This is a genomic window from Homoserinimonas sedimenticola (assembly GCF_026094475.1).
Taxonomy (GTDB): domain Bacteria; phylum Actinomycetota; class Actinomycetes; order Actinomycetales; family Microbacteriaceae; genus Homoserinimonas; species Homoserinimonas sedimenticola.
The window spans coordinates 57,672-113,196 of the sequence record NZ_JAPELL010000001.1; the positions used below are offsets into that span (position 1 = coordinate 57,672).

General features: G+C 68.4%; 55 protein-coding genes, 1 pseudogene and 1 riboswitch (2 of these 57 only partly in view). Of the genes and pseudogenes, 26 read left to right on the top strand and 30 right to left on the bottom strand.

What is annotated here, in order from left to right:
• A protein-coding gene (locus OH146_RS00230; protein WP_265156201.1) for a winged helix DNA-binding domain-containing protein crosses the window boundary here: on the bottom strand, positions 1-373 show its 5' portion. Its footprint begins 668 nt before the window's first position; 373 of the gene's 1,041 nt are visible here — the first part of the coding sequence; the start codon lies at positions 371-373; its stop codon lies off the left edge, out of view.
• 72 nt (positions 374-445) lie between these two features.
• Here OH146_RS00230 and OH146_RS00235 point away from each other — a divergent pair, with 72 nt between their 5' ends.
• From OH146_RS00235 to OH146_RS00245, 3 genes are all read left to right on the top strand, one after another.
• Positions 446-1,249, top strand: a complete 804-nt coding sequence (locus OH146_RS00235; protein ID WP_265156203.1) for an SDR family NAD(P)-dependent oxidoreductase — start codon at positions 446-448, stop codon at positions 1,247-1,249.
• 67 nt (positions 1,250-1,316) lie between these two features.
• Positions 1,317-1,709, top strand: coding sequence for a ChaB family protein (locus tag OH146_RS00240; RefSeq protein WP_265156205.1), 393 nt, complete (start codon positions 1,317-1,319; stop codon positions 1,707-1,709).
• On the top strand, positions 1,709-2,341 hold the full coding sequence (locus OH146_RS00245; RefSeq protein WP_265156207.1) for an HD domain-containing protein: 633 nt from the start codon (positions 1,709-1,711) through the stop codon (positions 2,339-2,341). The genes OH146_RS00240 and OH146_RS00245 overlap by 1 nt, the downstream gene beginning before the upstream one ends.
• An 8-nt stretch (positions 2,342-2,349) precedes the next feature.
• Here OH146_RS00245 and OH146_RS00250 read toward each other — a convergent pair whose 3' ends face one another.
• Complete coding sequence (locus tag OH146_RS00250; RefSeq protein ID WP_265156209.1) at positions 2,350-4,383, bottom strand: DUF262 domain-containing protein; 2,034 nt, start codon at positions 4,381-4,383, stop codon at positions 2,350-2,352.
• Positions 4,384-4,504: 121 nt separating this feature from the next.
• On the opposite strand from OH146_RS00250, the gene OH146_RS00255 reads away from it, so the two are divergent.
• Positions 4,505-5,278 (top strand): hypothetical protein, encoded by a 774-nt coding sequence (locus OH146_RS00255; RefSeq protein ID WP_265156211.1) that lies wholly within the window; start codon positions 4,505-4,507, stop codon positions 5,276-5,278.
• 92 nt (positions 5,279-5,370) lie between these two features.
• Positions 5,371-6,141: a DsbA family protein gene (locus tag OH146_RS00260; RefSeq protein WP_265156212.1), complete on the top strand. Its 771-nt coding sequence runs from the start codon at positions 5,371-5,373 to the stop codon at positions 6,139-6,141.
• 3 nt (positions 6,142-6,144) lie between these two features.
• Here OH146_RS00260 and OH146_RS00265 read toward each other — a convergent pair whose 3' ends face one another.
• On the bottom strand, positions 6,145-7,158 hold the full coding sequence (locus OH146_RS00265) for a sodium:calcium antiporter (protein WP_265156214.1): 1,014 nt from the start codon (positions 7,156-7,158) through the stop codon (positions 6,145-6,147).
• A gap of 144 nt (positions 7,159-7,302) precedes the next feature.
• On the opposite strand from OH146_RS00265, the gene OH146_RS00270 reads away from it, so the two are divergent.
• Entirely contained in the window at positions 7,303-8,313 is a 1,011-nt protein-coding gene (locus OH146_RS00270; RefSeq protein ID WP_265156216.1) for an NAD(P)/FAD-dependent oxidoreductase, read from the top strand.
• 78 nt (positions 8,314-8,391) lie between these two features.
• Here OH146_RS00270 and OH146_RS00275 read toward each other — a convergent pair whose 3' ends face one another.
• Positions 8,392-10,101 carry a DEAD/DEAH box helicase gene (locus OH146_RS00275; protein WP_265156218.1) on the bottom strand — a complete coding sequence of 570 codons (1,710 nt, stop codon included), beginning with the start codon at positions 10,099-10,101 and terminating at the stop codon, positions 8,392-8,394.
• Between the two features lie 97 nt (positions 10,102-10,198).
• Between OH146_RS00275 and OH146_RS00280 the strand changes: the two genes are divergently transcribed.
• A complete protein-coding gene (locus OH146_RS00280) occupies positions 10,199-11,077 on the top strand; it encodes a potassium channel family protein (protein ID WP_265156221.1) in 879 nt (292 codons plus the stop codon).
• A 72-nt stretch (positions 11,078-11,149) separates the two neighbouring features.
• The gene (locus OH146_RS00285; RefSeq protein WP_265156223.1) at positions 11,150-11,338 is read left to right on the top strand and encodes a hypothetical protein; all 189 of its coding nucleotides are present in this window, start codon (positions 11,150-11,152) and stop codon (positions 11,336-11,338) included.
• A 45-nt stretch (positions 11,339-11,383) separates the two neighbouring features.
• On the opposite strand, the gene OH146_RS00290 is transcribed toward OH146_RS00285, so the two are convergent.
• Together OH146_RS00290 and OH146_RS00295 are read right to left on the bottom strand one after the other, a co-directional pair.
• Positions 11,384-11,950: a hypothetical protein gene (locus OH146_RS00290; RefSeq protein ID WP_265156225.1), complete on the bottom strand. Its 567-nt coding sequence runs from the start codon at positions 11,948-11,950 to the stop codon at positions 11,384-11,386.
• Between the two features lie 13 nt (positions 11,951-11,963).
• Positions 11,964-13,111: pseudogene (locus OH146_RS00295) on the bottom strand (zinc-dependent alcohol dehydrogenase).
• Between the two features lie 145 nt (positions 13,112-13,256).
• Between OH146_RS00295 and OH146_RS00300 the strand changes: the two are divergent.
• Positions 13,257-13,928, top strand: coding sequence for an NUDIX hydrolase (locus OH146_RS00300; RefSeq protein ID WP_265156227.1), 672 nt, complete (start codon positions 13,257-13,259; stop codon positions 13,926-13,928).
• A 4-nt stretch (positions 13,929-13,932) separates the two neighbouring features.
• On the opposite strand, the gene OH146_RS00305 is transcribed toward OH146_RS00300, so the two are convergent.
• Positions 13,933-14,199, bottom strand: coding sequence for a hypothetical protein (locus tag OH146_RS00305; protein WP_265156229.1), 267 nt, complete (start codon positions 14,197-14,199; stop codon positions 13,933-13,935).
• Between the two features lie 170 nt (positions 14,200-14,369).
• On the opposite strand from OH146_RS00305, the gene OH146_RS00310 reads away from it, so the two are divergent.
• Both OH146_RS00310 and OH146_RS00315 read left to right on the top strand, forming a co-directional pair.
• Complete coding sequence (locus OH146_RS00310) at positions 14,370-14,513, top strand: GPGG-motif small membrane protein (protein ID WP_265156231.1); 144 nt, start codon at positions 14,370-14,372, stop codon at positions 14,511-14,513.
• A gap of 182 nt (positions 14,514-14,695) precedes the next feature.
• Positions 14,696-15,487, top strand: coding sequence for an EAL domain-containing protein (locus OH146_RS00315; RefSeq protein ID WP_265156233.1), 792 nt, complete (start codon positions 14,696-14,698; stop codon positions 15,485-15,487).
• Between the two features lie 22 nt (positions 15,488-15,509).
• Here OH146_RS00315 and OH146_RS00320 read toward each other — a convergent pair whose 3' ends face one another.
• The 12 genes from OH146_RS00320 to OH146_RS00375 all read right to left on the bottom strand — a co-directional run bounded on the left by OH146_RS00320 (position 15,510) and on the right by OH146_RS00375 (position 24,962).
• Positions 15,510-15,722 carry a hypothetical protein gene (locus OH146_RS00320; RefSeq protein ID WP_265156235.1) on the bottom strand — a complete coding sequence of 71 codons (213 nt, stop codon included), beginning with the start codon at positions 15,720-15,722 and terminating at the stop codon, positions 15,510-15,512.
• Positions 15,715-17,160, bottom strand: coding sequence for a glycosyltransferase family 2 protein (locus tag OH146_RS00325; protein WP_265156237.1), 1,446 nt, complete (start codon positions 17,158-17,160; stop codon positions 15,715-15,717). The genes OH146_RS00320 and OH146_RS00325 overlap by 8 nt, the downstream gene beginning before the upstream one ends.
• A gap of 102 nt (positions 17,161-17,262) precedes the next feature.
• A complete protein-coding gene (gene thpD / locus OH146_RS00330; RefSeq protein ID WP_265156238.1) occupies positions 17,263-18,165 on the bottom strand; it encodes an ectoine hydroxylase in 903 nt (300 codons plus the stop codon).
• Between the two features lie 44 nt (positions 18,166-18,209).
• Positions 18,210-18,602, bottom strand: coding sequence for an ectoine synthase (locus OH146_RS00335; RefSeq protein ID WP_265156240.1), 393 nt, complete (start codon positions 18,600-18,602; stop codon positions 18,210-18,212).
• Positions 18,599-19,912, bottom strand: a complete 1,314-nt coding sequence (ectB, locus tag OH146_RS00340) for a diaminobutyrate--2-oxoglutarate transaminase (RefSeq protein WP_265160556.1) — start codon at positions 19,910-19,912, stop codon at positions 18,599-18,601. Before ectB ends, OH146_RS00335 begins: the two co-directional genes overlap by 4 nt.
• Before the next feature lie 83 nt (positions 19,913-19,995).
• Positions 19,996-20,457: a diaminobutyrate acetyltransferase gene (gene ectA, locus OH146_RS00345; protein WP_265156242.1), complete on the bottom strand. Its 462-nt coding sequence runs from the start codon at positions 20,455-20,457 to the stop codon at positions 19,996-19,998.
• 107 nt (positions 20,458-20,564) lie between these two features.
• Positions 20,565-21,473, bottom strand: a complete 909-nt coding sequence (gene ehuA / locus OH146_RS00350; protein WP_265156244.1) for an ectoine/hydroxyectoine ABC transporter ATP-binding protein EhuA — start codon at positions 21,471-21,473, stop codon at positions 20,565-20,567.
• A 1-nt stretch (position 21,474) separates the two neighbouring features.
• Positions 21,475-22,128 carry an ectoine/hydroxyectoine ABC transporter permease subunit EhuD gene (ehuD, locus tag OH146_RS00355; protein ID WP_265156246.1) on the bottom strand — a complete coding sequence of 218 codons (654 nt, stop codon included), beginning with the start codon at positions 22,126-22,128 and terminating at the stop codon, positions 21,475-21,477.
• The gene (gene ehuC, locus OH146_RS00360) at positions 22,125-22,859 is read right to left on the bottom strand and encodes an ectoine/hydroxyectoine ABC transporter permease subunit EhuC (RefSeq protein ID WP_265156248.1); all 735 of its coding nucleotides are present in this window, start codon (positions 22,857-22,859) and stop codon (positions 22,125-22,127) included. Before ehuC ends, ehuD begins: the two co-directional genes overlap by 4 nt.
• 11 nt (positions 22,860-22,870) lie before the next feature.
• A complete protein-coding gene (gene ehuB, locus OH146_RS00365) occupies positions 22,871-23,770 on the bottom strand; it encodes an ectoine/hydroxyectoine ABC transporter substrate-binding protein EhuB (protein WP_265156250.1) in 900 nt (299 codons plus the stop codon).
• A gap of 498 nt (positions 23,771-24,268) precedes the next feature.
• Entirely contained in the window at positions 24,269-24,541 is a 273-nt protein-coding gene (locus OH146_RS00370) for a hypothetical protein (protein WP_265156252.1), read from the bottom strand.
• Positions 24,542-24,569: 28 nt separating this feature from the next.
• On the bottom strand, positions 24,570-24,962 hold the full coding sequence (locus OH146_RS00375) for a hypothetical protein (RefSeq protein ID WP_265156254.1): 393 nt from the start codon (positions 24,960-24,962) through the stop codon (positions 24,570-24,572).
• Between the two features lie 88 nt (positions 24,963-25,050).
• On the opposite strand from OH146_RS00375, the gene OH146_RS00380 reads away from it, so the two are divergent.
• The 8 genes from OH146_RS00380 (at position 25,051) to OH146_RS00415 (ending at position 31,709) form a co-directional block, all read left to right on the top strand.
• Complete coding sequence (locus OH146_RS00380) at positions 25,051-26,403, top strand: cysteine desulfurase (protein WP_265156256.1); 1,353 nt, start codon at positions 25,051-25,053, stop codon at positions 26,401-26,403.
• On the top strand, positions 26,400-26,849 hold the full coding sequence (sufU, locus tag OH146_RS00385; protein WP_265156258.1) for a Fe-S cluster assembly sulfur transfer protein SufU: 450 nt from the start codon (positions 26,400-26,402) through the stop codon (positions 26,847-26,849). The genes OH146_RS00380 and sufU overlap by 4 nt, the downstream gene beginning before the upstream one ends.
• Before the next feature lie 112 nt (positions 26,850-26,961).
• Positions 26,962-27,978, top strand: a complete 1,017-nt coding sequence (locus OH146_RS00390) for an NADP-dependent oxidoreductase (protein ID WP_265156260.1) — start codon at positions 26,962-26,964, stop codon at positions 27,976-27,978.
• 35 nt (positions 27,979-28,013) lie between these two features.
• Positions 28,014-28,126, top strand: a riboswitch (TPP riboswitch).
• Positions 28,117-28,248, top strand: a complete 132-nt coding sequence (locus OH146_RS00395) for a hypothetical protein (protein ID WP_265156262.1) — start codon at positions 28,117-28,119, stop codon at positions 28,246-28,248. It overlaps the preceding riboswitch by 10 nt.
• 5 nt (positions 28,249-28,253) lie before the next feature.
• Complete coding sequence (locus OH146_RS00400) at positions 28,254-28,883, top strand: ECF transporter S component (protein ID WP_265156264.1); 630 nt, start codon at positions 28,254-28,256, stop codon at positions 28,881-28,883.
• 2 nt (positions 28,884-28,885) lie between these two features.
• On the top strand, positions 28,886-30,361 hold the full coding sequence (locus OH146_RS00405; RefSeq protein ID WP_265156266.1) for an ABC transporter ATP-binding protein: 1,476 nt from the start codon (positions 28,886-28,888) through the stop codon (positions 30,359-30,361).
• Entirely contained in the window at positions 30,358-31,143 is a 786-nt protein-coding gene (locus OH146_RS00410) for an energy-coupling factor transporter transmembrane component T family protein (protein ID WP_265156268.1), read from the top strand. The genes OH146_RS00405 and OH146_RS00410 overlap by 4 nt, the downstream gene beginning before the upstream one ends.
• Positions 31,140-31,709, top strand: coding sequence for a nucleoside/nucleotide kinase family protein (locus OH146_RS00415; RefSeq protein ID WP_265156270.1), 570 nt, complete (start codon positions 31,140-31,142; stop codon positions 31,707-31,709). The genes OH146_RS00410 and OH146_RS00415 overlap by 4 nt, the downstream gene beginning before the upstream one ends.
• Here OH146_RS00415 and OH146_RS00420 read toward each other — a convergent pair.
• A complete protein-coding gene (locus OH146_RS00420) occupies positions 31,697-32,173 on the bottom strand; it encodes a hypothetical protein (protein ID WP_265156271.1) in 477 nt (158 codons plus the stop codon). The genes OH146_RS00415 and OH146_RS00420 overlap by 13 nt on opposite strands.
• A 71-nt stretch (positions 32,174-32,244) precedes the next feature.
• Entirely contained in the window at positions 32,245-32,952 is a 708-nt protein-coding gene (locus OH146_RS00425; protein ID WP_265160559.1) for a YceI family protein, read from the bottom strand.
• A 103-nt stretch (positions 32,953-33,055) separates the two neighbouring features.
• Between OH146_RS00425 and OH146_RS00430 the strand changes: the two genes are divergently transcribed.
• On the top strand, positions 33,056-33,361 hold the full coding sequence (locus tag OH146_RS00430) for a thiamine-binding protein (protein WP_265156273.1): 306 nt from the start codon (positions 33,056-33,058) through the stop codon (positions 33,359-33,361).
• On the opposite strand, the gene OH146_RS00435 is transcribed toward OH146_RS00430, so the two are convergent.
• The 8 genes from OH146_RS00435 to imuA' all read right to left on the bottom strand — a co-directional run bounded on the left by OH146_RS00435 (position 33,362) and on the right by imuA' (position 45,427).
• Positions 33,362-34,126: an EI24 domain-containing protein gene (locus OH146_RS00435; protein ID WP_265156275.1), complete on the bottom strand. Its 765-nt coding sequence runs from the start codon at positions 34,124-34,126 to the stop codon at positions 33,362-33,364. It lies immediately after the preceding gene.
• A gap of 19 nt (positions 34,127-34,145) precedes the next feature.
• Positions 34,146-35,624 (bottom strand): MDR family MFS transporter, encoded by a 1,479-nt coding sequence (locus OH146_RS00440; protein ID WP_265156276.1) that lies wholly within the window; start codon positions 35,622-35,624, stop codon positions 34,146-34,148.
• A gap of 61 nt (positions 35,625-35,685) precedes the next feature.
• Positions 35,686-36,624, bottom strand: coding sequence for a TIGR01777 family oxidoreductase (locus OH146_RS00445; RefSeq protein WP_265156278.1), 939 nt, complete (start codon positions 36,622-36,624; stop codon positions 35,686-35,688).
• Between the two features lie 40 nt (positions 36,625-36,664).
• Positions 36,665-37,795: an FUSC family protein gene (locus OH146_RS00450; RefSeq protein ID WP_265156280.1), complete on the bottom strand. Its 1,131-nt coding sequence runs from the start codon at positions 37,793-37,795 to the stop codon at positions 36,665-36,667.
• Between the two features lie 33 nt (positions 37,796-37,828).
• On the bottom strand, positions 37,829-39,625 hold the full coding sequence (locus OH146_RS00455) for a thiamine pyrophosphate-requiring protein (RefSeq protein WP_265156283.1): 1,797 nt from the start codon (positions 39,623-39,625) through the stop codon (positions 37,829-37,831).
• Positions 39,626-39,715: 90 nt separating this feature from the next.
• Positions 39,716-43,081 carry an error-prone DNA polymerase gene (locus OH146_RS00460; protein ID WP_265156285.1) on the bottom strand — a complete coding sequence of 1,122 codons (3,366 nt, stop codon included), beginning with the start codon at positions 43,079-43,081 and terminating at the stop codon, positions 39,716-39,718.
• 38 nt (positions 43,082-43,119) lie between these two features.
• Positions 43,120-44,712: a DNA polymerase Y family protein gene (locus tag OH146_RS00465; RefSeq protein WP_265156287.1), complete on the bottom strand. Its 1,593-nt coding sequence runs from the start codon at positions 44,710-44,712 to the stop codon at positions 43,120-43,122.
• Positions 44,702-45,427, bottom strand: a complete 726-nt coding sequence (gene imuA', locus OH146_RS00470; protein ID WP_265156289.1) for a DnaE2-dependent mutagenesis accessory factor ImuA' — start codon at positions 45,425-45,427, stop codon at positions 44,702-44,704. The genes OH146_RS00465 and imuA' overlap by 11 nt, the downstream gene beginning before the upstream one ends.
• A 105-nt stretch (positions 45,428-45,532) precedes the next feature.
• On the opposite strand from imuA', the gene OH146_RS00475 reads away from it, so the two are divergent.
• From OH146_RS00475 to OH146_RS00495, 5 genes are all read left to right on the top strand, one after another.
• Positions 45,533-46,360, top strand: coding sequence for a CPBP family glutamic-type intramembrane protease (locus tag OH146_RS00475; protein WP_265156291.1), 828 nt, complete (start codon positions 45,533-45,535; stop codon positions 46,358-46,360).
• Positions 46,361-46,460: 100 nt separating this feature from the next.
• Positions 46,461-48,647, top strand: a complete 2,187-nt coding sequence (gene glgX / locus OH146_RS00480; protein ID WP_265156293.1) for a glycogen debranching protein GlgX — start codon at positions 46,461-46,463, stop codon at positions 48,645-48,647.
• A complete protein-coding gene (gene treY / locus OH146_RS00485; RefSeq protein WP_265156294.1) occupies positions 48,644-50,920 on the top strand; it encodes a malto-oligosyltrehalose synthase in 2,277 nt (758 codons plus the stop codon). Before glgX ends, treY begins: the two co-directional genes overlap by 4 nt.
• Positions 50,917-52,650 (top strand): malto-oligosyltrehalose trehalohydrolase, encoded by a 1,734-nt coding sequence (treZ, locus tag OH146_RS00490; protein WP_265156296.1) that lies wholly within the window; start codon positions 50,917-50,919, stop codon positions 52,648-52,650. Before treY ends, treZ begins: the two co-directional genes overlap by 4 nt.
• Positions 52,651-52,748: 98 nt before the next feature.
• A complete protein-coding gene (locus OH146_RS00495) occupies positions 52,749-54,203 on the top strand; it encodes a glyceraldehyde-3-phosphate dehydrogenase (protein WP_372508482.1) in 1,455 nt (484 codons plus the stop codon).
• Here the strand turns inward: OH146_RS00495 and OH146_RS00500 are convergent.
• Positions 54,200-54,574, bottom strand: coding sequence for an RNA-binding S4 domain-containing protein (locus OH146_RS00500; RefSeq protein WP_265156301.1), 375 nt, complete (start codon positions 54,572-54,574; stop codon positions 54,200-54,202). The genes OH146_RS00495 and OH146_RS00500 overlap by 4 nt on opposite strands.
• A gap of 63 nt (positions 54,575-54,637) precedes the next feature.
• On the opposite strand from OH146_RS00500, the gene OH146_RS00505 reads away from it, so the two are divergent.
• Positions 54,638-55,525: the 5' portion of a flavin monoamine oxidase family protein gene (locus OH146_RS00505; RefSeq protein ID WP_265156303.1), read on the top strand. 555 nt of this gene lie beyond the right edge of the window; the window shows 888 of its 1,443 coding nt (coding positions 1-888); the start codon lies at positions 54,638-54,640; its stop codon lies beyond the right edge, outside the window.

The following is a 55,525-nucleotide window of genomic DNA, read 5'->3' on the forward strand; positions in this document are numbered from 1 at the left end:
GCACGGCCCGCGCACGCTCGACGACGGTCCCGTCGAGGCCGAGCTGCTCCCGGCGACGAGAGGCGGCACGGTGCAGGCGGTCCGCCGTGAAGTGCAGAAGCGCCGCCAGGTGGCTCGGGGTGGTCGCGAAGAGCGTGCCCCGCATGGGCCACGACCGCACGAGCTCGCCCCGGTCGAACGCCGCCCGCACATTCTGGACGCTCGTGCCTGGTCGCGAGCGGATGGCGATAGCCCGCAGCACGGCGGGCAGGTCCTGTCCCTGGAGTGCGACGGCACGCTGGACGACCTGGGCGGGGTCGAGCGCCGAGCCGTCGAGAAGGTGGGCGCGCAGTCGCATCCGTCGCGCGTCGGCGGGGGAGAGCTCCACGATCACAGGCTCACGCTAGCAAGCGAGAGCAAGCCGGTGCCGCGAGGCCGGGATACCCGCCCGCCGTAGACTCGGCGCATGAGCGAAGCATCCGGAGACGCGCCCGTGACGGATGCCGCGGGCAGGGGCGTGCTCGTCACGGGGGCGTCGCGCGGCATCGGGAGGGCCACGGCCCGAGCCTTCGCCGCCGCGGGTTATCGCGTTGCGGTGCACTACGGTCACGGCAGCGCGGACGCCCAGCACACACTCGATGCTCTCGCGGGAGTGGGGCACGTCATGGTGGGCGGCGATCTCGGCTCTCCCGAGGAGGCGAGGCGCGTCGTCGACGACGCCGTCGAGGGCCTCAGCACGGTCGACGTGCTCGTCAACAACGCGGCGGTGGCGCCGTCGCCGGAGAACCTCCACCGCATCGACGGCGTCGAGTGGGGGGACTGGCTCGGGGCCTGGGACGCCATGACTCGCGTCAACCTGCTCGGCCCGGCTGCCGTGACCTGGGCTTTCGCCCGGCACCTGATCGAGCGCAGGGTCACGGGAGCCGTCATCAACGTGGGCTCGCGCGGAGCCTTCCGGGGGGAGCCCGACTACCCGGCCTATGGCGCGACCAAGGCGGCGCTGCACGCCTTCGGGCAGTCGATCGCACAGTCCCTCGCGCCGCATGGGATCGCCGTGACATCCGTCGCCCCCGGTTTTGTCGCGACCGAGCGGCAGGAGGCAAAGCTCGAGGGGGAGCAGGGTGACGCGCTGCGCACGCAGAGCCCCTTCGGGCGCGTCGGTACGCCCGAGGAGATCGCCGATGCGATCGTCTACCTGGCATCGCCGGGGGCGACGTGGGCATCCGGTGGCATCATCGACCTCAACGGTGCGTCATACCTGCGCAGCTGAGCGGCTTTCGGGCAACACTGAGGTTCCGTTCCTAGCATCACGCGCAAACCGACCAAGGAGGTCTCAGATGCCCGGATCAAAGGAACTGCCCTCGACCCTCGAACGCTCGCCCAAGCACGCCCAGGAGATCTGGATCAAGGCACACGACTCCGCCGTCGATAGCTACGGCGAAGGGGAGCGCGCCCACCGCACCGCCTTCTCGGCGCTCAAGCACGAGTATGAGAAGGTCGGCGACCACTGGGAGAAGAAGGAGGGCAGCGGCCCCTCCGACAAGAAGGCCGCCGGGGGTCGCGGCTCCTCTGGCAAGACCAAGGGCGGCGTCGACGCGAATGCATCGAAGAAGCACCTTTATGATGTCGCCAAGAAGCTTGACGTGAGCGGTCGCTCCAACATGTCGAAGGACGAACTCGTCGACGCCATCCAAAAGGCGAACAACAAGGAAACCCGCAAGAGCCGCTGATGCCCGACCGCCCCGCCCGCAGTGAGAAGGAGTGGGGCGCCGCCCTGCGTGAGATCACGCGTCGCGACGGCACGCCCTCCGGCGCGCTCAGAGAGCAGGGCATCGTAGAGGCGATCCCGGAGCTAGCGGCGCTCGCCGAGACCCCGCAGGACCCCGGCTGGCATCCCGAGGGCGACGTGCTCGTACACTCCCTGTGGGCTGCCGATCTTGCGGCAGAACATTCGGATGCCCACCAGCTCGATCCCGACCACCGCGAGCTGCTCGTGCTCGCCGCCCTCCTCCACGACGTGGGCAAGCCCGATACGACGGCCCGCCGCAAGGATGGGCGCCTCACGTCGTATGGGCATGCCGAGCGAGGCGCGGAGATCGTGCAGTCGCTGGGCCCCCGACTGGGACTGCCGGCCGAGCTGGCGCGCCCGATCGCGGCGATCGCGGGGGAGCACATGGCGCACGTCTCGGCGCACGGGAACCCGACGCGGAAGGCGGTCCGCCGACTGGTGATCCGACTCGAGCGGGAGGGGGCAACGCTCGACGACTGGGCGGTCGTCGTTCGCTGTGATGGGGAGGCTCGCGGCACGGCGGCGCGACCGGATGCCTCGGAGCCGTGGCGACGGGCTGCCGAGCAGCTTTGAGCGCGGTGCTACATCGCCTGACCGATGTAGGAGTACTTGACGAAGACCTCTGAGGCGAGGTCGGCCTCCTCCAGCACGCCCTGCAGGGCGGTCAGCATGTACTTGGAGTCCCAGCCCATGTAGAGGAAGTGATCCTCGTCGAGCGAGTCCCAGTGGCCGTTCCAGGCCTGCACCTCGAAGACGGGGCCGCCGCGGCGGGAGCTATAGGCGACGACACTGCCACGGGCATCCGCCCACAGGCGCTTGAAGATGCGGTTGAAGAGGTGCTTGACGTCGTAAACCTCCCAGTGCTCGCCCGCGTACTCGACGTACTCGAACTCGCGCTGCCAGCCGCGCGGCCAGCCCCTACGCAACACGGCGTCGAGGATGGGTGTGAGGCCGTCGTCGTCGATCGCCGCGCTCATGGGCGCACGCCAGATGCGCAGGAACTCGGCGACCATCCTCTCGCCGCGCTCCCCGATAGCGGCCGTGTTCCACGACGTGACCTCGCCGAGCTCGCGCGTAATGTCGACCTTGCTGCGGCGGTAGAACGACTGCCGCTTGAGGTCGAAGGATGCGTCGACCGCCCTCTCCGCGAGGTGCTCCTCCAGCAGGGTGAGGTTGCCGAGCGTGGGGGCGAGGGCGCGGTGGCTGTTCTGCTCATCCTCGCTGTAGTCAGCCCAGGTGCGTACGCCGTCGCCGCTCCAGTCGTCGGCTGGCGCAAGCGGCACGAGGTGCTCCACGTCGAGCCCGGCCGTGCTCTCCACGCCGGCGATGCGGCCCAGCACGTAGGAGGGGTGGGGAAGCGGGCTGTACTTGAGCGCAACACGCACGCGGGCGTCGGACGGAGTGATTCGGGCGATCGCATGCTCGAAAGCATCCGGGCCCTCCGCCCACGCGCGGCAGAGCCGGGCGACGAGACGGTCGGTGCTCACGCCGACGACGGTGCGCCGCAGCAGCAGGGACTGCACGCGCTCGAGCGTCGCGATGAGGCTGTCGCGGGTCAGCGCGCCACGGGAGTGATCGCGGTAGGCGCGCATCACAAGGGGGAACATGCTGCGGCCGAAGGTTCCCACATAGGCGAGCTGGCGACCGATCTCGGCGTCGGGCTCCTGTGCAGGGTCGAGAAGCCGACGGTAGATCTCCGAGAACTCGCGCCACTCGGCGGCGTGCTCGCCAAGGTTCGAGTGGTCGAGCAGCGGGAACTCGTGCCGGAAGGCATCGTAGACGCCGCGCTCGCCGGCGATCTCGACCTCGAGCCCCGTGCGCATGATGAGATAGTGGCGCCAGAAGGTGCCGATCGTGTCGCCCGTGTTGCGTTCGATCGGCAGCCAGAACCCGTCCTCGATCTCGTACTGCTCCGCGTGCGAGAGGCCCATGAGCACGTAGTTGTGGATGAGCTCGTGGTCGCGCAGCGGCTCGCCCGTCGAGTTGAGGCTCTCGAAGATCTGCTGTGCGTTCGCGTGCGCCCGAAGAGTGATGGCGACGTGCTCGAGGCGGGTCAGGCCGCGCCAGATCCGCCCCACCTCGTCGGAGGCGATCTGGCTGCGGAAGAAGGCGTAGTTGTCATCGAAGCGGGAGTCGCGCGAGGCCGCATCCCCCGAGCGGCGACCGAGCACGACGTCCTCGAACACCCCGGCCCATGCGCGATGCGGGCGCAGCGTGGTGCCGTCCCCGCGCACGAGCACCCGCTCCAGCTCGGCGGCGAGCTCGGCATTGCCGCTTGGCTCGAGGTCCTGCAGCACCGTGTGGTGGAGCGCCGCGATCAGCAGCATGAGGGTCGTGATGCGCTGCTGCCCGTCGATCAGCACGAGCTCCGTGGCATCCGCAGAGCCCGTGTGCTCGGTGGCGGCGCTCTCGCTCGACAGAATCGAGCCGATGAAGTGCATGTGGCCCGACTCCGCGTCGGCGACCGCGCGGATGTCGGCGAGGAGCTGCTCGCATCCGCCGATGTCCCAGCGGTACTGCCGCTGGTAGACGGGCACGACGATGCTCGTGCCGGGGGAGGAGAGCCAGCGAATCGTGTTGACAGCGGTCGCGTCGACGTTCGTGGCGTTGTCCATATTGTGTGTTTTCTCCTCGTGCCGGGCCGCTCCCAGTGTAGGCGGACGCTCACTGTTAGGCTTCCCTAAGTTGGGCCTGTTAAAACGTGCTGGCCCCCTACCAAAAAGGAGTGATCCATTCATGGGTTACATCAAGTCCGCAGCGCTTGAGGAAACCGGCTACGTCGTCCTCGACCGCTACAACCAGGAGCTCGACCCCAAGGAGTGGCTCGAGATCGAGTACGTCGACTGGAAGTCCTCCGGCGAGACCCGCTTCGCGCCCCTCGCGAGCGCCAAGGGCGAGATCGAGGTCAACGGCTTCTGGAACCACGAGCCGCCCCGCACCGACAAAGACGGCGTCTGGATTCCGTCGCAGGTCGAGAAGGCGCCCAACCTCACCCGTCGCGCTCAGGAGCCCGGCGCGAACGTCGGTCGCTGCCGCGTCATCGAGCTGCAGCCCACCCCCTACGGTGAGACCCTCTACAACCTGCACCAGGACGACAACAACCGTCTCAACCCTGACGGCACCGGTTGGGTCGTGCGTGGATTCTTCAACCTCACGGACGACAAGGACAGCTTCTTCGTGCTGCGGGAGAACCGCACCGACCCGAGCGTCGAGTACCGAATCGCGCTGCCCGCGGGCGCACAGCTGATCGTCGACACGCAGCGCCTCTGGCACGCCGCCACCCACATCGGCGACGAGCCCCGCTACTGCCTCATCACCTCGTGGGAGTCGGGCCCCGAGCTCGACGCCTACATCGAGAAGTACAACGGCAAGAGCCGCGTGCCCAACGTGGAGCTCTCCCAGGAGGAGCTCGACGCCGGCCAGGCGGAGCAGGAGCGCCGCCTCGCCGCGCGCGCCGCCTACTACGCCGCCAAGGGCAAGGCCGAGGCCACCGCGATGAGCGAGGCGTGACGTCCCAGCACTAAGAACGGGAAAACACTGAGCATGGAGCCCCCGGCGAACGCCGGGGGCTCCTCCCACGTGAGCATCGTTAGGGTTGAAACATGGCGAAGAAAGACGACGACAGGATCCTCGCGATCCGGCAGAAGGCCAACGAGGCGCGGCAGCAGCAGAAGCGCGCGGAGGTGCGACGCAAAGCCTTCCTGCAGATCGGCGTCATTGTGGCGGTGCTCGTCGTCGTGGGCGGCATCGTCTTCGCCGTCGTGGCGATCAACAGGGCGTCGCAGGAGGTCGTGACGCCCGAGGCATCCGCCACCGTGACGGTGGGAGAGTCGACGGATGTGCCCCTCGAGGTCGGCGAGGGTGCCGTGCGGGTCGGCAGCGCGGACGCTCCCACCACGGTTGCCATCTACGAGGACTTCTCCTGCCCACACTGCCAGGACTACGAGGCCATCATCGGGGACACGCTCGTGGAACTCGTCGCGTCGGGGGACGCCGCGGTCGAGTACCACCCCATCAATATCGTGACCGACTACGGGGTGCGCGCGGGCAGCGTCGCGACGTGCGTCGCGGTGCACGAGCCGGAGAGCTGGCTCGGCGTGCACTCCGGCCTCTTCACGGTGCACGACAGCTCGACGGATGCGTGGAGCTATGAGCAGTTCGCCACCTTCCTCGACGGCCAGGGCATCGGGGGCGAGGAGCTGCTCGAGTGCGTCGAGTCGGGACGCTACGCGAACTGGATTGAGCAGAACACGCGCGAAGCCCTCGACTCCGGTGTGACAGGAACGCCCACCGTGTACATCAACGGAGAGAAGGCGGAGACGCTGCCCACAGCGGAGGAGCTGCAGGCCACCGTCGCGGAGCTCGCCGGTTAGCGCTCACGACGCGAAGATCGCAAGCGCGACCGTGCCCAGGTAGACGCCGGGGATCGCAACACTCTCGAACCCGACGCCCTTGCGCTGGCGCACGAGCAGGCCGGCCGCGAGCACCGAAGTGATGAGCACGGTGCCACCCAGGAGCACGAGGCTTTCCGCACCCGCCGAACTGTAGATGTTGCCCTCCGTGTAGAAGCCGTCCGCGACGATGATCAGGAGGGTGTCAAAGACGTTGCCGCCGATGATGTTGCCGACCCCGAGGGTGAGCGCGCCCATCCGCACCGCCGCGATCAGTGTCACGAGCTCGGGCAGAGAGGTGACGGCGGTCGTCACCGTGAACCCGGTGATGCCGCTCGGCCATCCCGTCGCCGCGACAATGCCGAGGCCCGCCTGCGCGATCACCCAGCCGGTGACGCCGACGACAACCGCAAGCATCCCAAGCCGCAGCCACAGCTGGGGAGTGGATGCTTTCGTGCCGGCAGCCTCCCCGCCCTCCCGGGTGTCGCTCGTCTTCTTGGCCGACCACATGGGTTCCTTGCGAGCCTGGTTCAGCAGGCTGAGGCCGTAGAGGTAGACGACAGGCATCACCAGCGTGATGGGGTGCACCCATCCCAGGGTGAGGCCGGGTGTCGCATAGGCGACGACGGGCATCGAGATGAGGGCGACGAGCACGAGCGACTGAAGGAGGTTCTCGAGCGAGGCGGAGGCGTGTTCGAGGTTCGCCTTGCGGTAGACGAGGTCGGCGATCGCGAGCCACACTGTCTGCACGGCGACGCCGCCGAGCGGGTTGGCAAGTGCGTACGCGGCATCCCCTTCGAGTGCGCCGGTCGCTGTCGCGATGATGCCCGGCAGCGAGGTGACGGCCCCGAGAAAGAGGGCACCGGCCGCAGCCTTGCCCATCCCCGTGCGGTCAGAGAGCTGATCGGCCGTGCGGGCGAGGCGCGATCCCGCAAACACCAGCACGACGACCGAGGCGGCGAGTGCGAGGATGCTCGGCCACAGCGCCCACGCGCTCACGGCAGCAGCCCATCCGGTCGAATTCGCAGCATCTCGGCCCAGTCAAGCACCGGGATGCGAGTTCCGCTCTGAGAGTGTGCTGATGATCGGCGTTCACGTCAGTCGAGGGTTGAAAACGGAGGCGGGCGAGGGAAACCTGACGCCATGGGTACTGGTGACAGCACTGAGCACACCGCCGCTAGCCGCGAAGGCTCCGGCGACACGAGCACCGACGTCTGGGATGCCGTGATCATAGGCGGCGGCCCCGCCGGGCTCAGCGCGGCCCTCATGCTGGGGCGCGCGCGGCGCCGCGTGCTCGTCGTCGACGCGGGGGAGCCGCGCAACCGTTTCACCTCCCACGTGCACGGAGTGCTCGGCAGTGAGGGGACCCCGCCGATCGAGTTTCTCGCCCGGGGGCGGGAGGAGGTCCGCAGCTACGGGGTCGAGATCCGCCGCGGTCAGGTCACCGCCGTGACGGAGGGGAGTGAGCGGATGCTCGTGGCGACAGCCTCGGGCGAGAGTTTCGCGGCGAGGCGAGTCATCGCGACATCCGGATCCCGTGATGGCCTGCCGGACATCCCTGGGGCGGGCGACCGCTGGGGCAAGGACGTGCTGCACTGCCCCTACTGCCACGGCTGGGAGGTGCGCGGCGGGCGGCTCGGCGTGCTCGCGACCTCCTCAGCGAGCATCCACCAGGCGCATCTGGTGCGCCAGTGGAGCGAGCACGTCACCTTCTTCAGCGCGGAGGCGGGCGAAGTGCCCGAGGATGTCGCGGCTCGGCTTGGGGCCCGCGGTGTCGTGATCGACCCGCGACCAGTCACCCGCCTCGCAACCGACGCGGAAGGGCTCAGTGGCGCCGAGGTGGAGGGCGGCGACGTCGTGCCGCTCGATGCTCTCTTCGTCACGCCCATCCTGAAATCGAACGAGGAGTTCCTCGAGCCGCTCGAGCTGGAACGCGAGGGCTCCGTCGGCGGCGACTTCGTGCGCGTCGACAAGACGGGCCGCACGAGCAACCCGCGCGTGTGGGCGGTCGGCAATGTGGCGCGCCCCATCGAGACCGTGCCCATGGTGGTGGCGGCCGGGGCATCGGCGGGTGCCGCCGTCAACCAGGACCTCATCGACGAGGAGTTCGACGCGGCGCTCGCCGCCGAGGCGACGATCCGGCTACCAAGCTGAACGTACCGACGCTGAGCATCCCCGCAGAAGCGCCTGCGCGATGCCGGAGTTACCTTTCGTCGCCTCTCCGCCGAAGGGCTAGTCGCGCGGCCGTCGTGGCTTGCGTCCGCGGTCGAGGCTGATCTCGATGAGCTTGCCGCTGATGCGAGTGCCCTTGAGTCGGCCGAGCGCTTCGCGTGGCAGATCCGCGGGCAGCTCCACGATCGAGAAGTCGGGCATGATCTTGATCGCGCCGAAGTCCTCACGGCTGAAGCCGCCCTCGTTGGCGAGCGCACCCACGATCTGTCGGGGCTCGACCTTGTGCCTGCGGCCCACCTCGATGCGGTAGGGCGCCATGGCTTTGCTGCCGGCTCGGGGGCGACGGGCTGGACGATCCCCCCGGTCCTCCCGCTCACGCTCCTTGCGGGGCGCGCGGGCGGGAGGCTCATCCTCGGGGGAGAGCAGGAGTGGTGTCTCCCCCTGGGCGACGACCGCGAGCGCCGCCGCCACATCGAGCTCTGGCACGTCGTGGTGAGTCACGTAGTGGGTGACGATGTCGCGGAACGCCGCAATGCGCCCCGTCTCGCTGAGTGCCGCCGTGATCGCGTCGTCGAAGCGCGTGAGCCTCGTGCTGTTGACGTCTTCGACGCTCGGCAGGGGCATCTCGGTGAGCGGCTGCCGCGTCGCCTTCTCGATCGCCGTCAGCAGGCGGCGTTCGCGAGGCGTGACGAAGCTGATGGCGGCGCCGCTGCGCCCCGCCCGTCCCGTGCGGCCGATGCGGTGCACGTAGGACTCCGTGTCGACGGGGATGTCGAAGTTGACCACGTGACTGATGCGGTCGACGTCGAGGCCGCGCGCCGCGACATCCGTCGCGACCAGAATGTCGAGCTTGCCCGACTTCAGCTGACCCACTGTGCGCTCGCGTTGCGCCTGCGCCACATCGCCGCTGATCGCGGCTGCCGAGTAACCGCGGGCACGCAGCTTCTCGGCGAGAGTCTCGGTCTCGTTCTTGGTGCGGACGAAGACGATCATGGCCTCGAAGTTCTCGACCTCGAGGATGCGCGTGAGCGCGTCGACCTTCTGCGGATACGAGACCACGAGGTAGCGCTGGGTCGTGTTGGCCGAGGTGGTCGTCTTGGCCTTGACCGTGATCTCCTCGGGGTCACGGAGGTACTGCTTCGAGATGCGGCGGATCTGGGCCGGCATGGTGGCGGAGAACAGCGCGACCTGCTTCTCCTCGGGAGTCTCGGCGAGGATCGTCTCGACGTCTTCCGCGAAGCCCATCTTGAGCATCTCGTCGGCCTCATCGAGCACGAGGTACTTGAGTTCGCTCAGGTCGAGGGTGCCTTTGGCGAGGTGGTCCATGATCCGGCCGGGCGTGCCGACGACGACGTGCACGCCGCGGCGGAGGGCGGAGAGCTGCACGCCGTAGGCCTGACCGCCGTAGACGGGGAGCACGTGCACGCCCCGCAGGTGTGATGCGTACTGCTCGAAGGCCTCGCACACCTGCAACGCCAGTTCGCGCGTGGGGGAGAGCACCAGCGCCTGAGGGCTCTTCTGCGCGGGGTCGAGCCGGGAGACGATCGGCAGGGCGAATGCCGCGGTCTTGCCGGTTCCCGTCTGGGCGAGTCCCACCACGTCGCGGCCCTCCAGCAGGGTGGGGATCGTAGCCGCCTGGATCGCGGAGGGCGTCTCGTAGCCCACATCCCGCACCGCCTTCAGCACAGCGTCGCTCAGGCCGAGATCGGCGAAGGTCATCACCTCGGCGTCGGTCGTCTCGGTCTGATCCTGGTCGGCGGAAGGCGTCATGGGGTCAACGCTACGCGATGCGGCACGAGTGTGAGGGTGGAGCCGCCGCGAACAGTCGCCCACCGCACGTTGAGGTGGCGCGCATAGCGTCCGTGGCATGCAGTGGTTCTCAGTTGTGGCAGGCGTTCTGCTGATCGGTGCCAGTCTCGTCGACGTTTTTCAACGACTCATTCACCCGGGCGGCCGCGGGTCGATCGGCGCGCGCGTCGTGCGGGTGCCGTGGGCCCTGAGCCGTGGGGTGCGGGGCAAGCCGAGCCTGCTTGCGGGACCCCTCGGCCTGGTGCTCGTCATCGGCGTATGGGTGCTCCTGCAGCTGGCGGGCTGGATGCTCGTGTACCTGCCCTTCGTCCCCGCCGGGTTCACCTACTCACCCGGCATCGACCCCACCCGCTACTGGGCACCTGCTGAGGCGCTCTACATCTCTCTCGTCACGCTCGGCACACTGGGCTTCGGCGATGTTGTGCCCACAGTCGAGTGGCTCCGCATCCTCGGTCCGCTACAGGCTCTCACGGGGTTCATCCTGCTCACGGGCGCGATCTCGTGGTTCATGCAGATCTATCCCGCGCTCGCTAGGGTGCGAACTCTCGCATTGCGACTCTCGCACTTCGCGGGCGCCGGCTTCGCGCGCGAACTGAGCGTCAACGACGGATCGGTCAACGCGCAGGTGGTGCATGATCTGGCAAGCCAGCTCGCCCAGGTCCGCGTCGATCTTGGCCAGAATGCCGAGATCTACTACTTCGTTGAGCGCGACCCCGACCTCTCCTTGCCGCTTGCTCTGCGGCGGGCGAAGCACCTCGCGCACGACGCGCAGGACGTCGACGACACAACTCTCGTGACGGCAGGGCGAGTTCTCGAGCGCACCGTGGAGGATGCCGCGTCTCTCGTGCGCGAACAGTACTTGCCGCGCGTCCCCGACGACACGTCGTCGATCATTGAGGCAGCTCTCGCCGACCAGGGGTCGACGCGGAACGTCTGAGTCTTCCCTGAGGCGTCTCGCCACGCCGGGAGAGTGTCATCCAATGTCGGTGGTGCTGCGTAGCGTTGAAGCATGGAGATCAGGAACTGCCCCGAATGTGCTGCTGAGACGGTGTCGGCCGGCCTCGCCCTGTGGGACGACGCCGAGACTCCCGTGCTGGTGTTCGAGTGTATTGAGCCCGACTGCGGCTGGGCCGGCGTCGAGGCGGAGTGGTCGACGACGTTTGTGCGCAGCGCTCGCGACCGCAGCATCGCCGCCTAGCACCGGGGCGCTCTCACCGGGAGCGAGGAGCCGGATAGGCACGCCTCAGCGTTTGCCGATGCTCCTGACTACCGCGACGGCGACAATCCCCGTGAACACCCAGAATCCCGCAATGAGGAGGGGGTCGATCCAGCCGTGCTTCACATCGGCGCGTCCCCGGCCGACGCGGGAGCGGATGCCACCGCGGCGGAGCTCGGACACCACGCCCGTCTCCGTCACCGGATTGTCGGGGCGCAGGGTCAGCACCGAGCGCAAATGGCTGCCCACCGCATCCACCCGGTCGCCCGCGATCAGGAGTAGCCAGTGGGCCGCCCGCCCTTCGCCGAACTTCTCGTAGGCGAAGCGGCGGATGGCGCCGGAGACGCCGTGCAGGGGAGCGGAGGTGCCGAACACGGGCGTGAGGAAGCGGTGCTCGATCGAGCGCTCGCGCGGAACGCGCTCCTCCTGGCGCTCGGGGAAGTCCCAGTGCGCGCCTGTCACCTCAGGAGCAAAGCGCTCACGGGGCACGGCCGGGCGGTCAGCGGGGTCGAGGTCGGCTCCCCAGCCGGGGATGCGGGCCCGCAGCTCCTCATTGGACTCCCGGCGCGTGGGGGCCTCAGCGGTATAGGGCATGATTGCTCTCCTCTCAGCTCGCCTCAGCGACGATGATGGGTTTGATGCAGTCGTCCAGTTTTGCCGAGAACATGTGGTAGCCCTCGGCGATGTGCTCGAGTGGGATGCGATGGGTGACGATGTCGTTCGGCTTGAGGTAGCCGTTCTGGATGTGCTCGAAGAGCCGCGGCCACTGGCGCTTGACGGGGCACTGGTTCATCCGGAGGGTGAGCCCCTTGTTCATCGCGTCACCGAACTTGACGGCCGAGAAGATCGGCCCGTAGGCACCCATGACCGAGATGGTGCCACCCTTGCGCACGGAGTCGATGGCCCAGTTCAGAGCGACGGGGGAACCGCCCTGCAGCTTGAGTTTGGCCGAGGTGATGTGCTGGGTGAGATTGCCGTCGGCCTCGGCGCCGACGGCGTCGATCGCGACATCCGCCCCAAGAAAGTCCGTCGTCTTCTTCATGTGGACGACGATGTCGTTGTGCTCGTTGAAGTTGACCGTCTCGGCGTGCGCGAAGGTGCGGGCCTTCTCCAGGCGGTAGTCGAGCTGGTCGACGACGATGACGCGGCCGGCCCCCATGAGCCACGCCGACTTGGCAGCGTAGAGGCCGATCGGTCCAGCCCCGAAGACGACAACGGTGTCGCCCTCGACGATGTCGCCCAGCTGGGCGCCGAAATAGCCGGTCGCGAGCGCATCCGTCAGGAGGAGGGCATCCTCGTCGTCCATCCAGTCGGGGATGATCGAGGGTCCGACGTCGGCGAACGGCACACGCACATACTCAGCCTGGCCGCCGTCGTAACCGCCGCAGGTGTGGGAGTAGCCGTAGATGCCGCCGACCGCCGTCGCGTTGGGGTTGACGTTGTGACAGTTCGAGTAAAGGCCGCGCGCGCAGTAGTAGCAGGAGCCGCAATAGACGTTGAAGGGCACCATGACCCGGTCGCCGGCCTTGAGGTTCTGCACGGATGGACCCACCTGGTCGACGACCCCGATGAACTCGTGGCCGAAGGTCGTGCCCACCCGCGTGTCCGGCATCATGCCGTGATACAGGTGCAGATCTGAGCCGCAGATGCGGCGTGCGTCACGCGCACTATGGCATCGTTCGGATGCTCGATCCTCGGGATGTCCTTCTCCTCGACCCGCACCTTGTACGGCCCTCGATACACCATCGCTCGCATCGCATCGCTCCTTCGGCACACACCTCACGTCGTCGTGCGGCGGACGCTACCTCAGTAGCTCGCGCTCGCACCGAGCGAATTTGCAGGAAGCCCGCGCGCACCGCCTGTCCTCGCGGCGCACGCGCCGCTGGGTAGGCTGGCGAGCATGCCCACCTCAGCTGAGGATGCCCGCGAGCAGCTTGTTGCCCTCTGCCAACGAGGGCTCGACTGGAACTTCGACCCTCCGCGCCTGGTTCCCGACCCGGCGGCAGCGCGCCGTGCCGGGGTTCTCGTGCTCTTCGGAGTCCTCGACGAGGCGCCGGCGGCCGCGGGCGGGCCGGTCTCCCGCAACCTCGACGTGCTCCTCCAGCGGCGGGCAGCGACGATGGGGCATCACGCGGGGCAGATTGCGTTTCCCGGCGGCGGGGTCGAAGAGGGTGATGCGGATGTCAGGGCGACCGCCCTGCGGGAGGCGGTCGAGGAGACCGGCCTCGACCCTGCTGGCGTTGAGGTCCTCGGCACGCTGCCGGAACTGCCGCTGCCCGTGAGCAACAACGTTGTCACACCTGTGCCGGCGTGGTGGACTCGAGCGTCGGATGTCGCGGCGATCGATCACCGCGAGACGGTCGACGTGTTCCGCATGCCGGTGTCCGACCTGCTCGATCCTGGAAACCGTGCGAGCGTCGTGCACCGGGTGGGTGCGAGGGAGATCCGTACGCCGGCCTTCGTCGTGGGGGACCGTCTTGTGTGGGGTTTCACGGCGATCGTGCTCGACCGCATCTTCAGCGAGTTGGACTGGACAGTGCGGTGGGATGCCAGCCGCACGGTCGTGCCCTAGCAGCTCAGTTGTCGCGCAGCACCCAGGAGAGAGCTTCGATCATGGCGCCGTAACCGACGGAGGCCATCTCGTCGGCCATGGTCTCGTTGCGCTTGACCTGAAGCTCGTTGACCTTGAGGCGAACGGCGTCGGCGTCGGGTGAGGTGTCGAGAACCCAGGTAAGGGCGTTCATGGCGCCGGCGTTGCCGAGCACCATCTGCTTTGTCACGAGGCTGCGGCGTTCGCCCCGGAGCTCGTCGAGCCATTCCCGAATCTCGTCCGTGTTCTTCATGGTGAGTCCATTCTCTCCCGCAGAGCGATCCTGAGTGCCGTGAAACTGGTTGTTTGCTGAACGCCGCTGTCGCTCAGCCGGGGGTGCGGGTAATTTCCGAGGAAATAGATACTCGCTTCATCGCCCACCCACTCCCGGGTGGGCGATCACGAGTGGAACGGAGCAACAGCATGGCTACCCTGCTTTGGATCCTCGCTGCCATCCTCGTCATTGCCGGTATCGTGGCAATCGTCCGCCGGCAGCTGCTGTGGGGCATCGTCCTGATCATCGTCGGACTGCTCGTCGGCCCCGGTGGTGTCAGCCTCTTCACCTGATCTGGCACACGCGTGGAGAAACGCGCGTGTGCGGTGCGCATGCCCTCGGCTTAGGCCGAGGGCATTCGTGCGTTGGGAGAACTCCACCCCGTTCGTGGGGTGCCGCGGGGCAGAATTCATCGTCTACTGTTGTTACGCGGTGCGCCTCGTCGCATCACGCAACCTTCGAGTGAAAGCGACACATGGATCCTCACGACCAGCACGTAGCGCGCTGCGAGTCCTGCCAGCGGCGGGACGCCCTCGATTTCGACTTCACGATGGCCTTCCAGCCGATCGTCGACGTCGAGAAGCGCGAGGTCTTCGCTTATGAGGCGCTCGTGCGGGGCACCGACGGCTCGGGTGCCTACAGCATCCTTTCGCGTGTGGACGATCACAATCGCTACAGCTTCGACCAGCGCTGTCGCGTCAAGGCGGTCGAGCTGGCGGCGCGTCTCGGAATCGAGTGCTTCGTCAGCATCAACTTCCTCCCCAACGCCGTGTACGAGCCGGCCACCTGCATTCGCGCGACGCTTGCCGCTGCGGAGCGCAACTCCTTCCCGCCCGATCGGATCATCTTCGAACTCACGGAGAGCGAGGAGCCCGCGAACAAGCAGCACCTCCTTGGCATCATGGAGGACTACAGTCGGCGCGGTTTCACGACGGCGATCGACGACTTCGGTGCGGGGTACTCGGGTCTCACGCTGCTGGCCGACTTTCAGCCGGACATCGTCAAGCTCGACATGGCGCTCATCCGCGATATCCACATCGACACGGTTCGGCAGGCGATCGTCGAGGGAGTGCTCGACGTGTGCCGTCGCCTCGACATCGGCATCGTCGCCGAGGGTGTCGAGACGATCGACGAGTATGTCTGGCTGGTGGAGCGCGGCGTGCGCTACATCCAGGGGTACCTGCTCGCGAAGCCCGGTTTCGAGGAGCTGCCCGCTATCGACTGGCCGGAAGATGAGAGGGTGGCCGCCGTCGGCGCACCCGCCTGAGGCGGCCTCAGCGGCCCGTTGTTCAGACGGGGTCGTCGGGGTGGATGCTGCGGGTTTCCGTGCGTCGATTCCGCCCGCGGATGAAGTCGCTGAAGTAGATCTTCGGCAGGATCTTCGCGACCGCGAGGGCGACGTACATGACTGTGTTGATCGCGACGACCGTCGACATGATCGCGAATACGTCGGAGAAGAGAAACGACTCGGGCAGCAGGATTCCCGTCTGCACGTCATGCATGGCGTGCCTCCTGCCGGTCGCCGTCTCCCGCTGAGCGATCGACGTGGCTCCACGCTGCCTGGCGGCCGAGCGTGATGTCGATGATGCCCTTGACGTAGATGACGTTGAGAAGCATGTCGAAGAGGAGCTCGGGCACGAAAGCGACGGCGAGGGCGCGTGCCCTCCAGCCGCCGCGCCACACCGTCACGACCCGTTCGATGACGAACACCGCTCCTAGGCCGAGCCAGAAGGGAAACCAGATCCAGGTATCGACGGCGAGCATCGTCAGGCCCATGAGGAGGAGGAAGAGGGCGAAGGCGAAGACGCTGTAGCCGAGACCGAGCTGCTGGGCCCAGTAGCGGATGGTCTGCGGGCGCACGCCGTAGGCGCCGATGTTCTCGAGGGCACCGCGTTCCCAGCGCAGCCGCTGCCGCCATAGCGTGCCGAGCGTCGGCATGACCTCCGTGACGACCGTGCACTGCTGCGGCGAGATCATGAGGGCCCCGAGGGATTTCAGCGCGATCGTGAGTTCGTTGTCCTCCGTCAGCGCTGCGGTGTCGTAGACGTTTCCATTCGTGCCCGGAAGCGAGACGCCCCGGTTTTCGGCGACTGCTCTCAGCGCCACGGGGCGAAAGATCGACGCCGTTCCCGTGAGGATGAAGACTCGCCCCCGGCGGCGGCGGATCTCGCGCGAATAGCGGATGTACTCGTTCCGTTGCAGCTGTCCGAGGATGCCGCCACCCTCCTCCCCGTAGAAGAGCCCGCCGACCGCCATGAGTGCACGATCCTGGGTGAAGGCGTTGACCGCGGTCGCGAGGAATCCGTCGTCGAGGGTCGTGTCAGCATCCATCACCATGACGACATCGTTGTTGCCCTGGTGGGGGAGTAGTTCGCGAAGTGCCTGATTGAGCGCCCCCGCCTTCTTGTGCACGTTTGCCCGTGACTCGAACACCTCGACGCCGTGCTGGCGAGCGAGGCTCACGGTCGCGTCGGTGCAGTTGTCGGCGACGACGATGATGCGGTCAGGCGGATGCGACTGAGAGAGAAGTGAGGTCAGGGTCGCAGGGATCGTGGCTTGTTCGTTGTGCGCCGGAATGAGAACGGTGACCGTGACAGGGCCGTCGTAGCGGCCGCGGGTCTGCTCCATGATGGCTCGCGCTGCCAGCGGCGTGCGGAGGACGTTGGAGGAACGCCGAGCGGTGTCGGTTGCGCGCCGTTCAAGCAGCGCGATGATTCCCGCCGCAAGAAGAGCGAGGCTCACGGCGGCGAGCAGGACTCGCTCCGAAGGGGCGGATGTCACGTAGAAGAGCTCCCACACCCCCAGCAGGATGCCCTCTGTCGGTGGCTCTGCTGCCTCGGGATTCGACCACGCCACAGTGAGCCACAGGAGCACGGCGGCAAGCGTGATGACGACTGCCACGACGACCCCCACCGCGCGGTCCAGCCAGCGCGCTTTCATGACGGGAGAATATCAACCCGAGCCTGCGAGATCCTCTGAAACGAAAGGAAGGGGCCGGATGCTCTCGACAGCATCCGGCCCCTTCCCTGCGGCACCACCTGGTCAGCTGAGGGGGGTGAAGTCCCGGCTGGCGATGTGTGTCGGTCGCGGCGATTTGGCCGCGTAGGGCTCGACGAGCGTGTTCTCAACGCTGTTGAAGACCATGAACACGTTGGAGCGCGGGTAGGGCGTGATGTTGCTGCCCGAGCCGTGCATGATGTTCGAGTCGAACCACAGGGCGGAGCCCGCGGCGCCCGTGAACTGGTCGATGCCGTACTGGCGCGCGAGCTGAGTGATCGCCTCCTGGCTCGGCACGCCGGCCTCCTGCGCCTTGAGCGACTCCTTGTAGTTGTCGTCCGGCGTCTCGCCGACGCTCGGCACGAATGTCTGGTGCGAGCCGGGCATGACCATGAGACCACCGTTGTAGGGGTAGTTGTCGGTCAGGGCGATCGAAAGGCTCACGGCGCGCGGGATCGGCATACCGTCCTCAGCGTGCCAGGTCTCGAAGTCCGAGTGCCAGTAGAAGCCCGTGCCCTTGAAGCCCGGCATGTAGTTCACCCGCGTCTGGTGCAGGTACACGTCGGACCCGAGGATCTGGCGAGCACGGTCGAGCACCTTGGGGTTGCGCGCGAGAGCCGCGATGGGCTCACTCAGCGCCTCCACCTGGAAGACCGAACGCACGGCACCCGTCGAGCGCTCCGTGATGAGACGCGGGTCGCCCTTGAGTGACTCGTCCGACGCGAGGCGGTCGAGCTCGTCGCTGTAGAGCTGCACCTCGTCGGCCGAGATGAAGTCGTCGAGCACCGTGAAGCCGCGGTCCTCGTGGTTGCTGAGCTCCGCTGCGCTGAACGGGCCGTCGGCCGGGGAACCCCAGACGGCGGGCTGCTCACGCGCGATCATGTCGCTGGGCGTCGCGAGCCGAGTGGGAAACAGGTCCTCGGCTGTTGTCGCGGTGGTGATTGACATCTCTCCTCCTTCGTTCGTTCCTTTGATGACGGGTGCGCGCGAGATCAGGCGATCTCCGTCACGAGCGGGTAGACCCCGTTCTCGTCGTGCACCTCACGCCCCGTGATGGGCGGGTTGAAGACGCACACGGTCCGCATCTCAGTGCGGGGGCGGACCTCGTGCTTGTCGTGGTTGTTGAGCAGGTAGAGCGAACCGGGCCGCAGCTGGTGGGTTTCGCCTGTCGCGAGGTCAGTGATCTCGCCCTCGCCCTCGACGATGAATACGGCTTCGATGTGGTTCGCGTACCAGAACTGGTTGACGGTGCCCGCATAGAGCGTGGTCTCGTGCACCGAGAAGCCGACCTTCTCCTTCGCGAGCACGATGCGCTTGCTCCGCCAGTTCTCGGTCTTGATGTCAGCTTCGGTGTCGGTGATCTCGTCGATCGTGCGAACGATCATGCGCTCGTTGTCTCCTTGTCGGTCGTGGTGTCGGTGGCGGACGGGGCGGCCTTCGCGAGAACGGCGGCGACCGACTCCTCGATGATCGAGAGGCCGCGCTCGAGTTCCTCATCGCTCAGGGTCAGGGCGGGGAGGATCTTCATGACTTCGCCCTCAGGGCCCGAGGTCTCCATCAGCAGCCCGCGTTCGAAGGCCTCGCGGCAGACGGCGTCCGCGAGCTCGCCGGATGCGAACTGCAGGCCCCGGGCGAGCCCGCGCCCCTTCGCGATGAGCCCGTGCTCGGGGAAGCGGGCGACGAGGCCGTTGAAGCGGCTCTCGACCTTGTAGCCCTTGTCGATGGTCGACTTCTTGAGGGCGTCATCGCTCCAGTAGGTGCGGATCGCCTCGGTCGCCGTGACGAATGCCGGGCTGATGCCGCGGAAGGTGCCGTTGTGCTCGCCGGGCTCCCAGATGTCGAGCTCGGGCTTGACGAGGGTGAGCGCCATGGGCAGGCCGTAGCCGCTGATCGACTTGGAGAGGCAGACGATGTCGGGAACGATGCCCGCCTCCTCAAAGCTGAAGAAGTCGCCCGTGCGACCGCAGCCCATCTGGATGTCGTCGAGGATCAGCAGGATGCCTTGCTCCTTGCAGAGGTCGGCGAGCCGCCGCAGCCATTCGGCGCGAGCGGCATTGATCCCGCCCTCACCCTGCACTGATTCGACAATGACGGCGGCCGGCGTGTTGAGCCCGCTACCACTGTCGTCGAGCAGGCGCTCCATGTAGAAGAAGTCCGGGTAGTCGCCGTTGAAGTAGTCGTCGTAGGGCATGGGAGTCGCGTGGACGAGCGGCACGCCGGCGCCGCCGCGCTTGAGCGAGTTGCCCGTCACGGAGAGGGCGCCGAGCGTCATCCCGTGGAATGCGTTCGTGAAGTTGATGACGGACTCGCGACCCGTGACCTTGCGGGCCAGCTTGAGTGCGGCCTCGACCGCATTCGCCCCGCCGGGTCCAGGGAAGACGACCTTGTAGTCCAGGCCCCGCGGCTTCAGGATGACCTCCGAGAAGGTCGTGAGGAAGTCGCGGCGCGCACTCGTGAACATGTCGAGGGAGTGCACGACGCGGTCGTCGCTCAGGTACTCAATGAGTGCCTTCTTGAGCACGGGATTGTTGTGCCCGTAGTTGAGGGCTCCCGCGCCCGCGAAGAAGTCGAGGTATGCCCGGCCGTCCTCGTCGTACATCGTGCTGCCGACCGCGCGGTCGAAGACGACGGGCCAGGAACGCGAGTAGCTGCGCACCTGGGACTCTAGAGCCGTGAATGTGTCGGTGGTGTCCATTCGAGTGTTCTCCTCCTGTGTGGTGTCGTGCGGAGTGCACGCCACGCCCCCGAGCGGGGCGGTGGTCTGGTGTGGTGTCATGGTCAGCTCCTCGCCTTGAGCGGGCCGATCTCATAGAGCGGCTCTGGAGCGTGCTCATCGTGGCCGTCGAGCGGGAAGTGGTCGCGCTCGAAGAGCGGCCGCGTCGTGACGGATGCCCCGCCCCACCGTTCCGCGAAGGAGGCGAAGAGACGCTGCGACGCGGCGTTGTCGTCAGTGATGGTCGTCTCGACCATGCGGATGCTGCCGTCGGCGACGCCGTCCTCGACGAGGCTGTCGAGCATCCGTGCCGCGAGGCCGAGCCCGCGGAAGCGCTCGTCGACGGCGACTTGCCAGACGAAGAGGCAGTCCGGCTGCTCGGGCCGGGCATAGCCGATCACGAAGCCGGCGGTCTCTCCGTCGACGACCGCGACGCGGCATGTGTTCATGAAGTCGCGGGCGTACAGGATGTAGGCGTACGACGAATTGAGGTCGAGCGTGCGGGAGTCGCGCGCGATGCGCCACATGTCCGCACCGTCACCCATTCGCGGCGGCCGGATCAGGGTCGTTCGTTCTTCGGCGGTCGTCCGAGCCGCCTGGGGTCGAATGTCGGTCTGGCTGTTGCCGCGGGAAATCAGAGCGGGTCACCGTCCTGGGTCGTGGTGGAGGTCGTGCTGGGGGTCGTGGGCGTTGCGGGAGCCGCGGGGGTCCCGGAAGCTCCCGGGGCGGGCTGCCAGGGGAGTGCGCCCGTGATGGGGTCGGCGACGACGGCCTGGAGGAAGTCGCGCGTGCGCTGCTCCTTGGGGTTGGTGAAGAACTCCTCGGGCGTGCCTTCCTCGACGATGCGGCCGCCGTCGAACATCAGGATGCGGTTGGAGACGTCGCGAGCGAACTGCATCTCGTGCGTCACGATCAGCATCGTGATGTCGGTCGACTCGGCGACGTCCTTGAGAATGCCGAGCACTTCCCCCACGATCTCCGGGTCCAGGGCCGAGGTGACCTCGTCGAGGAGCAGGATCTCGGGGTCCATGGCGAGCGCACGCGCGATCGCGACCCGCTGCTGCTGGCCGCCGGAGAGTTCGAGCGGATGCGCATCCTCCTTGTCAGCGAGACCCACCTGGTCGAGCAGGCCGCGAGCCTTCTCGATCGCGTCCTCTTTCGACATTCCGAGCACGTGCACGGGGGCCTCGATGATGTTCTCGATCACCGTCATGTTGGGGAAGAGGTTGAACTGCTGGAAGACCATGCCGATCCGCTTGCGGATCTCGGTCTTGTGCTTGGGCTTGAGCTCCACCCGCTCGCCGTCGACCTCCGCGTGGGTGAGAGGCTCGCCGTCGATGAAGATGTAGCCGTCGGTGAGGTCCTCAAGCGTCATGACGAGACGCAGGATCGTCGTCTTTCCCGAGCCGCTCGGCCCGATGAGCGTCACGCGGTCGCCCTTCGCGACGGTGAAGTTCAGGCCGTCGAGGACGACCGTGTCACCGAAGCGCTTCTGGACGTCGCGGAACTCGATCGCGGGAACAGCGCCGTTCGGCGCCGCCATGTCAGTTTCTGAAGGCAAGGCGCTTTTCCAATCTGCAGATGAGAAGCGAGGTGGGGTAGCTGGCGAGCAGGAAGATGATGCCCGCGAGCGTGATCGCCTCGATGTACTTGAAGTGGTTGCCGCCGAAGACGAGCCCGGCCTGGACCATCTCGACGACGCCGATGCTGAGCAGGAACGGGGTGTCCTTGAACATCGAGATCGCGTAGTTGCCCAGGGCCGGCACGGTGGCGCGCACGGCCTGCGGGATGATGACGGCGACCCACGTGCGCCGACGCGACATCGATAGTGCTGTCGTGGCCTCCCACTGGCCCTTCGGCACGGACTCGATGCCCGCCCGGTAGACCTCCGCCATGTACGTGGAGTAGTGGATGCCGAATACCGCGATGCCGATCGTGAGGGGATCGATGTTCGTGAACGCGTAGTAGGCGAAGAGCAGCTGCACGACGATGGGCGTCATCCGAATGAAGTCGATGACGAAGCGGATGACGGCCGCGATCGGCTTGGGGGCCGAGCGTCGCGCGATTGCGATCACGAGCCCGAGGATGGCGGCGATCGCCGTGCTCACGACGGTGACGAGCAGGGTGACGGTGAAGAAGCCGACCAGAAGGGTGGGGAGGGCCTCCCACGCGAGTTCCCAATTCCAGATGTCGTTCACGAGCGTGCCCCCTCTCCAGCGTCGACGCCCGTGTCGGGGGAGCGGAGGCTGAGGGCCTCGCGCAGGGACTCACCACGTCCCAGGCGGTGCTTCGCCTGCACCTCGAGCATGTTCATGACGAGCGTGAGGATGTACGCGAGCACGAAGTAGATGATGAGTCCGACGGTGTACGCGAAGAAGGTGTCGGTGTCGATGCGCAGCTGATCCACCCTGAATGTGAGGTCCGCCATCGTGATGAAGCTGACGATCGCGGTGCCCTTGAGCAGGTGGATGAGCAGGTTCGAGAGCGAGGGGATCATGAGCGCCCACGCCTGGGGGAAGATGACTCGACGCATCCGCTGTGCGCTCGTCATGCTGAGTGCGGTCGTCGCCTCCCACTGGCCCTGGGGCACGGAGTTGATGGAGCCGCGCACGACCTCCGCCGCATAGGCGCCGTAATTGAGTCCGAGCGCGAGGATGCCGACGAACATCGCGTCGAGTTCGACCCCGAGCTGTGGCAGCACGAAGAAGAACCAGAAGAGCTGCACGACGAGCGACGTGCCACGGAAGAACTCGATGATCGCCCGGGCGAACCCGCGCACCAGGATGTTCTCCTGGCGCGCGAGCAGCCCGAGCGTCACCGCGATGAGCATTGCCAGGAGGGCGCCGCCGACCGTCAGCTGGAGTGTGATCCACACCCCGTCGAGGATCCTCGGCAGCGCCGCTCCCAGCGCTTCGAAGTTACTGTCCATGAGGACGGGCGTCAGCCCAGGTCACCTGCACACAGCTGCTCGGTCGTGAGGTCGGCGGGAGGCATGTTCTCGGCCGTGAAGCCGAACTCGCCGACGAGGTCGAGGTAGGCCTCTTCGCTCTCCATGATGGTGGCGAGCTCCTCGTTGTAGGCCTCCAGCAGCTCCGTGTCCTCCTGGCGGAAGACAGTGCCGCCGGCACCGATCTGCTCGACGCCGTCGATCTCCTGCACGAAGGCCTGCGTGGTCTCGACCCCGGCGTCGGGGTTGTTGTCGGCCATCCAGTTCAGCGAGATCGCCGTCATGGCGAAGGCGTCGGCGCGGCCGTTGGCGACGACATCCATGCCGGACTGCGCGTCGGGCACCGTCTGCACGTTGCTGATGCCGAGGTCCTCGGCGTAGCCGGCCTCGATGCCGCCCGCGAGCACGGCGAGGTTGACGTCGGGGTTGGCGGCGACCGAGTCGAGGTCGGTCAGACCCATGGGGTTGCCCTCGGGCACCATGAGCGCCGTCGTGTACATGATCTCGGGGTCGCTGAAGGCGGCCTGCTCGCAGCGCTCCGGAAGGATCGACATGCCCGCGCTGATGGCGTCGAACCGGCCGGCGTTGAGGCCGGGGATGAGGGAGTTCCAGTCGACCTGGACGACCTCGACGTTCTCGATGCCGAGGTTGCCGAAGATCTCCTCGTGCATTGCGATCGTGGCGCCGGTGGGCTCATCGCCCTCGAGCCACGAGTAGGGACGCTCATCCGCGATGGCGACCGTGATCGTGCCCTCCTCCTGAAGGGTCGTGAGGAGGTCCTCCTCCGTGTCTCCGGTGTCACCGCCGTTGCCGCTGCAGGCGGTGAGCCCGAGTGCGACCACGCCGGTCGCTGCGATCGCGAGACGAGCCTTGGGGCTCCGTCGCTTGTTCATCATGCTCCTCTTTCGGTCGTGTAGGACGAACCTCGTCGGCGGCACTAGGGAAGCCGCGGACAGACCCGACCCGAAATGGTGATGGGCATCCACCCTACGCACGCCTCCAGCTGCCCTACCAGTCCACGACACGCACGGCGGGGGTGACGCGCCGGGGGTGCGCGTACCCTTGCGGGCCCCTCTCATCCGTGCTAGCCCGACTAGATCCAGGGGCGGCTGCTCGGCCCCCGATGGGGCCGATCGCGGGCCTTCTCGCGCGCACCTCGGCGCACCGTTTTCGCCCGAACTCATGGGGATGCGCGGGGGATGCGTGAGACCCGCAGACGAGAGATGATCAGGTTCCAGCGGCGCTTGTCTCGCGCTCCGCCGCGAGCGTCGATGGGCGGTGGATTTCGGGCAGAAATCGCCGAGATCACAGTTTGGTAACAGAAGCGAATTTCGCCGGAATTAACCTACGATTTGCTTCCTGGCGGTCCGCACCGCTGCCCGCCGCCGTGCTCAGCGTCGTGTGACGCCCGCCTGTTCGCCCGCCTTCGGGCCGCGCTTCACGAGGCCGATCACGAGCAGAACGATCCCCACTCCGCAGACGATCGCGCCGGGAATCAACAGTGCTCCCTGAGTGACTCCGTGCGACGTGCCGCCCTCCTCATTCCAGGTGTTGCCGAGGATGAAGGACGTGATGACGGCCGCGAGACCGATCAGTGCCAGCACGACACCGATCACTATCCACCTTCCGTTGTGCTGACGGTTCTCCACGACATTGCGCGTCATGGGCGTCTCCCTTCTATCGACGACGACATCAAACGATCGGCTTCCCCGCCGTCTGTAGCGGCTCGGGCGAGTGGCGCAGGAAGGACACCACGACGCCGATTCCACCTGCGCCGAAGAGCACGATGAGGTCGACAAGCGTGAGCCCCGTCGGCAGGAGTCCCCACACGGTCCTGTCGAAGAGACCCGCGACGGCGAGGATGAGAAGGAGCAGCGCGACGACGAGTATCGTGCCGCGAAGGGCGGCAGGGCGGCTCTTCGTCACAGCGACTGTGAGGAGTGCTGCAGCGCAGAGCAGATAGAGGATGTCGACGGCGAGGTCGACGTTGAAGATCGACAGCAGGTGCGCGCCCTCGATGAAGAGACCGATGAGGCCGTGCCCACCGAGGATCACCCCGAGAATGAGTGCGTATGCCTTAGCCATGCGCCCATGCTGGTCCCGGATGGCACGGGCGCTCCGATCTTTGCGTCGATACTCAGGTTCGCTCGGGTGCTGAGCGGAATGCGATCCCATGGCGCGGCGTTCTAGTGTGGAAGTAATCCCGAGAGCAGGTTCCGTCATCACTATCGAAGCCCCCGCCAGTCCCATCGCCGCAGGTCCCTTCACTGCGGAGGAGTCCGCTCGCATCCGCGCAGACTTCCCCATCCTTGGGCGCGAGGTGAACGGGCATCCGCTCACCTACCTCGATTCGGGAGCGACTTCGCAGCGTCCCCGCCAGGTGATGGATACCGAGCGCGCGTTCGCGACGGAACACAATTCCGCCGTACATCGCGGGGCACACAGCCTCGCGGCGCTCGCGACCGAGAGCTTCGAGGATGCTCGGGCGCGCGTCGCCCGCTTCATCGGCGCCGACGACGACGAGATCGTGTGGACCTCGAATGCGACGGAGGCGATCAACCTCGTCGCGTATGCGATCTCGAACGCGAGCATCGCGGGAGGCGACGCGGCGGTGCGGCTGGCTCCGGGCGACGAGATCGTTGTGACGGAGCAGGAGCACCACGCAAACCTCATTCCGTGGCAGGAGCTCGCGGCGCGCACGGGGGCCCGCCTCCGCTTCATCCCCGTCGACGACGAGGGGGCGCTCGTGCTCGAGGAACTCGACGCGATCGTGGGGGAGCGCACGCGCATCCTCGCCTTCACGCACGTGTCGAACGTGCTCGGCAGTGTCAGCCCGGTCGACACGCTCGTCGCCCGTGCCCGCGAGGTGGGCGCCCTGACATTGCTCGACGCGTGCCAGTCGGTGCCCCACATGGCGGTCGACGTCCGCGCGCTGGGGGTCGACTTCGCCGTGTTCTCCGGTCACAAGATGCTCGGCCCCAGCGGCATTGGCGCCCTCTACGGTCGTCGCGAGCTGCTGAATGCGCTGCCGCCGTTCCTCACGGGCGGCTCCATGATCACGACTGTCACGATGGAGCGGGCCGAGTACCTGCCGGCGCCGCAGCGCTTCGAGGCGGGAACGCAGCGCGTGTCGCAGGCGATCGCGCTCGCGGCCGCTGTCGACTACCTCGACGCACTCGGCATGGCCCGCGTCGAGGCGCACGAGGCGGCGCTCGGGCGCCGACTCGCGGAGGGGCTCTCGGCGATCGAGGGCGTGCGCGTGCTCGGCCCCGTTGCAGGGCGCGAACGCGTCGGGCTCGCGAGTTTCGACGTGGTGGGCATTCACGCGCATGACGTGGGGCAGTTCCTCGACGACCGGGGGATCGCCGCGCGCGTCGGCCACCACTGCGCCCAGCCCCTCCACCGACGACTCGGCATCACCGCCTCGACACGGGCAAGTGCCTACATCTACACAACCGAGGAGGAGGTGGACCGGCTGATCGAGGCGGTCGCCGACTCCCGCGAGTTTTTTGGAGTGCGCCCGTGAGCTCATCGGAACTGCAGTCGCTCTACCAGGAAATCATTCTCGACCACTCGCGCCAGCCCATCGGCTTCGGGGGCCTCACGGGTGATGCCGCCGGCCGCTCGCACCAGCTCAATCCGACCTGCGGTGATGAGGTGACGCTCGAGCTCGACGTCGACGACGCGGGGCTCGTCGGGCTGCGCTGGGAGGGCCACGGCTGCGCTATCTCGCAAGCGTCGGCCTCCCTGCTGAGCGAACTGGTCGAGCGCGGGCTCACGATCGAGGAGCTCTCAGAGCGCATCGATGTCTTCCGCACGGCGATGCGGTCCCGCGGCGCGATCGAGCCTGACGAGGAACTGCTCGGCGACGCCGCAGCCCTTGGGGGAGTCTCCCGCTACATCGCCAGGGTCAAGTGCGCAATGCTGGCGTGGGTCGCGGCGGAGGAGGCTGTCGCGCGGGCGCGAGCCTGAGCATCCGTAGCCCGTCGCATACCGACTCGTCGCATACCGGGCGGTCGGTTGGGGGTGCTAGCGTGCGGGGCGGGCCCAGCGCCGGGCCGCGACGACGACATGAGGAGGCAGCGTGGCATCCGATCATTCCCGCAGCACGCAGATCCAGCTGGCGGAGCGCCCGAAGGGCTGGCCCGACGACGCGACCTTTCGCACCGTTGCGGTCGACCTCCCGGAGCTCGGTGAGGGCGAGGTACGGGTCGCGAACGACTTCGTCTCGGTAGACCCCTACATGCGCGGTCGCATGGACGACGTCAAGTCCTACGTACCGCCCTACGCGCTCGGCGAGACGATGGAGGGCGGCGCCGTGGGACGGGTCGTCGAGAGTGCCTCCGAGCGGCTCGCTGTCGGCGACCTCGTGCTGCACTCCCTCGGCTGGCGCGATATGGCTCAGGCTGAGGCATCCGCGTTCCGCCGCGTCGAGGAGCTGCCCGACATCCCCGCTTCTGTCTACCTGGGAGTGCTGGGGATGCCCGGCTTCACCGCCTGGGTCGGCCTGCGTCAGATCGCCCGCATGCGGGAGGGCGACATCGTCTTCGTCTCGGGCGCCGCGGGCGCCGTGGGCAGCGCGGTGGGGCAGATCGCCCGGCTCGCCGGGGCCTCACGAGTCATCGGCTCGGCCGGTTCGGAGGAGAAGGTGCGCACGCTCACCGAGCGCTACGGCTTCGACGCCGCCATCAACTACAAGGACGGGCCCGTGCGCTCGAGCCTGCGTGAGGCGGCGCCCGACGGAATCGACGTGTACTTCGACAATGTGGGCGGGGAGCACCTCGAGGCGGCACTGGGCGCGTTCCGCGACGGTGGCCGCGGGGCGATCTGCGGCATGATCTCGCAGTACAACGCGACGGAGCCTGCGCCAGGCCCGCGCAATCTCGCCAATCTCATCAAGCGGGGGCTCACCCTGCAGGGCTTCACCGTCAACAACTACAACCGCTTCTTCGGGGACTTCGCGAGCGAGGTCACCCCGTGGGTGCGCTCGGGAGAACTCGTCTTCGATGAGACGGTCGTCGACGGCATCGAGAATGCCCCGACCGCGTTCCTCGACATGATGCACGGCGCCAACATCGGCAAGATGGTCGTGCGCGTCTGAGAGGTCGCTCCCGCGCCCACGATGGGCGTAGACTGAGGGGCGTACACGGGAGTCCGGTGAGCCGGGCTGAGAGGAAGCTGCTCCAAGCTTCGACCGTCGAACCTGATCTGGATCATGCCAGCGCAGGGAGGGAACCGAATGTCGGTGGACACACTTCTGAGAGCCGCACGAGGCGGCGCGTTCGAGCGCGCCCCGCACGGCTCGTCGCGCACGTATGCGGGGCAACCGCCCCACCAGGTCATCACCGCGATCGCCGAGAGGCAGAAGTAGGGATCATGACCGCAGCACCATTCATCACCACCTCGTCCAGCACCGGAAGGAAGCGCCCGAGCTTTCGCTGGCGAGTCGTCGATATCGTCGTCGCCAGCGTCATCGGTGTCGCATCCGGGCTTGTCTTCGTCGCCTGGAATATCGCGCACGAGCCGCTGAGCAACCTCGTCGCCTTCCTTCCCGGGCTTTCCGCGCTGTTCGGCGGTGGTTGGCTCTTCGCGGGCGTGTTGACGGCGCTCGTCGTCCGCAAGCCCGGTGCCGCCATCTATGGCGAGTTCCTCGCCGCCACCGTCTCCGCACTCGTCGGCAACCAGTGGGGCGCGCTGACGCTCGTCTCCGGTCTCGTGCAGGGTCTCGGCGCGGAACTCGTCTTCGCCGCCTTCCTCTACACCAACTGGCGCCTCAGCGGTACCGTGCTGGCGGGCATGGGTGCGGGACTCGCGATGGCCATCACGGATCTCACGCTGTGGTACCCGGGGGCGGGCATCCTCTTCATCACCGTCTACAGTATCTCGGCCATCGTCTCGGGCGCCGTGATCGCTGGCCTGCTCTCCTGGCTCGCCATGCGCGGGCTCGCCCGCACGGGTGCCCTGAGCAGGTTCGCCGCCGGCCGCGACGTCGCGGCGCCACGCTGACGATGACGGATGCCGCGGCCACGGGCGCTCGCGTGAGTGCCCGCGGCTGGGGCTGGCGTCACGCGGGCCGCCCTGATTGGGCGGTGCGCGACCTCGACCTGCTCATCGAGCCGGGGGAGCGGGTGCTGTTGCTGGGCGCCTCCGGCTCGGGCAAGTCGACGCTGATGCACGGCCTCGCGGGCGTGCTCGGCGGAGAGGAGGAGGGCGAGGCGTCGGGGGAGCTGGAGATCGACGGCAGCGCGCCCGCGAACCAGCGGGGAACCGCGGGCCTCGTGCTGCAGGACCCCGATTCGCAGGTGATCCTCGCCCGCGTCGGCGACGACATCGCCTTCGGCTGCGAGAACCTTGGCGTACCGCGCGAGGAGACGTGGCGGCGTGTGGGAGAGGCCCTCGAGACCGTGGGGCTCGACCTCGCGCTGGAGCATCCCACGAGTGCCCTCTCGGGAGGGCAGAAGCAGCGGCTCGCGCTCGCGGGAGTGCTGGCGATGCAGCCTCGACTGCTGCTCCTCGACGAGCCGACCGCGAATCTCGACCCGGAGGGCGTACGTGAGGTCGTCGAGGCCACCCGGCGCGTGCTCGACCGCACGGGAGCGACCCTCCTTGTGGTGGAACACCGCGTCGCCGTCTGGCGCGGACTCGTCGACCGGGTCGTCGTGCTGGGGGCTGAGGGGGGAGTGCTCGCCGACGGCAGCCCCGAGCAGGTGCTCACGGGCGAGGGCGAGGCGCTCGCGGCATCCGGAATCTGGGTGCCTGCGCATCCGCCGCGTCGGCCGCAGCGGCGGAATATCGAGGCGGGCCCGCCACTTCTGAGCACCGAGGCCCTCGCGGTCGCCCGCACGCGCGGCGATGCCGTACAGAGCGGGGTGGAGCTCTTCGTCGCAGCCGGGCAGGCACTCGTGCTCACGGGCCCGAATGGTGTCGGCAAATCGACCGTCGCCCTCACGCTCGCGGGGCTCCTCCCGCCCGCGGAGGGGACCGTACACGCGCACCGCACACTCGCGGGGCGCGCGGGGGCGCATCCGATCCGCTGGCGTTCGCGGGAGCTGCTCACCCGCATCGGGACGGTCTTCCAGGACCCGGAGCACCAGCTGCTCACGGGGCGCGTGCGGGAGGAGCTCGCGGTGGGGCTGCGCGCCCTGAAGCTCGGGGCGAGCGAGATCGAGGAACGGGTCGACGAACTCCTCGCGCGGCTGCGCCTAGCGCATCTCGCCGACGCCAACCCCTTCACCCTCTCGGGTGGAGAGAAGCGGCGCCTCTCCGTCGCGACAATGCTCGCCACCCGGCCGCCGCTGCTTGTGCTCGACGAGCCCACCTTCGGGCAGGACTCCCGCACGTGGGAGGAGCTCGTCGCGATGTTCGCCGGCCTGCTCGACGACGGCAGCGCCATCGTCATGGCGACGCACGATGAGGAGCTCATCGAGGCGCTCGCCACCCGCACGCACGCGCTGACCCCGCAGCGCGAGGCGGTGCTGTCGTGAGCGTCACCCTCGAACGCCGCACGAGCGCCATCTCCGGGGTGAACCCGGTTGCCAAGCTCGCCACCGCACTCCTCGTCGCGGGAGTGCTCGTGCTGTCGATCGACTGGGTGTCGGCCACGGTCGCGCTCGGACTCGAACTCGTGCTCTTCGCCTTCGCGGGAATCAGCGCCCGCACCTTCTGGCTCCGCACCCTCCCGGTGTGGGTCATGGCGCCGCTCGCGGGCGTGACGATCGCGCTCTACGGCGAGGCATCCGGTCGCACGCATCTCGAGTGGCTCTTCGTGCATGTGACCGACGGGTCCCTGACCCTGGCAATCGCGACCGTGCTGCGTATTCTCGCCATCGGCCTGCCCGCCGTCGTGCTCTTCATCACGATCGACCCCACCGACCTCGCCGACGGCCTCGCGCAGGTCGCCAAGCTTCCCTCGCGCTTCGTGCTGGGCGGCCTCGCCGGACTGCGGCTCGTCGGGCTGCTCATCGAGGATTGGCGCAGCATCGAGCTCGCCAGGCGAGCACGCGGCGTGGCGGACCGCGGCCGCCTGCGCCGCCTGCCCGGTCAGGCGTTCGCCCTCCTCGTCATCGCGATCCGGCGCGGCAGCAAGCTCGCGACAGCCATGGAGGCGCGGGGATTCGGGGGAGACACCGAGCGCAGCTGGGCGAGGGAATCGCACTTCGGAGGGCGTGACGTCGCCCTCATCCTCGTCGGTGCAGGTATCGCCGCAGCCGCCGTCACCGTGGCTGTCGCGACCGGCGATTGGAACGTCATCTGGGCACGGTCGTGACCGAGGGAATTGAAACCGAGTGGGCCGTCGTTGCCCATGTGCCTCAGATCGTCGACGAGGTCGCGGGCCACGCACGCCCCGTCGTCCTCATCGATGGGCGCTCCGGTTCGGGCAAGACGACCCTCGCGCGCGCCCTCGCCGCCGCGATCGACAAGTGCCAGCTCGTGCGGCTCGACGACTTCTACCCGGGCTGGGATGGCCTCGCGGCCGGCAGCGCAATGGTCGTCGACTCCGTGCTGCGGGCGGATGCCCCGGGGTGGCGCAGCTGGGACTGGGAGCTCGACCGTCCCGGCACCTGGCATCCGCTCGATCCCACGCTGCCCCTCGTCATCGAGGGTTGCGGTGCCCTGAGCCGAGCCTCACGCGCGCTCGCGACATTCGGAGTGTGGGTCGAGCTCGACGCAGTGACGCGCCGCGCGAGAGCGCTCGCCCGAGACGGGGACGCCTATGCGCCCCACTGGGAGCGTTGGGCCGCACAGGAGGAGGCCTTCCTCGCCCTGGAGGACCCGCGATCGCTCGCCGACCTCACGATCGACGAGCGAGCGCGGGGCGCTCAGCCCCAGTAGCCGGGATCGTCGGTGGGATCATCCGCCCAGTAGCAGGTCAGCACAGCATGTGTGCGGTAGAAGACCGCGAGGGTGTGATCGGCGGGCTGTGCCCAGTGGCCGCCCGGGCTTGCCGTGCCGTTGTTGGTGCCCGGCGCGAAGCAGTAGTCGCCGTCGCGCACGAACTGTGGACGGGTGGGCGCCGTCCAGTCACCCTTATATCCCCCCATGCACGTCTCACATTCGGGGATGAATTCGGGCAGCGAGAAGTAGCACAAGAGCGTCAGGGAACCGCGGATGCGAAGCTCCTTCGTGCTCGTGGAGTACAGCGTCGTCGAGGGCCCGCCCGTCGAACTGCTGCCCCGTTCACACTGCTCGGTGCCCTCCATGCCGGAGAAATGGTCGGCGTTCGCGGGCGTCGCGCCGAGGAGCACGAGTGCCGCGGCACCGAAGAGAGCGAGGATGAATTTGGAGAGACGTGCCATCATGAGACCCTTCGCCGATGAGAGGTGACGGGAGTGTACGTCCCTGAGACTCATCCTGCGAGGGGTCAGCGTCAATCGCCCTCTAGTTTTTCAAACACGACGAGGAACTCGACGAACCCGCTCGGCTCCACCTGCACGAAGCCCAGGTTGGGCGCCTCTACTCCGTAGTCGGCGAACGTCACCGGGATCTGGCCCGCCACCTGAACGGTCGATCCCGACACGGCCGCGACGAGCTCAACCGTGACGTCGCGGCTCACCCCTGCCATCGTGAGAATGCCCGTGGCAGCGACCGTCTGGGGCTCGTCGACGCTCGCGCCCTCAGGTGCGGCGATGGGACCGGCGAGCTCAAAGGTCGCAGTGGGGTACTGCTCGACCAGGAGAGCCCGATTGCGGAAGTACTCGTCGCGGTTCGACGAATCGGTCGTGATGCTTGCGACGTCGACCGTGATCGTCGCCGCCGTCACCGTCATCTCGCTCGTCTCCACGGTGCCGCTCACCTGCTCCGTGCGACCCGTCACCGTGACATCCGTGCCGTTCAGCACCTCGTCCACGCGGTAGCCGGCGTAGGAGCCGCTCGTCACGGTCCAGGTGCCCGCGAGTTCGCCTTCCTCCAGCGTGCTCGGTTCCAGTGCGCCGGCCTCCTGGAGTTCGGCGGTCGGTTCGTCGGCGGCAGGTCCCGCGATGAGGTCGCGGTAGACGATGGGGCCCGCAAGCGCGGCCACGATTCCGAGTACGACGATGATCCCGCCGATGATCAGGAGCCTGCTTCGAGTTGCCATCGCCGCCACGGGTTCACGCCTTTCGTCTGTCGGGCGAGACGCTATCGATGATGGCTATGAACAGGCTGTCAGCGCTATCACGGCGGCTCCCTAGACTGGGAGGATGCTCGTAGCCTTCTCTGTCTCGCCCGGCGGCACCGGCCGCACCGATGGATCCGTGCACGATGCCGTCGCGGCGGCCGTGAAGATCGTGAAAGAGTCCGGTCTTCCCCACCGCACCGACGCCATGTTCACGACCATCGAGGGGGAGTGGGATGAGGTCTTCGACGTCGTCAAGCGGGCCACTGAGGCCGTGGGCGAGTACGGCTCGCGCGTCTCCCTCGTGCTCAAGGCAGACATCCGTCCCGGCTACACGGGAGAACTCGAGGGCAAGCTCGAGCGCCTCGAACAGGCGATCAGCGGCGAGTAGCTAGGCTGCGGCGCGGGGGCTCGTCGGTTCGCCCAGCGAGCGGCGGGCGAGCAGCGTCGCGCCCGCCACGGCAGCAGGCATCGTCGCGACGGCGCCCAAAGGCACGAGAAACAGCAGGAACGCTGCGACGCCGAAACCCAGCGTGACGGAGCGCTCCCGAGCGAGCATCCTTCGTCGCCCTCCCAGGCGGATGCCGCGGCGCTCGAACGCCGTAGCGGTGAGCTCGAGCGCCAACACCCACCCTCCCGTGAAGGCACCGGCGACCGCGGCCGTCACCGCGCCCACGAGTGGGATGAGGCCGAGCAAAAACAGCGCAGCGCCTGTCAGCAGGGTGAGGGCGAGCAGGGCAAGCCCCTCCCCGATGCCGCGGAGCAGACCGCGCAGGAAGGGAGGCTCCTCGCCCTCGGCGACGGGCGAGATCCTGTCATCGACGGCCCGCGAGATGCGCTCGAAGAAGGGGGCGCCGATCGTGAGGGTCACGAGGGTGAAGGTGTAGATCGCGACGAGAACGGATGCTCCCAGCAGGGCACCCCCGACGGCGACGCGCAGCACACCTTGCCAGGGTTCGTCCCAGCTCTCGGCGAAGCCCGTCAGTGCGGCCGTGATGGGCTCGAGGTGCACGGCGAGGGCGACGATCCCGGCCCCGAAGAGGAGGGATGTGATGACGGCAGGGATGAGCCCCAGGAGCATCACTCCCGGGTTGCTGCCCCACGCGCGGAAGCCGCGCAGCAGGAGGGCGACGCCCTGGGCGAAGCCTCGAAGCATCCGCAGCAGCCCGCCCGGCCTAGTGACCGCCGGGCACGGCTGCCGCATTCTTGGGGGTGCGAATGAAGAACGCGCCAACGACGAGGAACAGCGACGCGATTCCGCCGCCGAGAGCCGCAGCCTGGATGCCTTCCGCCGTCGCGATCACCTCGCTTGCCCCGCCCGCGAGCATCTCGACCGAGCGCGCCGTCATGAGCGTGATGAAGAGGGCCGTGCCTGCCGCACCGCCGACCTGCTGAACCGTGCCGATGATCGCGCTGCCATGCGGGTAGAGGCCCCGTTCCAGCGAACCCAGTGCGGAGGTGAAGAGTGGGGTGAAGAGCAGGGCGAGTCCCACGCTGAGTGTCAGGTGGGCGATCAGCACGAAGTGGAAAGGGGTTTCGACCCGCAGGAGCGTCATGCTCCAGAGCGCCGCACTCGTGACGAAGGACCCGGGAATGACAAGCGTCCTCGCCCCGAAACGGTCGTAGGCGCGCCCGACGAAGGGAGCCAGCACGCCCATCAGGACGCCGCCGGGCAGCAGCAGGAGACCGGTCTGAAGCGGCTGGAGCCCCAAGACGTCCTGCGTATAGATGGGCAGCACGATGATCGCACCGAAGAGCGCCACCATGCAGACGACGAGAAGCGTCGTCGAGACGGTGAAGACCGGGCTCAAGAAGGTGCGCAGATCGAGGAGGGCGCGGTCCGTGCGCTGCAGGCGCAGCTGACGGAGGGCGAAGACGAGCAGCGCGACGCCGCCCACGACGAGCGGCACCCAGACGGGAACGATGATGTGGCCGCGCGCGGCCTCGCCGAGGCTGCTGAGGCCGTAGATGAGTCCGCCGAAGGCAAAGGCCGAGAGCAGGATCGAGGTGACGTCGACGGGGGCGCGTGTCGGTTCCGTCACGTTGCTGATCTTGGCCGCTCCCAGCATGAGGGCGGTGCCGGCGATCGGCAGCACGAGCCAGAACAACCAGGGCCAGTCGAGCACATTGAGCACGAGGCCCGAGATGGTCGGCCCGATCGCGGGAGCGACCGAGATGACGATGGAGATGTTGCCCATCGTGCGGCCACGTGCGGCCGGGGGCACGAGCATCATGACGGTCGTCATGAGCAGCGGCATCATGATGGCGGTGCCGCTGGCCTGCGTGATGCGGCCCGCAAGCAAGATGCCGAAGGTCGGTGCGACCGCGCATACGAAGGTGCCGACCGTGAAGAGCGTCATGGCCGTGAGGAAAATGGTGCGGGTGTGGAAGCGCTTGAGGAGGAAGCCGGTCGTCGGGATGACGATCGCCATCGTCAGCAGGAACCCGGTTGTGAGCCACTGCACGGCACTGTAGGGAATGCCTAGATCCTCCTGGATCTGCGGCTGGGCGACGCCCATGATCGTCTCGTTGAGGATCACGACGAAGGCCGAGACCAGCAGCAGCCCGATCACGAGGCGATCACGCGCCGCGGTCGTCACCCCCTCGACGGTGGGGTGCGCGATCTCGCTGGTGTTTGTGCTCGGGGAAGACATGGGCGGTCCTGTCGCGCGGAGGGGGAGTAAGGGCAATAGTCCAGAATACGGCCTCGCGGGGCTATGTGAGGCCCGAGACGATCGCCTTCTCGGCCGTGGGCTCGCGAAACTCGAATCCGTCGTCCAGCAGCCGGCTCGGCCGGATGCGCTGATCCGCGAGCAGGAGCCCCCGCCCCGCATCGGCCAGTCCTGCGATGATCGCCCAGCGCGGTGCCGGTAGCCAGTAGGGGCGGCCGAGTCGATGGGCCGTCAGCTGCGCGATCTCACCCGCCGAGGCGGGGTTCGGTCCCACGAGATTCACGGGCCCACGCAGCGTCGAATCGAAGAGCAGGTGACGGATGGCCGCCGCCTCGTCGTGCAGGCTGATCCACGGCCACACCTGTCGACCGTCCCCGAGCGGGCCCGCGAGGCCCAGCCGCGCGAGGAGCTGGAGCGGGGCGAGCGCGCCGCCGTCGCCCAGCACGAGACCCGTGCGCGCGTGGACAACGCGGGTGGTGGCATCCGCGGCCCGCGTGGCGCCCTCCCACGACTCGACGACGCGCGGGAGGAAGCCGCTGCCCCGACTCGATTCCTCGTCGAGCACCTCGTGGGGTCGGTCGCCGTAGTAGCCGACCGCGGAGCCGCTCACGAAAACGGTGGGGGGCGACTTCGCCGCCGCGATCGCCTGGGCGAGGGTCGAGGTGGCGTCGAGACGCGAGTGAAGGATCTGGCGCTTATAGCGGTAGGTCCAGGGCAGGCGGGAGAGGGATGCCCCCGAAAGGTTCACGACAGCGTCGGCCTCCTCGATCGCGGCGGCCGGAATCTCGTGGGCCGCGGGATCCCACTGACGCTCGTCCTCGTGGGCGACAGGGCGACGAACCAGGCGCACGACGCGGTGCCCGCTGTCGCGGAGTTGGCGCACGAGCTCACCGCCGATGAAACCCGAGGCTCCTGCAATGAGGACCGTGCGGCCAGAAGACGACGTGGGCGACGGAGTAGACGCGTGCGATGAAGGAGTCATGCCGTGAGGGTACCCAGATGGGCGGAGCGGCAGCAGAGAGTCATCGTGCGCGCGCCTCGGCCGACTGGTCCACACGCAGCCTGCGCTCGATGATCGCGAGCATGTGCCGCACGTCGGACTCGAGGCCCGGCGCAGGCGGAAGGGGACCGCTGGCGCTCCGGGTGGTGTTGGTCGCCTCGTCTAGGTGATCGACGGCCTCATGCGCCTTGGCGAGCGCCGGGTCCACATCGTCGTTCGTGTCCCATGCCTGCACGAGGTGGGCGAGGCGCTGCAGCGCCCTATCGACGATGTCCGCGAGGTTCTCCCCATCGTGCGCGGGCACGTCCTCCGGGTCTGGCATGCGAAGCTCGGCATCGTCGACCACGCTCCTGACATGGGCGGCGAGACGGTCGAGGGCGTCCAGATCCCGTGCATCTCGCGCCGCATCGTAGGGATGCCGCCGGGAACGGGGATTGAAGCGCTGGCTGTCCGCGGCATCCGCGACCACGCTCTCCGCCTCGCGCAGCGATGCCTCGAACTCGGCCAACTGCTGCGGCAGGTCGTCGCGCTCGATCCCCTCCCGGATGCGATCGCCCAAGTCCGAGAGGATCTCGGCCAGCCGACGGCGAAGACGCCCCACCGTCATCGAGGACTCGTTCAACCACAGGGGCGGCATGATCGTGACGTTGACGATGACGCCCACGAGCATCCCGAGCCCTGTCTGCACCAGATAGGCGATCGAATAGCCCTCGGCGTCGGAGCCGCCGATCACGAGCACAAAGAGTGCCGCGATGGGCAGCCAGTCACGGCCCGCCCCAAGGCCACCGAGGCCCCCCAGCACGACCCCGAGACCGACCGCGAGGGCCACGCTCGGTCCGAGAGGGAAAGGCGAGAGGATGACGGCCCAGGCGAGCAGCACGCCGAGCGCGAGCCCTATGACCGTCTGCAGGGTCGACCGGAGGGAGCCCATGACGGTAGGCATCATGACGATGAGGGCACCCATGGGGGCGTAGTAGGAGTACTCGTCGACGCCTGGCACGATGTGGGCGACGGGCCAGGCGATGCCCGCCGCGAGGGCGGTCTTGCCAGCAAGGATCAACCGGCCGGCGCGGAACGCCGGTTTCACGGTGCGGGCTATCCAGTGGCCGAATCCGGATGCGCGCAGGCGCAGCGAACGGGCGGCCTTGCTCATTGCTGTCCCTCCATGGCGCCGCCGCGCCCTCGCTCATTCTTCGTGATGCTCGTGTCCCGCGTATTCCGTGAGCAGCGCGTTCGCCCGTTCGCCCGACTCGCCCTCGCGGTCGATAGCGTCATGCATCGTGTCGAGCTTCTCCTCTCCCGCGGGGAACGGGGGAAGCAGGGGTGTCGAGGGGTCGGTGATGACCTCGAGCACGACGGGCCGTTCGGAGGAGAGCGCCGCGTCCCACGCGTCCGCCAGCTGCGCGGGGTCGTCGACGAGGATGCCCTGCAGGCCCAGGAGCTCGGCGTAGGCCGAGTATCGGAAGTCGGGGAGGGCCTGGCTGGCGGCGAAGCGCGGCTCGCCCTCGTTCTCGCGCTGCTCCCAGCTGACCTCGGCGAGGTCCCGGTTGTTGATCACGCAGAGGACGAAGCGGGGGTCGTTCCATCTGGGCCACATCTTGCTGAGCGTGATGAGCTCGGCCACGCCGGTCATCTGGGTTCCGCCGTCGCCCGCAAGCACGATCATGGGACGTTCTGGGTGCGCGAGCTTGCCCGCGATGCCGTAAGGCATCCCGCAGCCCATGCTGGCGAGCGTGGAAGAGACGTGGGCGGGCACACCGGGCGGCAGGCGAAGCTGCCTGGCATACCAATAGACGATGCTGCCCACATCGAGCGCCACCTGGGCGTCGGCGGGCATTCGCTCACTCAAACGTCGGACGACGAGTTCCGGGTTGACGGGCTGCGCGTCGACGAGCGCCCGGGTCTCGCTGATCTCGTGCCACGTGCGCACCTGCTCCTCGACCTCCTGCCGCCAGGAGCGGTCGGATGCCTCGGGCAGTACCTTGACGAGGGCGCGCAGTGTCGCGGCCGCATCGCCCGCGAGCCCCACCTCGACGGGGTAGCGGTCACCGATTCGCCCCGCATCGACGTCGATCTGCACGGCGCGGGCCTGCCCTGGGGCGGGATAGAACTCCGTCCACGGGTCGCTTGAGCCCACGATGAGCAGGGTGTCGCAGTTGCCCAGCAGGTGGCCGCTCGCCGTCGTGCCGAGATGGCCCATGACGCCCGTCGAAAAGGGCAGCGACTCGTCGACGTAGGGCTTGCCGAGGAGGCTCGTGGTGATGCCGGCGCCCAGCTTCTCGGCGATTGCGACAACTTCTTCGCCTGCATCCTTGGCGCCTTGCCCTACGAGGAGGGCGACCCTGCTGCCCTCCGCAAGCACGCGCGCAGCCGCCTCGAGCTGTTCGGCTGGGGGCAGGATGCGCCCCCGGTCGAAGACGGCGGAGGTCAGCATCACCCCGTGCGTGTGTTCGTGCTCGGGAGCGTCGGCGATCTGCACGTCGTGGGGCAGGATGACGACCGCAGGGCCGCGATTGCTCAGAGCGCTGCGGAAGGCGCGGTCGATCACCATGGGGACCTGCTCGGGGGAGGCGACGAGCTGCACGAAGGAGGCGACGTCGGCGAAGAGCGTCGAGAGGTTGATCTCCTGCATGTAGCCCGAGCCGAGCACGCTCGTCGTCTGCTGGCCGACGATGGCAACAACTGGTACGTGATCGAGCTTTGCATCGTAGAGGCCGTTGAGCAGGTGAACCGCGCCGGGGCCCTGCGTTGAGGTCACGACCCCCACGGCGCCCGTGTACTTCGCGTGCCCCACGGCCATGAACGCCGCGTTCTCCTCGTGGCGCGCCTGCACGAACTCGGGGCCCTCGTCGGCGCGTTGCAGCGCGGCAAGGAAGCCGTTGATGCCGTCCCCGCTGTAGCCGAAGACCCGCTCGACGTCCCAGTCGAGCAGGCGCTCGACGATGACGTCGGACACCGTCTCGGTGTTGCCTTTCTCTGCCATGGCACAACTCCTTCGAGGGTGGTGTTCCGCATCGTACGGCGCGTCCGCGCGGGTCGTGCCCAGTGATCTTCCAGCCCGCGCCGCGACCGCTCAGCGGAAGTTCCGCGACTCCGTGCGCACGGGCATCCGCAGCTCCTCGAAGCGGTCTGCGACCAGGTTGACGACGCCGTCGGGGGAGCGCTCGAGGATGCCCCGCACGAGGAGAGCGGGAGACTCACGGGCCACCCGGCGGTAGCGGGCCCACACCCCCTTGCTCGCGATGACGTTGAGCATGCCCGTCTCGTCCTCGACGTTGAGGAAGGTCATGCCGCTCGCCGTGTGAGGTCGCTGCCGGTGCGTCACGACCCCGCCCACCTCGACGCGGCGCCCCGACTCGCACGACTCCAGCCGAGACATCGGCAGCACGCCGCGCCGGTCGAGATGGGGGCGGATGTGGCGTACCGGATGATCGTCGGTCGACACCCCCGTCGCCCACAGGTCGTAGGCGACCTGCTCGGCGGGGGAGAGCAGGGGCAGAAGCGGCGGCTGGATCGCGATGGACGTGCCCTCGAGCGTGTCGGGACGCTCCTGCGCCGCGGCGCCCGCATCCCACAGCGCCTCGCGCCGGCTCACACCGAGCGAGTCGAAGGCGCCCGCCGCGGCCAGCGCCTCGAGCTGCTCCGTGCTGAGGCCCACGCGGCGCGAGAGATCGGCGAGCGAGCGGTAGGGGCCGCCCTCCTCGCGCTCGGCGACAATCCGCTCCGCGAGCTTCTCGCCGATGCTCGTGACGCCCGCAAGCCCCAGACGCACGGCGAAGGCACCGTCACGGCGGTGCTCGACCGGGTCGGGGTGGGAGCGATCGAAGGGGGCGACGGGGGGCTGCTCAAAACTCAGGCACGCGTCGTTGCCCGTGGCCGCGGCATCCGGCCCCAGTGTTTCTCGAGTGCTCAGGGCCTCGAGGGTCGCCTCTGCCTGGGAACAGAGGATGTCGGGACGCCGCACCTCCACGCCGTGACGCCGCGCATCCGCCACAAGGGTCTGGGGGGAGTAGAAACCCATCGGCTGGGCGCGCAGGAGGGCGGCGAGGAAGGCGCCGGGGTAGTGGAGCTTGAGCCAGGAACTCGCATAGACGAGCACTGCGAAGCTCAGCGAGTGCGACTCGGCGAAACCGAAGTTCGCGAAAGCCTCGATACGGGCGTAGACATCATCCGCGACCTGGCCCGTGATGCCATTGGCCGCCATGCCCTCGTAAAGCTTCGCCCGGAGCGACTCGATGCGCTCGATGCCGCGCTTGGACCCCATCGCCCGCCGCAGCAGGTCGGCGTCTTCGGCCGAGCATCCGCCCACCGCGACCGCCATCTGCATGAGCTGCTCCTGGAAGAGGGGGACCCCCAGCGTTCGTTTGAGCACGGGCTCGACAAGGGGGTGCAGGTACGTCACATCCTCCTGCCCCGTGCGACGGCGGATGTAGGGGTGCACAGCCCCACCCTGGATGGGACCCGGACGGATGAGGGCGATCTCGACGACGAGGTCATAGAAGCAGCGCGGCTTGAGTCGCGGGAGCGTCGCGAGCTGGGCGCGGCTCTCCACCTGGAAGACGCCGATCGCATCCGCCCGGCAGAGCATGTCGTAGACCCCCTGCTCCTCCCTGGGCAGCGTCTCGACGCTCCAGCGCTCGCCGAGGTTCTCCTCGATGAGGTCGAAGCAGTACTGCATGGCCGCGAGCATGCCGAGCCCCAGCAGGTCGAACTTGACGAGGCCCATCCACTCGCAGTCGTCCTTGTCCCACTGCAACACCGTGCGGTTCTCCATGCGGGCGTGCTCGATGGGGCACACCTCGCCGACGGGACGCTCGGTCAGCACCATGCCGCCCGAGTGGATGCCGAGGTGGCGGGGCGCCTTGAGCAGGCTCTCGGCGAGATCGACGACGGGGCCGGGGATCTCGTGGTCGCTGCCGATGTCGTGCCAGCGCTCGACCTGCTTCGACCAGGCATCCTGCTGCCCCTGGCTGTAGCCGAGCGCCTTCGCCATGTCGCGCACCGCATTCTTGGGGCGGTAGCTGATGACGTTCGCCACCTGGGCGGCATTGCGGCGGCCGTACTTCTCGTAGACGTACTGGATGACCTCCTCGCGCCGGTCGGAGTCGAAGTCGACGTCGATGTCGGGCTCCTCCTCGCGCAGGCTCGAGAGAAAGCGCTCGAAGGGCAGCCCGTAGAAGATCGAGTCGACCGCCGTGATGCCGAGCGCGTAGCAGACGGCCGAGTTCGCCGCGGAGCCGCGACCCTGACAGAGGATGCCGCGGCTCTTCGCAAAGCGCACGATGTCGTGCACGATCAGGAAGTAGCCGGGAAAGTCCTTTGCCTCGATCACGCGCAGCTCCTGCTCGAGCCTTGCGTGCACTGACTCGTCGGCCCTCGGATACTTCTCGAGCGTGCCCCGGCGCACGAGCTCCCGCAGCCACGACATGGGCGTGTGCCCCTCCGGCACGTCCTGCTTCGGCAGTTTCGGCCGTGCCGCGCGCAGGGGGAACGCGAGCTGCTCAGCGAGTTCGACCGTGCGGGCGACCGCGCCCGGGTAGCGGGCGAAGCGCTCCGCCATCTCGGCTCCGCTGCGCAGGTGGGCGCCGTCGCTCGCGGGCAGCCACGCATCCATCTCGTCGAGGCTGCGGCGGGCACGCACGGCGGCGACGGCGGAGGCGAGTGGATGCTCGTCAGGCGTCGCGTAGTGCACGACGTTCGTCGCGATCGTGGAGAGCCCCGCGCGCTCGGCGATGCGGGCGAGCGTGTCGTTGTGCTGGGAATCTAGGGGGCCGCCCTGGTCGAAGAGTTCGACGACGACGTTGTCGTGCCCGAAGAGGGTCACGAGACGATCGACCTCTCGGGCCGCTCCGAGCTCTCCCTCGGCATCGAGGGCGCGTCGCACGGCGCCCTTGCGGCATCCCGTCAGCACGACCCAGTGGCCCGCCGCCTGGGCCGCGAGCTCGTCGAGGTCGTAGAGGGGGCGCCCCTTTTCGGCATCGGCGGCGAGCTGCCCCGTCGTGATGGCGCCCGCGAGCCGGTGATAGCCCTCTTCCCCGCGGGCGAGCACGAGGAGGTGATCCCCCTCGGGGTCCGCGTGACCGTTCTGGGGCGCGCTGAGACCCAGGGAGAGCTCGGCCCCGAACACGGTCGAGAGACCCGTCCCCTCGGCAGCCTCCGCGAGTCGCACGACGCCGTAGAGCCCGTCATGGTCGGTGAGGGCGAGGGCGTGCAGGCCGAGCCGCACGGCCTCGTCGACGAGGGCCTGCGGCGAGGAGGCGCCGTCGAGGAAGCTGAAGTGCGAGTGCACGTGGAGTTCGGCGTAGGGCACGACCGCGCCGGCGGGAGGCTCGGGGCGCTCGCGCGGGGGCCGCAGTTGGGAGGCTCGCAGCGCGGCCGGTTCCCCCGAGTAGGCGCGCTCGAGTTCGGACCAGGTGACGGGCGGGTTGTTCCAGCCCATGGTGTCCTCCTCTCACGGGCGGCGAGGTCTCGCGGTGGTCAGTCGTAGTGGGCTTCGACGCGCCAGCGGTGCTGCTCGAGCAGGAGCAGCCAGCCCTCACCGTCGTCGTCGAGCACCTGGAAGCGGTCGGCGCGTCGGGCCCTGGCCGGGTCCCACCAGCGCTGGCGCAGCGGCCACGGCCCCGCCCATGCGGTCACCCGCCGCCGCCGCCGCGGCTGCAGCTCGTCGATGCTGATCCAGGCGAGCTCGGCACTCAGGCGACCCCGGCGATCCACGTCGACGCTGCTCTCCCCGTCATCGAGCACGGTGGCGGCGAGCGGGGGGTCGTAGACGGTCGCGGGGGCGGGTTCTGGCAGGCTCCCGGGCCAGGGCCGGTCGGCTGCGAGCCGCTCCCGGGGCGGTGGTGCATCGCCCCAGGGCACGAGCACGCGCCGTTCCGCGAGGAGGCGCCCGCCGCCCGGCACCGCCGTGAGCACGGCCTCGTGCCCCAGCATGCTCTGGATGCGGGAGAGGCCGTGGTGGATCCGCTCGTCGGGGCTGCGCCCCCACAGTCCCTCCTCGTGATGGGAGATCGCGTCGACGCGGGTGGGGGAGATCACGACACGCGCGATGGGGGATTCCAGTCCGCCCTCGACGCCGCCCGAGCCCTGCAGCTGCCAGCGCACGCGGTCGACGATCTCGGCGGGTGTGAAGTGTCGGGGGTGGTTCCACTCGCGTTCGCTGCGCTCGCCGCGGTCGCTTGTGACAGTGACCCGGATGCCCGTGCAGACGAGTCCCGCGGAGGTCAGTCCGCCCGCGCAGCGCTCCGCGACCGCGCGCAGGGCGAAGGCGATCTGGTCGACACGGTCGAGGGGTGGCTCGAAATCGATCCCTGAGTCGAAGTCGCGCGGGGGCAGGCGGGGTATGACCGGTCTGCGGTCGAGCCCCGCCGCCCGCTCGTGTGCGGCGGCTCCCTCCTCGCCGAAGCGGGCCCGCACGTCGCTCGCATCGAGCGCAGCGAAATCCCCGAGGGTGCGGGCGCCGAGCCGCCGCAGGAGCGGTGCGAGTTCGGGGGCGTCGACCGCCTCGATCGGCAGGGCGGCCAGGAAGGCGGGGGAGGCGCCAGGGGGGACGATCGCAATCGCCTGCCCCTCCGTGTCGCCCAGGAGAGCCTGCATGGCGGCCTGCTCCGCTGTGTAGCGACCGTCGGCGATGCCGACCACGGCGGGCGGGTGACCCTCGTGGAGCAGGCGGTCGAGCACGGCGGTGGCGGCCTGTTCCTCGCCGCCGTAGTAGCGCGCTGCCCCGCGTGCCCGCACGGCGCACAGCCCCGGCCTGATGAGCTGCACCCCCGGAATGACCTGCTCGATCGCGGCGATGACGGGGTCGAAGGCGCGCGCATCCGTCTCGGGGTCGTGGGGGTGCACCGTGAGGGCGGGGCTGCGCAGTTGAGCCTCGCGCACGCGCAGGCCCCGCCGCACGCCCTCCTGTCGCGCCTCGGCCGAGCAGGCGATGACGATGCCGCGATCGATGACGGCGACGGATGCTGCGGGGGGCAGTCCGTGGATGCTCCGGGCCGCGACGACCGGCCAGTCGGGGAACCACAGCACCATGGTGCGCACGACAGTCTCCACGGGCGATTCAGGAGGCATGGGCGGCGGGTGTGGCCGTGGGGTCGGGGGCGAGCCGCAGCGGCGGCTCTGTCGCGGCAGGGGAGGCCGCAGCATCCGTGCCTCGAGTGGGGAGGGTGATGACGCGCGAGCGGGGGCGCCCGCCGCGGGAGACGGTCTCGACGCGCAGCCGACGGCTCATGAGGTGCCCGTGACCACGCCCCAGCCCGCTCCAGTCGCTCGCCGTGGCGCGCAGCACGGCGTCGGCCTGCGGCCAGGGGCCCAGCACGATGAGGGTGCTCTCGCGCTGCCGCAGCCGGGCCGCGAGGCGGGAGGCCTCGGCGGGGGTGACGCGGGAGGGGGCTGCGACGACGAGCCCCAGCACCTCGGTCATGGCGGCGGCGACCCCGAGCCAGCGGGCGCCGGCATCCGGCACGAGCACGAGCCGGTCCAGTTCGATGCCGAGTCCCGCGGCTGCCTCGGTGCCGAGGTGGGGGAGGCCGAGCATCCCGCACCACGCCCCTTCGCGGGAGGGTGCGGCCAGCAGCGCGAGGGCGAGACTCGTCGACCCTGTGACGGAGTAGGTGGCGCCCGCGCGCAGCCCCTCCGGCAGAAGCGGGCGCAGTTCGTCGAGCAGCGGGAGGGACCTCTCAGGCAGCCGCGTGGACTGCATCTGCCGGATGCGCGCCTGGAGTTCCTCGCGCACCTCGGAGCGCTCCGCGAGAGCGGAGGAGCGGGAACCGAGAAGCACTGCCACGCAACTATTTTCGAACATATGTTCGAACAGTGCAAACGTGTCCTTTCCTCCGCGGCGTGTCGCGTGAAACGTGGGCGAGCGGGGCTCCTAGTGCATGCTGGAGGGGTGACCACTGCCGCCGCGCCCGTGACGACAGCGCCTGCGCGCGACTACGTCCGCAAGCTCCTGCCGACCGCGCTCATCTCCGCCTCGGCCCTGCTCCTCTTCGGGATCCAGACGCCCTTCGGCTACCCGACGCTCGCGGCCGGCCTCCTGGTCGCGATGGCGGTCGACCGCGAGCTGCTCAAGCATCTCGCGCTCATCGCCGCCGGCCTGCTCATCATCAGCACGGTGCCGCTCCACGCCGACCTCAGCATCGGCCACATGGTCGCGATGGGCACGGCTCTCGCGCTCGCCGTCGCGGTGCCCTATGCGATCCACCGCTGGGTCTACCGGGAGCGCATCATCCGCTTTCCCATGTTCACGGGCAAGAAGTGGTCGCTGCTTGCCAAGCTCTACCTCCTGGGCGTCGTCCTCCTCGGCTACCTGATCCTGCCGGTCTACCTCATCAGCACCGAGGTCTATGAGAACTGGCCGGATGCCTCATCCGATCCCACGATCTTCTGGCGCCTCTTCCTCGGGGTCAACGCCGTCGGCATCTGGGACGAGCTGTTCTTCATCTGCACGGTCTTCACGCTTCTCATCCGGCACTTCCCCGTGTGGATCGCGAACCTGCTGACCGCCGTGATGTTCTCGTCGTTCCTGTGGGAGATCGGCTATGAGGCCTGGGGGCCGCTGTTGACCTTCCCCTTCGCGCTCCTGCAGGGCTACACCTTCCGGCTCACGAAGTCCTTCACCTACGTCGTCTCGGTGCACCTGCTCTTCGACCTCGTGCTGTTCCTCGCGCTTGTGCACGCCCACGACCGCTCCTTCCTGCCGGTCTTCCTCTACTGACGCGGGCGCGGCGACCTGTCCTAGCAGACGGCGGCAGCACTTCGCCGCGAATTCACCCGGGCACCTGTCCTCGCATCCCCTGAGCGAATACCGTGAGCGCATGGAGACGTGGCCCGGTTCTGCTTACCCCCTTGGTGCGACCTACGACGGCAGCGGCACCAACTTCGCTCTCTTCAGCGAGATCGCCGATCGCGTCGAGCTGTGCCTCTTCGATGACGAGCGAAATGAGACGCGCATCGTGATGCGAGAGGTCCACGCCTTCATCTGGCACTGCTATGTGCCGGAGATCCAGCCGGGCCAGCGTTACGGCTACCGTGTGCACGGCCCGTGGGACCCCGCCGAGGGGCTGCGCTGCAACCCCAACAAGCTCCTGCTCGATCCCTATGCGAAGGCGACGAGCGGCACCATTGACTGGGACCAGTCGCTCTTCTCCTACAACTTCGGCGACCCCGACAGTCGCAACGACGACGACTCCGCCCCCCACACGATGCTGAGTGTCGTCACGAACCCCTTCTTCGACTGGAACGGCGACCGCCCCCTGCGCATCCCCTACGGTGAGTCGCTCATCTATGAAGCTCACGTCAAGGGACTCACCCAGTTGCATCCGGATGTCCCGGAGTCGATGCGCGGCACCTATGCGGGCGTCGCGCATCCGGCGGTGATCGAGCACCTGCAGCGGCTCGGCGTCACGGCGATCGAGCTCATGCCGGTGCACCAGTTCATCAACGACGGGCTCTTGCAGGAGAAGGGTCTCTCCAACTACTGGGGATACAACACGATCGGCTTCTTCGCCCCCCACTGCGACTACGCGTCGACCGTCGACACGGGCCAGCAGGTGCAGGAGTTCAAGGCGATGGTGCGCGACCTGCACGAGGCGGGCATCGAGGTCATCCTCGACGTGGTCTACAACCACACGGCGGAGGGCAACCACCTCGGCCCGACCCTGAGCTTCAAGGGCATCGACAACGAGACGTACTACCGCCTCGAAGAGGACGACAAGCGTTATTACACCGACTACACGGGCACGGGAAACAGCCTCAATGTGCGCCAGCCGCACTCGCTGCAGCTCATCATGGACTCGCTGCGCTACTGGGTCACCGAGATGCACGTCGACGGCTTCCGCTTCGACCTCGCCGCGACACTGGCCCGCGAGTTCTATGACGTCGACCGGCTCTCCTCCTTCTTCGAGCTCGTGCAGCAGGACCCGGTTGTCTCACAGGTCAAGCTCATCGCCGAGCCGTGGGACATCGGCCCCGGCGGCTACCAGGTCGGCAACTTCCCGGCCCAGTGGACGGAGTGGAACGGGCAGTACCGCGACACCGTCCGCGACTTCTGGCGAGGCGAACCGTCGACGCTGGGGGAGTTCGCGTCGCGAATCACTGGCTCGGCGGACCTCTACGAGCACTCGGGGCGCCTGCCCGTGGCATCCATCAACTTCGTGACGGCCCACGACGGTTTCACCCTCCGCGACCTGGTCTCCTACAACGAGAAGCACAATGAAGCCAACGGTGAGGACAACAACGACGGCGAATCCCACAACAGGTCGTGGAACTGCGGCGTCGAGGGGCCGACGGATGACCCGGAGGTGCTGACCCTCCGCGCCCGACAGCAGCGCAACTTCCTCGCCACCCTCCTGCTCTCGCAGGGCGTGCCCATGATCTGCCACGGCGACGAGATGGGGCGCACGCAGCAGGGCAACAACAATGGCTACGCGCAGGACTCCGAGCTCACGTGGATGCACTGGGACGAGGCCGACCAGCCCCTCGTCGCGTTCACGGCCGCCGTCTCGAGGCTCCGGCGCGAACATCCGGTGTTCCGGCGCAGCCGCTTCTTCAACGGGCGCCCGGTGCGGCGTGGGGCGGGGGAGCCCGTACCCGACATCGAATGGCTCGGCCCCGAGGGCGAGCCCATGCAGCCGGAGGACTGGGACGAGAAGACCGCATACACGGTCGGCGTGTTCCTCAACGGTTACGGCATCCGAGAGCGGGATGCCCGGGGCCGCCGTGTCACCGACGTCAGCTTCCTCGTCTACTTCAACGCCTCGGGCGAGGACGTTGAGGTGACCCTGCCGCCCGAGGAGTACTCGGCGCAGTGGGAGATCGTCGTGGACACGGCAGGGGAAGAGGTCGACGCCGTGGCCCGCCCGGCAGGCGCCCGACAGACTGTCGCTGCTCGCTCCCTCGTGGTCATGCGCCAGTGGGCGGAACCCGAGACGGAGCCCGACTACTCGGTCGCCGCCTCACTCGCCGCGAACGCAACAGGCCCCCTGCCGATGGTGGAACGATGAGCGAGCGGCCCGCATCCACCTATCGCCTCCAGGTGCGGCCGAGCTTCGACCTCGGGGCCGTCCGCGAGGTGCTCGACTACCTCGCTGACCTGGGCGCTGACTGGCTCTACCTCTCGCCCCTTCTCGAGGCCGAGGAGGGTTCCGACCACGGCTACGACGTCGTCGACCACTCCACGGTCGATCCCGCTCGCGGGGGTGCTGCGGCGCTCGCCGAGGTGGCGACGGATGCTCGCGCTCGCGGCATGGGAACGCTCATCGACATCGTCCCGAACCACATGGGCGTCGCGACGCCACGCGCCAACGCCTGGTGGTGGGACCTGCTCATGAACGGCAGGGACTCGCGCTACGCCGAGGCCTTCGACGTGGACTGGGAGGCCGGTGGAGGCCGCATCCGCATCCCCGTGCTGGGAGACGATGGGCTGGCGACACTCACCCTCGGCGAGGGGGTGCTCCGCTATCACGAGCACGAGTTCCCGATCGCTCCGGGGACGGAGGGCGGCGAGCCGATCGAGCAGCACGGGCGTCAGCACTACGAGCTTGTGCACTGGCGTCGTGCCGACAGCGAGCTGAACTATCGACGCTTCTTCGGGGTCAACTCACTTGCGGGCATCCGCGTTGAGGTGCCCTGGGTCTTCGATGAGTCGCATCGGGAGATCCTGCGCTGGGTCCGCGAGGGGCTCACTCAGGGTCTGCGCGTCGACCACCCCGACGGTCTCGCCGACCCGAAGGGCTACTTCGAGCGGCTGCGCGCCGAGGCGGGCGACGTCTGGCTACTCGTCGAGAAGATCCTCGAGGGCGGCGAGGAACTGCCCGCAGAGTGGCCGGTCGACGGCACGACGGGCTACGACGCTCTCGGCGACATCGACCGCGTGCTGGTAGACCCGGAGGGTCGGGCGGCTCTCGACGAGCTCGAGGCGCGGCTCCAGGGCCAGACGGTCGAGTGGGCGGAGCTCGTGCATGACGGCAAGCGGGGAAACGCCGACGGCATCCTCCACTCCGAGGTGCTGCGCCTGCACCGCCTCATGCCAGGCTCCGACCCCGACGCGATCGCCGAGGTGCTCGCGTGCTTCCCCGTCTATCGCTCCTACCTGCCGACGGGGCGTGAGCACCTCGAGGAGGCGCTCGCTGCCGCCAAGGCGCGTCGCCCCGACCTCGCGGCAGCGATCGACGAGCTCGCTCCCGTGCTGCGGGAGCCGTCGCATCCGGCCGCCCGGCGCTTCCAGCAGACCTCTGGCGCCGTCATGGCGAAGGGCGTCGAGGACACGGCCTTCTATCGCTATAGCCGCCTGACCTCGCTCGCGGAGGTCGGGGGTGACCCCGGCCACTTCAGCGTCACGGTCGACGAGTTCCACGCGCGGCAGGAGCGTCGTTTCAGCACCTTCCCGCACTCCATGACGGCTCTCTCGACGCACGACACGAAGCGCGGCGAGGACGTGCGCGCGCGGATCGACGTGATCGCCGAGATCCCCGAGGAATGGGATGCTGCGCTCTCTCGCCTGCGCCGGCTTGCGCCCCTCGACGACCCGCCCTTCGCGAACCTGCTTTGGCAGGCGATCGTGGGGGCGTGGCCCGCCTCGCGGGAGCGTCTCCACGCCTATGCCGAGAAGGCCGCGCGCGAGGCGGGGGCGTCGACGACGTGGACCGAGCCCGACGCCGACTTCGAGTCGGCCATGCACGCCCTGGTCGATGCTGTCTTCGGCGATGAGGCGGTCTCTGCGGAGGTGAGTGCGATCGCCGAACGCCTGACGGCGCCCGGCCGCTCCAATTCCCTCTCGGCGAAGCTTCTGCAGCTCACGATGCCGGGCGTGCCCGACGTCTACCAGGGCAGCGAGCTGTGGGAGCATTCGCTCGTCGATCCCGACAACCGGCGCCCCGTCGACTTCGGGCAGCGCCGCGAGCTGCTCGCCCGGCTCGATGAGGGCTGGCGCCCTCCCGTCGACGATTCGGGCGCCGCGAAGCTTCTCGTCACCTCGCGGGCGCTGCGGTTGCGGCGCGACCGGCCCGAACTGTTCGAGGGCTACGCGCCGCTCGAGGCCGAGGGCGAGGCAGCAGAGCACCTCGTCGCATTCGACCGCGGCGGAGCGATCGCGCTCGCGACGAGGCTGCCCCTCGGCCTTGAGCGGCGGGGTGGCTGGGGCGAGACATCCGTGGACCTGCCCGACGGTCTCGTCGACGAGCTGACCGGCGCCCGCTACGGCGGACGGGTTGCCCTGGGAGACCTACTGAGCAGCTACCCCGTGGCACTGCTTCAGTCGGAGAGGATCGAGCGATGAGCTATGAGGTGTGGGCACCCGCGGCCGAGACAGTCGAGCTCGTGCATCCCGCGGGTACGGTGCCGATGGCGCGGGGGGAGGGTGGTTGGTGGCATCCGTCGTCTCCTGTCGATGCGCGTGATTACGGCTTCCGCATCGACGGCCGCGGGCCGTTCCCCGACCCGCGCTCGCGTCACCAGCCCGACGGCGTTCACGGGCTGAGCCGTGTCTTCGACGCTGTCGAGCACGAGTGGTCGGATGCCGCGTGGTCGGGCCGTCCCCTTGCGGGCTCGACGATCTACGAACTCCACGTGGGCACCTTCACTCCGGAGGGTACGCTCGACGCCGCGGTCGGGCGGCTCGACCATCTGCGCTCAATCGGTGTCGGCTTCGTGGAGCTGCTGCCCGTCAACGCCTTCAACGGCACGCACAACTGGGGTTATGACGGCGTCGGCTGGTTCGCGGTGCACGACGGCTACGGCGGGCCGGCGGCCTACCAGCGCTTCGTGGATGCCTGCCACCGGGCGGGTCTCGGCGTCATCCAGGACGTCGTCTACAACCATTTGGGCCCGAGCGGCAACTACCTGCCCGAGTTCGGACCCTATCTGAGCGAGGGCCGGGGCAACACCTGGGGGTCTTCGGTCAACCTCGACGGCCCCGATTCCGACGAGGTGCGTCGCTTCATCATCGACAACGCCCTCATGTGGTTGCGCGACTACCGCGTCGACGGTCTGCGCCTTGACGCCGTGCACGCGCTGGTTGACGAGCGGGCCACCCATCTGCTCGAGGAGCTCGCGGTCGAGGTGGATGCCCTCAGCGCCGCCGAACGTCGGCCCCTCACCTTGATCGCCGAGTCGGACCTGAACGATCCGCGTCTCATCACGCCGCGCGAGGCGGGGGGCTACGGGCTCGACGCGCAGTGGAGCGACGACTTCCACCACGCCGTGCATGTCGCGCTGACGGGGGAGACGAGCGGGTACTACGCCGACTTCGAGCCGCTCGACGCTCTCGCCAAGGTGCTCGAGCGGGGTTTCTTCCACGACGGCACGTGGTCGTCGTTTCGGGGGCGCCATCACGGGCGCCCGATCGATATCGAGCGGATGCCCGGCTGGCGTCTCGTCGTGGCCTCCCAGAACCACGATCAGATCGGCAACCGCGCCATCGGCGACCGGCTCACCGCTCACCTCAACGCTGGCCAGCTGGGAATCGCCGCGGCCCTCACGCTGCTCGGCCCCTTCACACCCATGCTCTTCATGGGTGAGGAGTGGGGTGCCTCGACGCCGTGGCAGTTCTTCACCTCGCACCCCGAACCGGAGCTAGGGGAGGCGACCGCGAAGGGCCGCATCGCCGAGTTCGCGCGCATGGGCTGGGACGAGTCGGTCGTGCCCGACCCGCAGGACCCACAGACGTTCGCGCGCTCCAAGCTGCGCTGGCAGGAGCTTGAGGAGCCGGGGCACGCGCGGCTGCTGGCGCTCTATCGCGACCTCGCGCGGCTGCGGCGCGAGCATCCGCAGTTCACTGATCCGCGGCTCGCTCGCGTGCGTGTCGATTTCGACGCGGATGCCCGCTGGCTCGTAGTGCACCGCGGTGAAATCCTCCTCACGATCAACCTCGCAAAGGAGGAACGGACGCTGGGTATCGACGGCGAGCTCCTGTACTCGTTCGGGCCGACGGCGGATGCTGCGGCTCGCGTGGGCGGCGGCACCCTCGATCTCGCGCCCCACGCTTTCGCGGTGCTGCGTTCCGCGTAACCCGAGGATCCATCGGGCCCGCGTTTCCGTCAGTAGAATGCCTCTCGGGGAATCGCGCCATGGCGGCCGTCCCTTTTCGCATGCCTGAGAGGATCCCGATGGGCCACGAGTCCGAGCACCACCTGCAGCGCTGGAGTGAGCGAGAGACGATCGCGGAGGCGATCATCCCGCTCGTTGGAAGGCTCTATCGGGAGAACGGCGTCGTCACGTCGATCCATGGTCGCCGCCTCATCAACAAGTCGGCGATCGGAGTGCTCAAGGCCCACAACCTGACTCGGCAGGGTGCCGAGTTCTCGGTCGAGGAGACGCTTCCCGTCATCGAGGCCCTCACACACCTCGACCTCGGCCCGGCGTCGGTCGATGTCGCGAGCCTTCTTCTGCGGTATCAGGAGCAGGGAGGCGACCTGACGGGGTTCCTTCGGAGCGAGCTCGCCCCCGTTGTCGGACGCTCCGCCGAGGAGTCGGCGGAGCCGGTTGACGTCGTGCTCTACGGCTTCGGGCGCATCGGCCGTCTGCTGGCGCGCATCCTTGTCGCCCACCAGGGCGGCGGAGCCAGCGGCCTGCGGTTGCGGGCCATCGTGGTGCGCCGCGGTTCCGAGAACGACCTGCTCAAGCGCGCGAGCCTGCTCCGTCGTGATTCGGTGCACGGGCCTTTCGAGGGCACGATCGAGATCGACGAGGAGAACGACACGATCCTCGCGAATGGCACCCTCATCCAGGTCATCTACTCTGACAGCCCGTCCGACGTCGACTACACGGCGTACGGCATCCGTGACGCTGTCGTGGTCGACAACACGGGCCGCTGGCGTGACGCGGAGGGGCTCTCACAGCACCTCGCAAGCCCCGGCGTGGCGCGCGTTCTGCTGACGGCGCCCGGCAAGGGTGAGATCAAGAACATCGTCCACGGCATCAACCACGAGTCCATCACGGCGGAGGACCGCATCCTGTCGGCTGCCTCGTGCACGACGAACGCGATCACGCCGGTTCTCAAGGCGATCAACGATGCGTATGGGGTCGCTCACGGCCACGTCGAGACGGTTCACTCCTTCACGAACGACCAGAACCTCATCGACAACTTCCATAAGGGGGACCGGCGTGGGCGCTCAGCGCCCCTGAACATGGTCATCACCGAGACGGGCGCCGCCAAGGCGGTCGCGAAGGCGCTGCCGGAGCTGGCGGGCAAGCTCACGGGCAACGCCATCCGGGTGCCGACGCCGAACGTCTCGCTCGCGATCCTCAACCTCACGCTCGACCGCGAGGCGACGCGCGAGGAGGTCAACGAGTATCTGCGGGAGCTCGCGCTCACCTCGGTGCTGCGCCAGCAGATCGACTACGTCGAGTCGGCGGAGATCGTCTCGAGCGACTTCGTGGGCACGAGCCGGGCCGGCATCGTCGACGGTCTCGCGACCCTCAGCACGGGTCGCCACCTGGTGCTCTATGTCTGGTACGACAACGAGTTCGGCTACAGCCGCCAGGTGATCCGGGTGCTCGAGACGATCGCGGGCAATCATCCGCGCGTGTTCCCTGAGCGCACGCCGGTCGCCGTCGGCTAGTCGCTGCGGCCCCGCAGACGTTCGATCTCGCGCCGCTCCCGTTTCGTCGGGCGGCCGGCGCCGCGGTCGCGCATTGGCGTAGCGGGTCGCTCGACGCGTGGGGGTGGCGGCGGTGTCGTCTCGTCGTAGGCCGTCGCAGCCTCCGGCGCTCCGACCCGCTTGACGAGCAAGCGTCGCACGATGAAGGTGCGGTCGAAGCCCGCGATGCGCACGCGCACCTCATCGCCCACCCGGAGTGTTTGCGCCGCCTTGGCGCGCTCTCCGCCGACGCGCACGTGACCGGCCCGGCAGGCGGTCGTGGCGGCAGATCTCGTCTTGTAGACGCGGATCGCCCAGAGCCAGCTGTCGACGCGCGCGCTCGTCGCCTCCATGGGTCCCAGACTAGCCGCGCGCCCGCTGGAGCTTCACACGCGCCGGCGATACAGTGACCCACGATGTCAATGTCGCGGCGCTCCTTCATCGTTGGCTCGATCTCCGGGCTGACGGTGCTCGCGGTTGCGGCCTGCACGGAGTCCGCCCCAGAGCCGACGCCTCCCATGCCGTCGACGCGGTCGGACATCCCGCAGCCCGTTGCCTTCCAGCGCACGAGCTGGACGAGTGATCCTCTTGCGACGGGGGCGTTCAGTTACCTTCCGGTTGGGGCGACTCCCGAGCAGCGTGCGGTGCTGCGCGAGCCCGTCGACGGGCGAATCTTCTTCGCGGGGGAGCACACGGCCGATGTGGGGCCGGGCACGGTGCAGGGCGCTCGGGTGTCGGGCCGACGGGTGGCGACCGATGTGCTGCAGCGCGCTCAGCCCGGCGAGCGTATCGCCGTGGTCGGCGCGGGGCTTGCGGGAGCGACGGCGGCACGCATCCTTTCCGATGCTGGCTTCGAGGTCGTCGTGATCGAGGGTCGCGAGCGCGCGGGCGGTCGCATCAGCACGTTCTCCGGCGATGAGTGGCCTTTCCCCATCGAGCTGGGAGCGGCCGTCATCCACGATGCGGGCAGCAACTCGCTCTCGAATGCCCTGGCCGCCGCGCGCATCGAAACGACTCCTGTCGAGGCGCGGGTTGAGCGGCGTACCCGCGCGGGTGCCGTTGCCGCCGAGAGCGACGTGGCCGAGGATGCTCTCCTCGAGGCTCGCACGTGGGCGGAAGGGCAGCTGACGGACCTCTCGATCGCCGACGCTCTGGTGGAGTCCGGGGCGGCCGAGCTGAGCGATGAGTCGGGCGAGGGCGGCATCTCCGACGCGGACCGCCTCGAGAACTATGTGACGGCGGATCTCGGCACCGCCGCGGGTGCGGATGTGGATGATCTCTCCGCCTGGTTCGCGCAGCCGGTA

Bases quoted from the DNA above. Each gene is read 5' to 3' on its own strand.
- OH146_RS00235 (WP_265156203.1), top strand. From the start codon at position 446: ATGAGCGAAGCATCCGGAGACGCGCCCGTGACGGATGCCGCGGGCAGG.
- OH146_RS00240 (WP_265156205.1), top strand. From the start codon at position 1,317: ATGCCCGGATCAAAGGAACTGCCCTCGACCCTCGAACGCTCGCCCAAG.
- OH146_RS00245 (WP_265156207.1), top strand. From the start codon at position 1,709: ATGCCCGACCGCCCCGCCCGCAGTGAGAAGGAGTGGGGCGCCGCCCTG.
- OH146_RS00250 (WP_265156209.1), bottom strand. From the start codon at position 4,383: ATGGACAACGCCACGAACGTCGACGCGACCGCTGTCAACACGATTCGC.
- OH146_RS00255 (WP_265156211.1), top strand. From the start codon at position 4,505: ATGGGTTACATCAAGTCCGCAGCGCTTGAGGAAACCGGCTACGTCGTC.
- OH146_RS00260 (WP_265156212.1), top strand. From the start codon at position 5,371: ATGGCGAAGAAAGACGACGACAGGATCCTCGCGATCCGGCAGAAGGCC.
- OH146_RS00270 (WP_265156216.1), top strand. From the start codon at position 7,303: ATGGGTACTGGTGACAGCACTGAGCACACCGCCGCTAGCCGCGAAGGC.
- OH146_RS00275 (WP_265156218.1), bottom strand. From the start codon at position 10,101: ATGACGCCTTCCGCCGACCAGGATCAGACCGAGACGACCGACGCCGAG.
- OH146_RS00280 (WP_265156221.1), top strand. From the start codon at position 10,199: ATGCAGTGGTTCTCAGTTGTGGCAGGCGTTCTGCTGATCGGTGCCAGT.
- OH146_RS00285 (WP_265156223.1), top strand. From the start codon at position 11,150: ATGGAGATCAGGAACTGCCCCGAATGTGCTGCTGAGACGGTGTCGGCC.
- OH146_RS00290 (WP_265156225.1), bottom strand. From the start codon at position 11,950: ATGCCCTATACCGCTGAGGCCCCCACGCGCCGGGAGTCCAATGAGGAG.
- OH146_RS00300 (WP_265156227.1), top strand. From the start codon at position 13,257: ATGCCCACCTCAGCTGAGGATGCCCGCGAGCAGCTTGTTGCCCTCTGC.
- OH146_RS00305 (WP_265156229.1), bottom strand. From the start codon at position 14,199: ATGAAGAACACGGACGAGATTCGGGAATGGCTCGACGAGCTCCGGGGC.
- OH146_RS00310 (WP_265156231.1), top strand. From the start codon at position 14,370: ATGGCTACCCTGCTTTGGATCCTCGCTGCCATCCTCGTCATTGCCGGT.
- OH146_RS00315 (WP_265156233.1), top strand. From the start codon at position 14,696: ATGGATCCTCACGACCAGCACGTAGCGCGCTGCGAGTCCTGCCAGCGG.
- OH146_RS00320 (WP_265156235.1), bottom strand. From the start codon at position 15,722: ATGCATGACGTGCAGACGGGAATCCTGCTGCCCGAGTCGTTTCTCTTC.
- OH146_RS00325 (WP_265156237.1), bottom strand. From the start codon at position 17,160: ATGAAAGCGCGCTGGCTGGACCGCGCGGTGGGGGTCGTCGTGGCAGTC.
- thpD (WP_265156238.1), bottom strand. From the start codon at position 18,165: ATGTCAATCACCACCGCGACAACAGCCGAGGACCTGTTTCCCACTCGG.
- OH146_RS00335 (WP_265156240.1), bottom strand. From the start codon at position 18,602: ATGATCGTTCGCACGATCGACGAGATCACCGACACCGAAGCTGACATC.
- ectB (WP_265160556.1), bottom strand. From the start codon at position 19,912: ATGGACACCACCGACACATTCACGGCTCTAGAGTCCCAGGTGCGCAGC.
- ectA (WP_265156242.1), bottom strand. From the start codon at position 20,457: ATGTGGCGCATCGCGCGCGACTCCCGCACGCTCGACCTCAATTCGTCG.
- ehuA (WP_265156244.1), bottom strand. From the start codon at position 21,473: ATGGCGGCGCCGAACGGCGCTGTTCCCGCGATCGAGTTCCGCGACGTC.
- ehuC (WP_265156248.1), bottom strand. From the start codon at position 22,859: ATGGACAGTAACTTCGAAGCGCTGGGAGCGGCGCTGCCGAGGATCCTC.
- ehuB (WP_265156250.1), bottom strand. From the start codon at position 23,770: ATGAACAAGCGACGGAGCCCCAAGGCTCGTCTCGCGATCGCAGCGACC.
- OH146_RS00370 (WP_265156252.1), bottom strand. From the start codon at position 24,541: ATGACGCGCAATGTCGTGGAGAACCGTCAGCACAACGGAAGGTGGATA.
- OH146_RS00375 (WP_265156254.1), bottom strand. From the start codon at position 24,962: ATGGCTAAGGCATACGCACTCATTCTCGGGGTGATCCTCGGTGGGCAC.
- OH146_RS00380 (WP_265156256.1), top strand. From the start codon at position 25,051: ATGGCGCGGCGTTCTAGTGTGGAAGTAATCCCGAGAGCAGGTTCCGTC.
- OH146_RS00395 (WP_265156262.1), top strand. From the start codon at position 28,117: ATGTCGGTGGACACACTTCTGAGAGCCGCACGAGGCGGCGCGTTCGAG.
- OH146_RS00400 (WP_265156264.1), top strand. From the start codon at position 28,254: ATGACCGCAGCACCATTCATCACCACCTCGTCCAGCACCGGAAGGAAG.
- OH146_RS00405 (WP_265156266.1), top strand. From the start codon at position 28,886: ATGACGGATGCCGCGGCCACGGGCGCTCGCGTGAGTGCCCGCGGCTGG.
- OH146_RS00420 (WP_265156271.1), bottom strand. From the start codon at position 32,173: ATGGCACGTCTCTCCAAATTCATCCTCGCTCTCTTCGGTGCCGCGGCA.
- OH146_RS00425 (WP_265160559.1), bottom strand. From the start codon at position 32,952: ATGGCAACTCGAAGCAGGCTCCTGATCATCGGCGGGATCATCGTCGTA.
- OH146_RS00430 (WP_265156273.1), top strand. From the start codon at position 33,056: ATGCTCGTAGCCTTCTCTGTCTCGCCCGGCGGCACCGGCCGCACCGAT.
- OH146_RS00435 (WP_265156275.1), bottom strand. From the start codon at position 34,126: ATGCTTCGAGGCTTCGCCCAGGGCGTCGCCCTCCTGCTGCGCGGCTTC.
- OH146_RS00440 (WP_265156276.1), bottom strand. From the start codon at position 35,624: ATGTCTTCCCCGAGCACAAACACCAGCGAGATCGCGCACCCCACCGTC.
- OH146_RS00445 (WP_265156278.1), bottom strand. From the start codon at position 36,624: ATGACTCCTTCATCGCACGCGTCTACTCCGTCGCCCACGTCGTCTTCT.
- OH146_RS00450 (WP_265156280.1), bottom strand. From the start codon at position 37,795: ATGAGCAAGGCCGCCCGTTCGCTGCGCCTGCGCGCATCCGGATTCGGC.
- OH146_RS00455 (WP_265156283.1), bottom strand. From the start codon at position 39,625: ATGGCAGAGAAAGGCAACACCGAGACGGTGTCCGACGTCATCGTCGAG.
- OH146_RS00460 (WP_265156285.1), bottom strand. From the start codon at position 43,081: ATGGGCTGGAACAACCCGCCCGTCACCTGGTCCGAACTCGAGCGCGCC.
- OH146_RS00465 (WP_265156287.1), bottom strand. From the start codon at position 44,712: ATGCCTCCTGAATCGCCCGTGGAGACTGTCGTGCGCACCATGGTGCTG.
- glgX (WP_265156293.1), top strand. From the start codon at position 46,461: ATGGAGACGTGGCCCGGTTCTGCTTACCCCCTTGGTGCGACCTACGAC.
- treY (WP_265156294.1), top strand. From the start codon at position 48,644: ATGAGCGAGCGGCCCGCATCCACCTATCGCCTCCAGGTGCGGCCGAGC.
- treZ (WP_265156296.1), top strand. From the start codon at position 50,917: ATGAGCTATGAGGTGTGGGCACCCGCGGCCGAGACAGTCGAGCTCGTG.
- OH146_RS00495 (WP_372508482.1), top strand. From the start codon at position 52,749: ATGGGCCACGAGTCCGAGCACCACCTGCAGCGCTGGAGTGAGCGAGAG.
- OH146_RS00500 (WP_265156301.1), bottom strand. From the start codon at position 54,574: ATGGAGGCGACGAGCGCGCGCGTCGACAGCTGGCTCTGGGCGATCCGC.